Below are 56050 nucleotides of genomic sequence, written 5' to 3' on the forward strand. Positions count from 1 at the left end.
TCAGCAGTGAAACGACTCTTCGCCGATGGTAGTGTGGGGTTTCCCCATGTGAGAGTAGGTCATCGTCAAGCGCCTAAACCCAAAACCCCAATCCGCGCACGCGGGTTGGGGTTTTGTCTGTGTGCGCGGAAAATTTAAGTTCAATTATTAGTCTTTACGGCCGCTAACTTGATGAGTTCTTTTTCTAAGGTAGTTCTACGATGGGTGTGCAACAGGATAATGCTTTGATCAATGCGGTCATGGAGCAGGTGGTTTATTTGGTATCTCACCCGTCGCTGAACGCCGAAGAGATCGAGCAAACTGCCGTGGATCAGGTGTTTACCGAAGTCCGTCAGAGCATCTGGCACGACCTGTCCGACAAGCTGGAGTTAGCCGGACGCGAACTTGATGAGCACACCAGCAAGGCAATAGACGCCATCATTTATCTGGTCAGCGGCCTGGGGCAGGACATGCAGGGCGCTGCGGACGAAGAGGCCCGGCTGACCGTACTCAACGACATGCGCAGCAAGATTTGGTATGTCGTTGAAAACGAGATCTTGAAGGCCTGAGGGCTTAGCTGACGGCCAGAGGGCCCAGCAGTGCGTCGAGGTCCTCTGGCGACATCCTCACGTCAGGCTGATCGCCCGCCAGAATGCTTTCTGCGAGTTGAGCTTTCTGTTGCTGCAACTGCTGGATTTTTTCTTCAACGCTGCCACGGGCAATCAATTTGTAGACGAATACCGGCTTGGTCTGACCGATCCGGTAAGCGCGATCGCTCGCTTGGGCTTCTGCGGCAGGATTCCACCAAGGGTCGAAGTGAATCACCGTATCGGCTGCGGTAAGGTTTAGCCCAACCCCGCCAGCTTTGAGGCTGATCAGGAAGATCGGCAGCTTGCCAGCCTGAAACTCGCGCACCGGCGTGCCACGGTCGCGGGTGCTGCCAGTCAGCAGAGCATAGGGAATGCCTCGTCGCTGCAGTTCGGTTTCGATCAAGGCCAGCATGCCGGTGAACTGGGAAAACAGCAGAACCCGACGCCCTTCGGCAAACAGTTCTTCCAGCATGCTCATCAGGGCGACGAGCTTGCCCGAGTGTTCCGGTTTTCCGCTATTTGCTCCGTCCAGAAGACGCAAGTCACAGCAGACTTGGCGTAGGCGCAGAAGCGCTTCCAGAATCACCAGTTGACTGCGGGCCAAGCCCTGACGCTCGATCTCTTCCCGCACCTTGCGATCCATGGCCAGACGCAAGGTTTCATAGCGATCACGCTGACTCTGGGTCAGATCCACCCAGTGGATGATTTCGGTCTTCGGTGGTAGTTCTCGTGCTACCTGTTCCTTGGTACGCCGCAACATGAACGGTCGTATGCGCGCGCGCAGCAACGCCATGCGTTCGGCGTCGCCGTGCTTTTCGATGGGCACGCGATAGTGGCGATTAAAGGCCTGTTCGTTACCTAGCCAGCCTGGCATGAGCACGTTGAATAACGACCAGAGCTCGCCCAGGTGGTTTTCCATAGGCGTACCCGTAAGGCACAGGCGTTGTCGAGCGGTCAGCTTGCCCAGAGCCTGAGCGGCCTTGCTGCGCGGGTTCTTGATGTTCTGCGCTTCGTCGAGAATAAGCAACTCCAGCGGTTGTTGAGCCAGAGCCGCAAAGTCGCGCGGTATCAGCGCGTAAGTGCTGAGCAGTAGGTCGTATTGGCCCAGGTTGGCGAAGTGCTGTTTTCGCTTCGGCCCATGCAGGGCCAGAACGCGCAGTTGAGGTGTGAAGCGAGCGGCTTCATCCAGCCAATTGGCAATCAAGCTGGTGGGCATGATGATCAAGGCGGGTGCCTGGAGGCGGCACGCGACTTTTTTGGACAGGATCAGCGCTAGCGTCTGCAGTGTTTTGCCCAGCCCCATGTCATCGGCCAGTATGCCGCCCATGCCCAATTCATCCAGGGATTGCATCCAGGCCAGCCCTTGCAATTGATAAGGGCGCAATTGGGCCTGCAAGCCGAGCGGTGGTTGAATGCTGTGCTCGGTCTGTTCATGCAGTCGACGCGCCTGTTCACGAAGGCGTTCTCCACCTTGCCAGCGCAGCTCGACGCTATTTTCCAGGGTGTGCAAGCGAGCGACATCGGGGCTGGCCAGGCGCAAGCGTTGCAAGTCGGCAGGCTGATCGTTGAAGTACAGCTCACCGAGTGTGCTGAGCAGCGGCTTCAGCCGGGAAAACGGCAGGGCCACGCGGCGGCTACCCTCGCCTGGCAGTGCGGCGAGAAAAAAGGCGTCCGCGTCGCTGCGGTTCAGAGCTTGAGCATCGAGCAGCCAGGGCGTGGCGCGGATTGCCTGGAGCAGAATCGGCAGTAGGCTGATGCGCTGGCCTTCCACTTCAATGCCCATTTCCAGGTCGAACCACTGGTGGTCAGTTGTTTCCTCGAGCTGCGCGTACCAGCCGTCTACGTTTGCCAGATTGAAATGAAAATCCGGAAGAATATGAATCTGCCAGTTCTCGCGCTGCAGCTGCGGTACGTCGGTGCGGACAAACTGCATCCAGCTGGCATCGTTGGGCAGTTGCAGCGGCTCGCCAACTTTCTCCGACAGTGCCTCGCTGACCCGCAAGGCGGTGCTGAATCCCAGTTCCGTCAGGCGTTGCCGGTACAGCGCTTCCGCTTCGCTGTGGCGGCGGATGCGCAGCTGTTTATCCGGGGCGATAAAACGCAGCAGGTCACCCGAAGCCTTGCCGTGAATGAGCTGACCGTCATAGTCGAAGGCCAGCGCTGCGCGGTGCTGGGTCTGCTCAGTCATGCGCCCCTTACGGGCATCGAAGTGCACGCGGGTATGGCTGTTGAGATACAGCAGGGGGCGAGGCTGAATATCGTCACGGATGACTTGTTGGGGGGCCGAGCGCCGAAGCGTGGGTGACTGACCCTGTCGGTACTGCTGTTCCAGCAGCAGCAATGCGGCAACCACATGTTTGCAGTTGTACCCAACAGGGCAACTGCACAGACCATGGACTTCCCAACGCGTGGGCCGTGGCTGCAAACGGATGGATTGCCGATACTGCCGGTCATTGGAGCCTTGGCAGCTGGCTTTAAGAACCTGCCCATCGATTTCCACGAGACGTGAGAAGCCAGCGGCGGCATAGGTTCGGCCACGTGATACGTAGGCTGACTCGAAGGCGTCGAGCCAGTCGCGTTGCTGAACCTTGCGGATGTCGACCATCAGCGCAGGCCGTCAATAGGGAGGGGGAAAGAAGCGCGCAACATGGTGATGGGGATGGCACGACTGATTGCGGAACGGCAAATTGTCTCACAGGGAGGCCGTTGGCGTGCAGGTGGGCGTGCTGATTGTGCCTTGGGATGGAACCTGGATGGCTGCACCAGTCTTGCTTGATTATCCGGGCAACCCCAAAGGGAGCGCCCGGATTGATTCAGTTCGCTTACAGCTGCCGATTCAAGCCAAAACGGCGGCGTAACACAAACTCCAGCAGCCCCTTGGGCAACAGCGTAGCCATCAGCGGCAAGGCGCGACTGCCATTGCCCAGGCGGAGCAGGCGGGGACGGCGAGGGGCTTTGATGGCCTTGACGACGCCGCGAGCAAAGTCGCTGGCTGGGGTCGGCTGATCCTGAGATGCTCCGGCACGTGCTCGAATCCCATCGCGCAATGGCCACCAGGGCGAGTGGCTGGCGATCAAGGCTTCGGCCCCTCGGCTGGCCGTAGCGCCAAAGCTTGAAGCGATGGCGCCAGGTTGGACTTCCAGCACGTCGATACCAAAGGGTGACAATTCCAGACGCAGGGCGTCAGACAGCGCATGCACCGCGGCCTTGGAAGCGCAGTAGGCACCGGCGAAAGGCGTGATCAGCACGCCTGAGACGCTACCAATATTCACCACGAGGCCACGACTCTGGCGCAGCAGTGGAAAGCACGCACGGGTCAGCCCGATCACCGCGAAGACATTGGTTTCGAACTGGGCACGCAAGGTGTCGACGCCGCCATCCAACAACGGCCCCATGGCACCGTAACCGGCATTGTTGACCAACACATCGAGGCGTCCTGCTTCCCGTTGGAGGCGGGCGACCAGATTTTCTGTGGCCTGTGCATCGTTGACATCCAAAGCTGCGGCGGTAAAACCGGCCATCTGCAGTTCGGCCAGGTCTTCGGCCTTGCGGGCGCAGGCCCAGACCTCGTAACCGGCGGCACGAAAGGTCTCGGCAAGGGCGCGGCCGATGCCGCCGGAACAACCTGTAATCAGGGCGACGGGAGTGCTCATGCACAGTTCCTTCTATAAGCCAGGCAAAACAGGGCAGATAAAAAAAGGGAGAGCCGTGGCTCCCCCTTTGGGTTTATCTCAGTCGAAGAGTCCGAAGGTCAAGCGACTCCACCATGAGCGCTTGGCCGGCTCGTCGACCTTGAGCTCCTCGGGCAGCGCTTCTTCGGCATCTTGAAACTGGCGCTGCACATCCTGGCTGGCACGGGTTTCACCCGGCGGCAGCGGTGCATCGGTTTCGATCAGGCCGAGGGTCGCCTTGGCCAGCCAGGAGCGTTCATCGTCGCCTTTCTCGCGCGGGACGAACTCGCCGTCCACCAGGCTTGGATGTTGCGGGTAGTTGAGCTTTAGCGCAGCCAGGCTGGTGTCGGCCAGGTCATTCAGGCGCAGGCGTTGATAGGCTTCGACCATCAAGGCCAGACCGTCGCCAACCGCAGGGGTTTCCTGGAAGTTCTCCACCACGTAGCGGCCCCGGTTGGCCGCCGAAACATAGGCGTTACGCTTGAGGTAATAGTTGCCCACATGCACTTCATAGGCGGCCAGCACATTGCGCAGGTAGATCATGCGCTGCTTGGCATCGGGTGCGTAGCGGCTGTTGGGGTAGCGATTGGTCAGGCGCGCGAATTCGTTGTAGGAGTCACGTGCGGCGCCCGGATCGCGCTTGCTCATCTCCAGCGGCAGGAAGCGCGCCATCAGGCCGCGATCCTGATCGAAAGCTGCCAGTCCTTTCAGGTAATACGCATAGTCGACGCTGGGGTGCTGCGGATGCAGGCGGATGAAACGTTCAGCAGCCGACTTGGCCGCTTCCGGCTCTCCATTCTTGTAGTAGGCGTAGATCAACTCCAGCTGCGCTTGCTCGGCGTAGCGGCCAAAGGGATAGCGCGACTCCAGTGCCTTGAGTTTGGTGACGGCGTTGGTATAGCTCTTGCCGTCCAGAGCGGATTGCGCTTGCCGATACAGATCGGCCTCGCTCAGATTCTCATCGCTTGGCTCGTTGGAAGCGCAAGCGGCAAGGGCCAGGGTGGCAATCAGCAACAGGTGTTTCACATGCATGGCAGCTAGCGTCCCTGTGACGGCCGGCTGTCGTGCTCCGAGCCGTCCTGATATAGTGAGCGCCCCGGTGTACCGGGACAAAGAGTCGTATTTAATCACAAGCGCGCCGCCGAAACCAAAGGCCGCGCCTCGCCGTTGCCGAGCATGTCCCCGACTACTAAACAAGCCATCCAACTGCGCGCCGAAGTTCCCAGTGAACTGGGCGGGCAACGTCTCGATCAGGTTGCTGCGCAGCTGTTCGCCGATCATTCACGTTCGCGTCTATCCGGTTGGATCAAGGATGGTCGTCTGACGGTCGACGGCGCCGTACTGCGCCCGCGCGACACCGTGCATGGCGGGTCGGTGCTGGATCTGGATGCCGAACAGGAAGTCCAGGGTGAATGGGTGGCGCAGGATATCGCCCTGAACATCGTCTATGAAGACGACCAGTTGCTGGTGATCGACAAGCCTTCTGGGCTGGTGGTTCACCCGGCGGCGGGGCATGCCGACGGAACCTTGCTTAACGCCCTGCTGCACCATGTGCCGGGTATCGATCAGGTACCGCGTTGCGGCATCGTCCATCGTCTGGACAAGGACACCACTGGTCTGATGGTGGTGGCCAAGACCCTGGAAGCCCACACCGATCTGGTCGATCAGCTGCAAAAGCGCAGCGTCACCCGTATCTACGAGGCCATCGTGATCGGGGTGATCACCTCTGGCGCCACGGTCAATGCACCCATCGGCCGCAGCTCCAGCCAGCGCCAGCGCATGGCGGTGATCGAGGGTGGCAAGCCGGCGGTCAGTCATTACCGGGTGCTGGAGCGGTTCCGCTCGCACACCCACACGCGGGTCAAGCTGGAAACCGGGCGCACGCACCAGATCCGTGTGCATATGTCCCATGTCGGTTTTCCGCTGGTGGGCGATCCGGTGTACAGCGGTCGCTTCCGTATTCCTCCGGCGGCCAGCCCGACGCTGGTCGAGACCCTCAAGCATTTTCCGCGTCAAGCGCTGCATGCGCGTTTTCTGGAGCTGGAGCACCCGGTGACCAAGAAGCGCATGAAATGGGAATCGCCGCTGCCGGACGATCTTGTCTGGTTGCTGACCCTGCTGCGCCAGGACCACGAATCCTTCGTCTGATGAACCGCGACTGGCTGCTGCCCGACTGGCCGGCGCCGGACACCGTCCGCGCCTGTGTCACCACCCGCAGTGGTGGCGTTAGCCAGCCGCCCTACGACAGCTTCAATCTCGGCGATCATGTGGCGGATGATGCGGCTGCGGTCGCCGAGAACCGTCGCCGTTTGTGCTCTGCGCTGCAGTGTCAGCCAGCCTGGCTCAACCAGGTGCATGGCATTGACGTGGTCGAGGCCGAACCGGAACGAGTGCATAAAGCGGATGCCAGTTGGAGCGCGACGCCCAATGTGGCGTGCACGATTCTCACCGCCGATTGCCTGCCGGTGCTGTTCTGTGACCGCGCCGGCACCCGCGTGGCGGCGGCCCATGCCGGTTGGCGCGGGTTGGCCGGCGGCATGCTGGAAGCTACCTTGGAAGCCCTGAACGTGCCGGCCGAGGATGTGCTCGTGTGGCTGGGGCCGGCGATTGGTCCCGACGCCTTCGAGGTCGGGCCGGAGGTGCGCGAGGCGTTTCTGATTGATCACCCGCTGGCCACTGAGGCGTTCCAGCCCAGTGCCAACGCCGGTAAATATCTGGCCGACCTTTATCAACTGGCGCGCCTGCGTCTGGCGGCGCAAGGCGTCACCGCCGTTTATGGTGGCGGACTGTGCACCTACAATGACCCGCGCTTTTATTCCTACCGGCGCTCCGCACAGACCGGGCGTTTCGCGTCGCTGATCTGGCTCGCGCAATAGTCGGTTGCGCCGCCGGCCACGTTAATCCTCTACCTCGCCGTTGACTTGCATCAAGGCTCGCCGCCTTGAATCTTCAACAATCAGCCTCATCTAAGAAGCATCTTGCAGGCCATGCCTACAGGCGCGATTCAGCGCGCCTGCCTGCCTTCATCATGAGGATGACTTTCCATGCGTATCGATCGTTTAACCAGCAAGTTGCAGCTCGCCCTGTCCGACGCGCAATCCATCGCAGTCGGTTTTGATCATCCCTCCATTGAGCCGCTGCACCTGATGCAGGCGCTGCTGGAGCAACAAGGCGGCTCGATCAAACCGTTGCTGATGCAGGTTGGTTTCGATGTCAACAGCCTGCGTCAAGCGTTGACCCAGGCACTGGACCAATTGCCCAAGCTGCAAAACCCGACCGGCGACATGAACATGTCCCAGGACCTGGCGCGCCTGCTCAACCAGGCCGACCGCCTGGCGCAGCAGAAGGGCGACCAGTACATCTCCAGCGAACTGGTGCTGCTTGCTGCACTGGATGAAAACACCAAGCTGGGCAAACTGCTGCTCGGCCAGGGCGTCACCAAGAAGGCGCTGGAAAACGCCATCGCCAACCTGCGTGGCGGCGCGGCGGTCAATGACCCGAATGCCGAAGAAGCTCGCCAGGCCTTGGACAAGTACACCGTGGACATGACCAAGCTGGCCGAAGAGGGCAAGCTGGATCCGGTCATCGGCCGTGACGACGAGATCCGTCGCACCATCCAGGTTTTGCAACGCCGCACCAAAAACAACCCGGTGCTGATTGGCGAACCCGGCGTGGGCAAGACCGCCATTGTCGAGGGACTGGCCCAACGCATCATCAACGGTGAGGTGCCCGATGGTCTCAAGGACAAACGCCTGCTGTCCCTGGACATGGGCGCGCTGATCGCCGGCGCCAAGTTCCGCGGCGAATTCGAGGAACGCCTGAAGGCCGTGCTCAACGAACTGGGCAAGCAGGAAGGGCGGGTGATCCTGTTTATCGACGAGCTGCACACCATGGTCGGTGCCGGCAAGGCCGAAGGCTCCATGGATGCCGGCAATATGCTCAAGCCGGCCCTGGCTCGGGGCGAACTGCATTGCGTAGGCGCCACCACGCTGGATGAATACCGTCAGTACGTCGAGAAGGATGCCGCTCTGGAACGGCGCTTCCAGAAGGTGCTGGTTGACGAGCCGAGCGAGGAAGACACCATTGCCATCCTGCGCGGCCTGAAAGAGCGCTACGAAGTGCACCACGGCGTGACCATCACCGACGGCGCGATCATCGCCGCCGCCAAACTTTCGCACCGCTACATCACCGACCGCCAGTTGCCGGACAAGGCCATCGACCTGATCGACGAGGCGGGCAGCCGCATTCGCATGGAGATCGACTCTAAGCCAGAAGAACTCGACCGCCTGGACCGCCGTCTGATCCAGCTGAAGATCGAGCGCGAGGCGCTGAAGAAAGAAGACGACGAGGCCACCAAGAAGCGCCTGGAAAAACTCGAGGAAGAGATCCAGCTCTTGCAGCGCGAATACGCCGATCTGGAAGAGATCTGGAAATCCGAAAAAGCCGAGGTGCAGGGTACCGCGCAGATCCAGCAGAAGATCGAGCAGGCGCGTCAGGAAATGGAAGCCGCGCGGCGCAAGGGTGATCTGGAAACCATGGCGCGTATCCAGTACCAGGCCATCCCTGACCTGGAGCGCAGCCTGCAGATGGCCGAGCAGCATGGCAAGACGGAGAAGCAACTGCTGCGCAACAAGGTCACCGACGAAGAGATTGCCGAAGTGGTTTCCAAGTGGACGGGTATCCCGGTGTCCAAGATGCTCGAAGGCGAACGCGAGAAGCTGCTGAAGATGGAAGACCTGCTGCACCAGCGGGTGATTGGTCAGCATGAGGCCGTAGTGTCGGTGTCCAACGCGGTGCGCCGCTCGCGGGCCGGGCTGGCCGATCCGAACCGGCCGAGCGGCTCCTTCCTGTTCCTCGGCCCGACCGGTGTAGGCAAGACCGAACTGTGCAAGGCGCTGGCCGAGTTCCTCTTCGACACCGAGGAGGCGATGATTCGTATCGACATGTCCGAGTTTATGGAGAAGCACTCTGTGGCGCGGCTGATCGGTGCGCCGCCCGGCTATGTCGGCTTCGAGGAAGGCGGCTATCTGACCGAGGCCGTGCGGCGCAAACCCTACTCAGTGGTGCTGCTCGACGAGGTCGAAAAAGCTCACCCGGATGTGTTCAACGTGCTGCTGCAGGTTCTCGAAGACGGTCGCCTGACCGACAGTCACGGCCGCACGGTGGACTTCAAGAACACGGTCATTGTGATGACGTCCAACCTGGGCTCCACGCAGATTCAGGAACTGGTCGGCGACCCGGATGCCCAGCGTGCGGCGGTGCTGGATGCGGTCAGTCACCATTTCCGGCCCGAGTTCATCAACCGTATCGACGAGGTGGTGGTCTTTGACCCGCTGGCCCGTGAGCAGATCGCCGGCATTGCCCAGATCCAACTGGGCCGCCTGCGCCAGCGTCTAGCCGAACGCGAGCTGAGCCTGGAGATCAGCGACGAGGCGTTGGACAAGCTGGTGGCAGTGGGTTACGACCCGGTCTATGGCGCGCGGCCGCTCAAGCGCGCCATTCAGCGCTGGATCGAAAACCCCCTGGCCCAGCAGATTCTCTCCGGTCAGTTCGCGCCCGGCGCGGTGGTGCATGCCAAGGTGGAGGGCGACGATATCGTCTTCGCCTGAATGGGTACAGCGGGTCGGGGGCGCTGGCTGTTCCCGGCACTGTGTTCACCGAAACGCCATGTCCGTCGCTGCGGTACATGGCGTTTTTCTTTGCTACAGAGCTTTTCTGAAGGCCCGGCTAATCGACCATCAGTTTTTGCAGCACGGCGCTATGTGCTTCCGATATGTCGAGGATCTGATAACCGGCCCAGCTGCTCTGGCCTTCCGCGCCCGGCCTGCTCCACAGGCAATCGGCAGCCAAATGGATTTCGTCGATTCCATCCAGTGGTTGCGGCAGCAGCAGACGGCATTCAACGACCGTATCGGCGGGCTGAGACTGCTCACAGAACAGCATGAAACCCTCTAGCGATAAGTCGGCCAGGCTGCCCAGGCGGATCCCGGAATGCCGCTCGAACACTTCCAGATGCGGTGTGGCGCTGTAGCGATCATGACGACGACGTTCGTTCATGGAGTGTCGGTTCCTTGAGCGGAATCCGGCAGGCGGCCGGAGAAACGATGCAGTACACGGACGATAGCGGCCAGCGCTCGGTCGACCAGCGGAGCGGTGACCCTGGGGGGTAGGATGCGCGCCTGGCCCTGGTCGATTTCCTCGGCTAGCACGTCGATCGGCTTGACCGCCACTCGCAGTCCGCTGTGGTCGACGAACATGTAGTTGTGACTGGTCGGGCTGAACCAGGAGAGCTTGAGCCGGCGGCGCTCCTCGCCCTGGATGAACTCGAATCGGGTGCCGAACTCCAGGTGTTTCAGCTGCTCGACCAGGGCTTGGATGCGCGGCGACAGCACCTTGGGCGGGGGCGTGCGTAACAGTTCGGCCTCCTCGCCAAGCTCGATGTCCAAGCGATTGATGCCCAGGGTGGGGACGCTGCCTGTTGCCGTTGGGGCCGATACGCTGGGCTGGCCGTGTTGTGCCGCCAGCTGACAGGCGACGATGTCGCGTAGTCGCTGGCGAATGCTGTCGTCATGCAGGCCGCCGAGCCAGAGCATTCCCTGGCGAACGTCCTCCAGCAACGCAAGGCGCAGGCCGCGCAGCTTTTCCTGCTCGGCATCGGTGAGCGCGGTGCAGCTCCAGGCCAGTTGCTCGGTGGTGGTGCAGACACGCTGCCATTGCTCACTGGAGGCTTCGTGACGAAGCAGCACGAACACCAAGACATCGAGCCAAGTCTGTTCGAAGAAACCGCGAATCATGGCGGGCAGTTCACGGTTCTGCTGCGCCCGGGCAATGACGTCCAGTGCCAGGTTACGGGCGGTGGTCAAGCGGTCGCGGCCTTTGGCTGCCTCTACGGCCCGCCGCTCGTGCAGTTCGATCCTGTGCCGAAGGGCGGTGACAAAGGTCGTGAACTCGTCGAGCAGATCTTTCAGCAGTCGCTGCTCTCCGCGGTAGTTGCGCAGCACCTGCTCCACAACCCAATGGATCTTGCTCAGCAGACCGCTGTCATCCTCCTCGTCTCCGTAGAGCACACCCGCCTGGGCGAGGCTGTTAAGCAGTATGCGCGCGGGATGTTGGGGCAGGGTGAAGAGTGCTTTGTCCTGCAAGGCGATTCTCAGATAAGGCGTATGCAGGTGCGATAACGCGATCTTGCAGCTATCTGGCAGGTTTTGATCCTTGAGGATGAAGTCGAACAGCATGCCCACCAGATCGACGACATCGGCTTCCTCGCTCGCGAGTTTTTGCTGGCCGGGTAGCTGGCTGCGAATCTCCAACTGGTTATACAGGTCGACCTTGAACGACTCAACCGGCTGCGGTTGGCCCAGCCGTTGCGCCAGGTTTGCGGCGGACTGCTCTTGCAGGCGATCCAGCGCCGCCTGCAACTCGCCGGCTGAATAGGTACTGGTTGCGGTGCGTAGCGCGAAGCTGACGATGCTTCGGCCGCCTAACAGCGGCGCCTCGGGTGCTTGTTGGCGGTGGGTATCGAGCAGTTCGCTCAGGCCGAGAAACCAGGCCGCTGGATCTTCGGCAGGCGCTGCGGTCGGCTCCGTGGACGAATCCCGGCGGGATTTTCCGGTATGCGGGGTGCTGCCTCCACCGTTGCCGGCGGCTGAATGCGTCGAGGCCTGTTTGGCTGGGTTAAGCGGTTCGTCCGGGTTCTGGACGCTGAATTTCAGATTAGGCAGTACGCCAGCTGCGATCAGGCAAGAGTTGAGGTCATCGTAGAGCGCATCCAGGTCGTCCATGACCTGTTGCTCGAACAGGGTGTACAAAATGGTTTTGATACGCAGGCTGAATGCGCTGGGCGCCAGGGCGTGACGAAAGGCCTGGGCAATGACCTGCGGGGCGAACGGGTTGTCCAGATCAGGTAGTCGCTGCCCTCGATTGAGTAGCGCCAGGCGCTGAGTGAGCGCGAACAGGGCCTGAGGGCAACGTGCCTTGACTCGGCTGGCCATGTTGGTCACCAGCAGGGTTTCCTCGTAATCCTCGTGCTCGATCAAGCTCAGTGATTCAGCCCTGGTAACCGTGGAGGCAAGTGGCGTCGGTCCTTCGAGGAATTGAGTAAAACGGTTGGCAATCTGCTGATGGTAAACGCGTTCAATCGAGGCCCGCTGATGGCGGATGTCGCGCATGCTGTCGAAAAATAGGGACTGGAGTTTGTTGTTCCCAGCCTTCTCCGCGTGCGTTACCAGGGTGCGGTCGACCAGCGTGAAGACTGTGCCCAGTCGCTCGGCCAACCTATTCATGATCCGTTGTCGACAATCCTGCGCCAGTTCGCCGAAGCGGGGCTGGATTCCGCGTTCGGCTAGGGCGGTGTTTGGCTTTTTAGCACCGGGGGGGAGAATGGTACTGCTCATGGTAGGTGGTCCTTCCTGAACCTGTCTGCAAGACGCCCTTCTGTCGTTGGGATACGGTAAAGCAGTCGAATGCCGCTCTGGAAGGCTTTGTGCCATCAGGAGGTCCAAGGCTTGACTTGTGTCTCAGTTGGCTTGTCAATCGGGCTTTCCTGGGGCTTGTTCTTCGTGCCAGCCTTTGGTCTTCTTCGATCGCTGTGCCGAGTCTGGCTTGGTTCTCTTCGACGTTCGGTTCTGGGAGTTTTTTTCATGTTGATGCGCGCTGCCACGTCCACCCTGTTGGTCATCGATATCCAGGAACGCCTGTGCCCGGCCTTGCACGACGCCGAAGCGCTGGTGGAGAACAGTGCCTGGCTGGCGCAAGTGGCCAAACGTCTTGAGGTGCCTGTTCTGGTGACCGAGCAATACCCGAAAGGGTTGGGGTCAACAGTGGCTGCGCTGCGGGCGCATCTTGACGGCGCGGTCACCGTCGAAAAAATGAGATTTTCCGCCACGGATGACGCGCTGCTTGCCCAGCCGGGCGGTGAGCGCCAGCAATTCGTGGTCTGCGGTGCCGAGGCGCATGTGTGTGTGTTGCAAACCGTGCTGGAGCTACTCGCTCGAGGACGTCAGGTGTTCATAGTCTCGGAGGCCGTGGCGTCGCGCCTGCCCGCCAACAAGGCGCTGGCTCTGGAGCGTATGCGCCAGGCCGGTGCAGTGATCGTTTCTCGGGAAATGGTTGCCTTTGAATGGCTAGAGCGTGCCGGAACCGAGCAATTTCGCGACGTCAGCAAAACGTTCATCCGCTAAGCAGGTTTTTAAATGCAGGATCAGCAACGGCCAGTGATGATGTTATGCCATCAGTGGCAGATTTCTTGCTATCCACCGGCTTGATGTCAAAAAACAATCAGGAGCGAGACATGAAGCCGGTCCCGTTGCACAGCCCCTGGCGTGCGCGTCGCCACAGGTTGTACGCAATCATCATGCTGAGCGTTGTGACCTTGCTGGTAACGCAGCCGCAAACCTCCACAGGGGTGATCATTGCCCTGTCGACTATGCCGTTGGCCTGGTTGCTCATGGTGTTCAACCGCTGGTGGACGGGGCGTTTTGCGCGCAGCGTTCTGATGCATGCTGCTTATCTATGCCTGCTGGTTCTGTTCATGGGCGCTGCGTACCACACTGTCTTGTTGCTGCAGCCCTATGTCGGCATGCACTTTTCCTGATTCCCACGGCAAGGCCGTTACCTAGCCCCGCTGCCTGTCATGCACCCGCGTTTTGCCAGCGTTCGCGACGCCAGGCCAGGCGCTGTTCCTCCCCAAGAAAGGTCCAGGCTACGAAACGGCTCTGTTTCTGGCCCTGGGCCATGGCGATGGTATTTACCTCGCACGCGCCGAGTTGTTTGAGTTGGCGCTGTAGCGTTGGCAGGTTGGCAGCTTTGGACACCAGGCTGCTGAACCAGCAGACCTGGCCAGCACACAGGGCGCTTTCACTCGCCAGGCGTGCAATAAATGCCGCTTCGCCACCGTGGCAATACAGTTCGGCCGCCTGGCCTCCGAAATTCAGCACCGGCAGTTTGCGCTTGGGATCAAGCTTGCCCAGGTTGCGCCACTTGCGTTGACTGCCCCGGCTGGCTTCTTCTTCCGAGGCGTGGAAGGGCGGGTTGCACAGCGTCAGGTCGAAGCGCTCGTCAGCTTGTATCAGGCCCTGAAAGATATGCCGGGGATCTGCTTGCTGGCGCAGGGCGATGGCCTGGTCGAGGCGGTTCGCCTTGATGATGGTGGCCGCCGAGCGCAGCGCGGTGGCATCAATGTCGGTACCGGTGAAGTGCCAGCCGTAATCGTGCTGGCCCAGCAGCGGATAGATGCAGTTGGCGCCTGTGCCGATATCCAGCACGCGAATACGGCGGCCACGGGGAATTTGCCCCTCGTTGTCGGCGGCCAGCACGTCGGCCAGGCCGTGCACATAATCGGCGCGCCCCGGAACCGGTGGGCACAGATAACCCGGCGGAATGTCCCAGTGGCGAATGCCGTAGAGGTGGCCCAGCAGGGCGCGGTTGAAGACCCGCACGGCCTCGGGGTTGGCGAAGTCGATGCTCTGCTTGCCGTACGGATTGAGGATGACGAATTGTGCCAGTTCCGGACAATTTTTGATCAGTGCCGGAAAGTCATAACGGCCCTGATGGCGGTTGCGCGGGTGCAGCGCGGCCTTGGGCGGGGTCAAGCGGGAAGTACTGGACATGATGGTCATCGGGGCAAAAACGCGGGAGCGGAATTGTCCCACAAGTCGCCGCCCAAGATGCGCGCTGGGGGGCCACTGGCGACGCGTTATCAGCTGCGCTGGGGTGCTGGCATTTTTTCATCACGCTCCCCGGTTTATGGCTTTTCAAACCTGAATAGCCAGGTATGGTAGGGCGGCATTTTTCCTGGCCGATATCCCTTCTTCTCGTTGTGATCCTATGAATACCGATTTGCTGCTGGTTCTTCTCCTGCTGGGCATCTGCGTCGTGCTGTTCGTGCGCAACAGGCCGCGCATGGACGTGGTCGCCCTGTTGGCCATGGTGGCCTTGCCGCTGACCGGCATCCTCACGGTTCCCGAAGCCTTGGCTGGATTCAGCGACCCCAGTGTGGTGCTGATTGCCGCGCTGTTTGTGATTGGCGATGGCCTGGTGCGCACCGGCATTGCCTACCGCCTGGGCGACTGGCTGGTGAAGACGGCCGGCAGCAGCGAAACACGACTGCTGATTCTGCTGATGCTGGCAGTGGCCACCCTCGGCTCGGTGATGAGCTCCACCGGTGTGGTGGCGATCTTCATTCCGGTGGTGCTGGGCATTGCCGTGCGCCTGCGTGTGCCAGCCAGCCGGCTGATGATGCCGCTGGCCTTCGCCGGCTTGATCAGCGGCATGCTGACCCTGGTGGCTACGCCGCCTAATCTGGTGGTGCACAGCGAATTGCGCCGCGCCGGTCTGGAGGGGTTTGGCTTTTTCGCCTTCACCCCCATCGGCCTGGCGATTCTGCTGCTGGGCATCGGCTACATGCTGGTGGCGCGTCGCTGGCTTAACCCCAGGGACACGCAGCAGACTTCGGGGCGTTCGCGGCATACCCTGGCCGACCTGGCCGGCGACTATCGCCTGTTCGAGCGCGAGCGCCGCTTGCGCGTGCTGCCCCATTCCCCGCTGGCCGACCGTACGCTGGATGAACTGGAATTGCGCACGCAGTACGGCATCAACGTGATTGCGGTGGAGCGCCACGGCAAGTTTCGCAATCTGCTGTTGATGGCCACCGGCAACACCAGTCTGCAAAGCGGCGACATTCTGCTGGTCGATCTGGCCAGCCCGGCCATCGGTCTACTGGGCGCCTATGACGAGCTGGGCCTGACGCCGCTGCAGCTGAAAACATCCTATTACGCCGACCATGCCCACGAACTGGGCCTGGCCGAAGTGGCCCTGCCGCCGGAGTCGCAACTGCCCGGCAAGACCATTCAGGAGTTGGGCTTTCGCAGCCAGCACAAGCTCAACGTGGTGGGCCTGCGGCGCAACCGCGAGGCGCTGGCGGGTCTGCTGGTGGATGAGAAGCTCAAGCCCGGCGACACCCTGCTGGTAGCCGGCGACTGGAAGAACATCGAACGTTTGCAGGGCCTGAGCCATGACTTTCTGGTCCTCAGCCTGCCGGTGGAAGTCGACGAAGTCGCCCCGGCGGCGCGCAAGGCGCCCTATGCACTGCTTAGTGTCGCCGTGATGATCGCGCTGATGGTCAGCGGCCTGGTGCCCAACGCGATTGCCGCCTTGCTGGCCTGCCTGCTGATGGGCGCGTTCCGCTGCATCGACATTGACAGTGCCTACAAGGCCATCCACTGGCCGAGCCTGATGCTGATTGTCGGCATGCTGCCTTTTGCCTTGGCCTTGCAGAAGACCGGCGGGATTGCCCTGGCGGTCGAGGCGCTGGTGGGTGTGCTCGGCGATGCCGGCCCTCGCGCGCTGTTAGCCAGTCTGTTCCTGCTCACGGCGGTGATCGGCCTGTTCATCTCCAATACCGCCACGGCGGTGCTGATGGCGCCAGTGGCGCTGTCGGTGGCCCAGCAACTCGGCGTTTCGCCCTATCCCTTCGCGATGATTGTGGCATTAGCTGCTTCGGCGGCGTTCATGACGCCGATTTCCTCGCCAGTGAACACCCTGGTGCTCGGCCCGGGCCGTTACCGCTTCAGTGACTTCGTGCGCGTGGGTGTGCCCTTTACCGGGCTGGTTATGCTGGTGTCGGTGGTCATGGTGCCCTGGGTGTTTCCGCTGTAAGCGGGGCAGTGGCTGAAAACCTGCATGCTTGAGGGGCAGCCTTGCAATGACGTCAACGTTCTGGCCTTGTGAGGTTATGGCCTTTCGCCATGCGCAGCGCTGTTACGCTGGCGGAAGCAACCTCGGCGTTTAATTTCAAAGAGAGACGCGATGACAATCGAATGGTGGTACTGGGCGGTCGGCGGCATCTTGCTGATCTTGCTGGAGTTGGCGATTCCCGCGTTCTTCGTAATCTGGTTCGGCCTCGGCGCGTTGCTGGTGGCCGGGGTCATGCTGGTGGTCGGCGATGCGTCGCTGACGACACAGCTGGCGCTGTGGGGCGTGGCGTCGCTGGCCATGGTTGCCTTGTGGTTCCAGGTGTTCAATCCGAAGCGGCACAAGACGCTGGTCGGCACCGCCGCAGGCGAAGTGATCGGCGAGGTCGGCCTGCTGGTCGGCAAGGTGGAGCCCTTCCAGCGCGGCAAGGTGCGTTTTCAGCGGCCGATCCTGGGCGCCGAAGAGTGGGCCTGTGTGGCCGAAGAAACCATCGCCGCCGGTGAGCGCGTGCGGCTGGTTTCCGTCGAAGGCAGTTACGTGAAAGTCGCCAAGGCCTAACAAAGGCGCTGGCATTGCCCCAGGCGCGTGGCCCGGGCAGCTCATTTTCCTTTCAAGGGGTAGCTACATGAATGCGGGCTTGATCATTGCGATAGTGGTTCTGGTGTTTATCGTCGTTACCGTCGCCAAGGGCGTGCGCCTGGTGGCACAAGGCGAAGAGTGGGTCGTCGAACGACTGGGCAAATATCACAGCACCTTGCGTCCTGGGTTGAACATCCTGATTCCGTACCTGGACCGGGTGGCTTACAAACTGGTGACCAAGGACATCATCCTCGATGTGCAGGAGCAGGAAGTCATCACCCGCGACAACGCGGTGATCCTGACCAACGCGATTGCCTTCATCAAGGTCACCGACCCGGTCAAGGCGGTGTACGGCATCACCGATTTCTCCGAGGCGATCCGCAACCTGATCATGACCACGCTGCGCTCCATCGTCGGCGAGATGGAGCTGGACGAGGCGCTGTCGTCCCGTGACCGCATCAAGGCGCGTCTGCGCGAAAGCATTGCCGACGAAGCAGTGGACTGGGGGCTGACGGTCAAGTCGGTGGAAATCCAGGACATCAAGCCGTCGGAATCCATGCAGCGCGCCATGGAACTGCAGGCGGCTGCCGAGCGTGAGCGCAAGGCCACCGTGACCCGTGCTGAAGGCGCCAAGCAGGCGGCGATTCTGGAAGCTGAAGCGCGACTGGAATCGGCCAGGCGCGATGCCGATGCGCAGGTGATGCTGGCCGAAGCCTCGGCTGAGGCGATCCGCCGCGTGAGCAGTGCGATTGGCAATGAAAGCGGGCCGATGATGTACCTGCTCGGCGAAAAGTACATCGCCTCGCTGGAGAAACTCAGCCAGAGCAGCAACGCCAAAACCGTGCTATTGCCCGCCGATATTCAGGAAACCCTGCGTGGCGTAGTCGGCAAGTTGGGCGCGCGGGCCTGAGGTCTACCCGCTTAGCAGGCCGTTGAAAAACTTCCTGCGTTGGCAATACTGCGTTAAAAACAGGCTCGGCAAGCCGCTTGCGGCTAACGCGCTTTAGCGCGGCCCGAAGGGCGAACGAAGTGAGTCATGCTCATTTAGAACGCCTAAACTCGAACGCGAGCCCGGTCCGCTTCCTCGCCTGTTTTTGCCTTGTCTTGCCTGCCTCGCCTACGTTTTTCAACGGCCTGTTAGCCGCAACGCGGTGCCGCCGTTGATTCATGGCCGGCGTCCAGGGGTTCCTCGCAGCCTGTGCCGCCATCGCGGCGCGGGCTGACGAACACCATGCCGAGGTAGCGTAGCGCCAAGGCAAAGGCAACGATCCAGGCCAGGCCGCTGGCGCCCAGCAGCGCCTGGTAGGGCCAGCCCGGCAGGCTGGCGCCCAGGCGCAGCAGCGCGCCGAGCACCAGCAGCACGGCGCTGATCGGCACCCAGGGGCGTGGGTCAAGCGCCTCGCCGCTGTGGGTGCGCCCGGCGATGGCGATCACGGCGAAAATCGACAGTCCAAGACCGCCAATGGTCAGCAGATGCCGCCCGGCACTCAGCGGGAACGTCTGCCACAGCAGTGACACACCGAGCGCCGCGTAGCCCAGCGCCATCAGCCAATAGACCAGATACAGTGATAACACCCAGCGATTGAACAGCGCGCGGCCGACGTGCCAGTCGTTGAGCACGTTGAACAGCGCGGCGGTGCAGGCCAGCGCCAGCCAGCCGCCGACCTGTGCGCCCGGCAGAAAAAACTCGGCCAGGGTGTACAGCGCGATGCAGAAAATCGCCAGGTTACGGCGCGGCGGCAGGGCGCGATAGACGATGGCCTCGACGTGCGGTCGTCGCAGTTGCCAGTCCTCCAGGCTGTCGTTGACCATGCGCATGGAGATGCGGCTCAGGGCAATCAGCACCAGGGCCACCAGGGCGCCGATACCGGCATGCAGCCAGCGCATCGGGTCGAGGCCGCGCAGCAGGTCGGCGTAAAAGCCCAGGCAAACAAGGGCCAGGCTCAACAGCCCGGCGGCGAAGGCCCATTGGCGACGGCTCGGATCGCTGAACAGTCGGGACGCCAAGAGGCTCGGCAAGGCCACGGCCAGGCCGATATTGCACAGCGCCGCCGGCCAGGGGCCGATCATGCCGCTTAGCCAGAAGCTGGCGCGGGCCAGCAACCACAGCACCAGTATCCAGAAGTACAGCGGCCGCGCGACTACCGGCGTGCGGGTGAATTCCGGCACGGCAGTGAACACAAAGCCGGCCACGGCGGCGAGGCCGAAGCCGAACAGCAGTTCATGGGCATGCCAGACCAACGGACCGCCTGCCACGGCCGGCAGCGGCCAGAGGCTTTTGAGATAGCCCAGCCAGAGCGTCAGTAATAAGACGGCGCTGACCAGAGTGGCGAGAAAAAACGGGCGAAAGGCGCAGAGCAGCCAGGGGGCGCCTTGCCAGCCGGCGGGGATGGTGAGTTTCAGCATCGGCTCGGGCTCCGTTTAGGCGCATCCGTGTTGTCCTCGGTCAGGGCTGAAAGGCGCGTGCCGGGGCGGGTTTCGGCGTGCGCGCGCGGCGTCGGCAGGCCGAAGCTTTCGCGCACCACCGGTTGTTGCAGCAGCTGGGCAGTGGTCTGGTAGACCCAGGCGTCGTCGCGGTGCGCGCGTGCCTGGTGCAGGGCGAAGCGGCCGACGATGCGACCCGGTTCGGCGGCCATCAGCAGGATGCGGTCGGACAGGAGCACGGCTTCCATCAGGTCGTGGGTGATCATCAGCACGGCGATGCCGCGTTCGGCCTGCAACGCCTGGAGCAGGGCATAGAGTTCGGTTTTCAGGCCGATGTCCAGCGCCGAGAAGGGCTCGTCGAGCAACAGCAGATCAGGCTGCGGCAGCAACGCACGGGCCAGGGCCACGCGGCTCTGCATGCCGCCGGAGAGCTGGCGCGGGAATTTGTCCAGATCTTCGCGCGTCAGGCCCAGGCGCACGGCCAGTTCGACGGCCTGTGCGTGGCGCTGCGCATGGGGCATGCCCCGCGCTTTGAGACTCAGGGCGATGTTGTCCAGGGCAGTTTTCCAGGGCAGCAGGCGCGGCTGCTGAAACAGGGTGGCAGGGTTGGTGAAGTCGCTGGCGAGGTCGCCGTCCTGCAGGTTGAGCAGGCCGTTGCACAGGTGCAGCAGGGTGGACTTGCCGCAGCCGGATGGGCCGACCAGGGCGCAGACCTCGCCGGCCTCGAGGCTGAAGGAAATGTCCGCCAGCACCTGGGTGCGCACGAAACTGTGCTCCAAATGGCTGACCGTAAGCCGGGGTGTGTTCATCGGGGATTCTCCCGCCAGCGCTCGACTTCGCGCTTGAGCGGCTCCAGCAGCAAGTATTCGAGGGCCAGCAACAGACCGACCACGGCGCTGATCCAGGCCAGGGTGCCGGCGCTGTCCAGGTGCGAGCGGGTAATCGCCAGGGCGGCGCCGACGCCGTCCTGGCTGGCCAGCAGTTCGGCCATGATGACGATCTTCCAGGACATGCCCAGCGCCGAGATCCAGGCCGGGAACAGGTAGGAAAATACGTGGGGCAGGTACAGATCGAGCAGCATCATGCGCGGCGGCAGGTGCAGGGTGCGGGCCATTTCGCGCAGCTGGCCATCCAGGGTGCGGGCGCCTTGCAGGGCGCCGATGAACACCACCGGGAAGGCGGCGACAAACACGGTAAAAACCGGCGTGCCGTCGCTGGGGCCGAACCAGAGCATGGCCAGCACCAGCCAGGCGATCGGCGGCATGCCGAGTAGCACAGTGACCAGCGGGCGTGACATCATCGAGGCAGTCATCGAAACGCCTGCTGCCAGCCCCAGGGCGCTGCCGACCAAGAGCGCCAGCAGCAGACCACTCAGGGCGCGGCGGCCGGTGATCGCCAGCTCTTGCACGGCGCTGCCGTCTTGCCAGAAACGACGAAGAGCGGCGAACGCTTCCAGCGGCTGGGCGAGCACCAGCGAGCCGTAATGCTCGGCGGCCAGTTGCCAGGCCGCGAACAGCAGCAACAGGCTGGCGACCGCGCCCCAGCCGCTCCACAGGTAGGCCGGCCAGTCGCGCAGCACAATACGCAGCAGTTTCATGGCAGGGCGTCCGTATCCAGATAGAAACCGTCATCCGGCAGCTTGCCGCCGAGCAGCGCGGGATTTTTCGCCAGCAACTGCTCGAAGAGAAACTCCACCTCCGCACGCGCCTCGGTCGCTGGAACCGCCTGCATCTGGCTGACCGCCATGGCGTCGGCCACCGCCTCAGGCAGCAATGCCGGCAGGTGCTTGACCACCATCCGACCGCAGTTTTCAGCGTGGGCCTGGCACCAGGCCAGCGAATGGGCATAGGCGCTGGCGATGCGGCGGGCCAGTTCGGAATCGTTGCGTGACGCGCCCACCAGCGCGATGCCCGCCTGGGCAATGCGGGGTGCGCGCTGGAAGCTGAGGCCCCAGGCCTGCTGGATATCCAGGCTGCGGTGCAGGTCGGGAGCGACCACGCTGAGCGGGAAGGAGCCGCTCTTGCGCAGGGCCATGGACACGGCCGGTTCGGCCAGCAGGGCGTGGTCGACGCGGCGCATCAGCAACAGTTGCATGGCGTCCATCGGACTGGCGACGTAGCGCAGCTTCAGGTCCTGGCGAACGTTCAACCCGGCGCGTTCGGCGAGCAGGCCGAACAGCACATCGGGCATGTCGCCCCGAAACGGCATTGCGATTTCCTTGCCACGAAAATCCTCGATCCGGAGCAGTTCCGGCTCGCGGGACACCATCCACAGCAGGCCCCAAGTAGAGACATTCAGGAGGCCTACCGGAGCGCCTCGGTTGTACAGGTTGGCGGCGACGTTGACCGGCATGGCCAACACGTCGGCCTGGCCATTGAGTGCCATCAGGCGTAGCTGATCCGGGTCGCGCCAGCTGACGAACTCGACGGTCTCGGCCAGGTCGTTGAGCGCGCCGGATTCGACCATGTGGATCAGCGGGTTGGACACTGCCGACAGCGGTCCGGCCAGCAGCAGCCGGGCCGGTTTGTCTGCCAGCGCTGGGCCGCCGATCAGCAGCAGGGCGGCGCACAGCAGGCTCAGGGTGCGTTTCATCAAAAGCTCCCGCTCAGGGCCAGTACGGCGCCGCGCCCTGGCATCGCCAGTTCCTGGCCGCTGATCCCGTCAGCAAGGTGTTCGTGGTAGCGCTTGTTCAGCAGGTTGTTCAGACGCAGGTCGAGACGGGCCGTGTCGAGCACGCCGAGACTGCCAACGCCGTAGCCCAACCGGGCATCGACCACGACATAACCGGACGTGGTGTCTTCGCTGCCTCCGGAGAACTGACGGGCGATACGGTCCTGCTCGGTCACCGCGCGCAGGCCGGTGTGCCAGGACAGGCCGCGTTCGGCCGGTTGTCCGATGCCCAGACGCAGTTCATGGGCTGGCATCTGGTACAGGGGTTCGTCGTACTGCTTGTTCTCGCCGCGCAGCCAGGTGAAGCCGGCATCCAGCATGAAGGCGCCCAACGGCAGGTCGAGGTTGCCTTCCAGGCCGTAAATCGCCACTTCGTCGACGTTCTCGGTGCGCTTGACCGGCAGGCCCTGTTGCATCTGGCCGGTGACCACCCGGCCGGCGATGTAGTCGTCGATACGGGTATGGAACGCCGCCAATTGGTAGCCGAGGCGGCCGTCGCGGCCCTTGAGGCCAATTTCCAGGCTGGTGGATCGCTCCGGATCCAGTTGCGGGTTGCCGATGTGGTAGTAGCCGTCGCCTCGAGCGGCGTCTTCGAAGCGCTCGCGCATGTCCGGTGAGCGATAGGCCTGGCCGAAGTTGGCGTAGGCGTTGAGGGCGGCGGTCAGCGGCTGTACCACGCCCAGCGACCAGGACAGGTTATTGTCGCTGCTCTTGAGGTCGGTGGTTTGCGCGGCGGGACCGCTGCCTTTCTGCGCGGCGTCGCCTTCGACCCGGTCGTAGCGCAGACCGGCGGTGAACTGGGTTAGGCCGAGGCTGAATTCATCCTGCACAAACAGGCCGGCTGAGGTCATCTCGCCGTCCTCGAACGGGTTGTTGAGCATGCGCACCCCGGTGGGCGACATATAGCGCTCGGGGTCGGCGGTCATTTCCCACCCCTCGACGCCCAGCGTCAGCTGGTGGTTGTCGCCCAGCGGCGCAAGCCAGGTACTGCGCAGGCCGTGGGTGACGAAGCTGACATCGTTCTCCACATAGTTGCGCTGCTGGCGCGAGGAGTAGGCGCGAATCTGACGGAACACCTCCTGGCGGTAGATCTCGCTGGACAAGGTGCCGGCGCCGAGCGGCGCGTCCAGGCTGAGGCTATAAAGCTCGCGGCTCTGTTCCGGCGAGTGCATGGTGATCTCGCCCAACAACGGGGCTTGGGCCGGCGGCGCGGACTTGCGCGAGGCGGGATACCAGACGTCGCGGTCGTCATGGCGTTGGGCATTGAAGCGCAGTACGTAATCGTCTGCGATCTTCTGCTGGTACTTGAATAGCAGGCTGTTGGAGCGGTAGCCGGTGTTGTTCTCGTCGCCGTCGGGGCTTTCGTAGTCGCCGACGTCGCTGCCGGCGGCACCCACCAGCAGGCCATGGCTCGGCCCGGAATCGTTGAGCAGCAGTGCGCCGCTCAAGGCGTTGTCCACCGTGCCGGCACTGAGACCGAACCTGCCGCCCTGCTGGCGCTGTGCGCTGAAACGTGCCTCGGGCGTCAGGACGTTGACCACACCGCCCATGGCGCCGCTGCCGTAAAGCACCGAACTCGGTCCCTTGAGCACTTCGACCCGCTCCACCAGGCCCAGGTCGGTGAACGAGGCCAGGGCACCTTGAGGCTGGGCGGAATTGACCCGCACGCCGTCGACCAGCAGTACCACGCTTTCCTTTTTCAGGCCGCGCAGGACTGGATTCTGTCCCCAGGCGCCATCGCTCTGCACTGCCAAGCCGGGCTCGCCGCGCAGCAGGCTGCCGAGCGGCTCGCTGCTGGCCGGCGGCGGTTGCAGTACTTCAACCGCTTGCGGGGTGTCGAGGCTGTCGCTGGCATAACCGCGAGCGGTGACCACGGTGGTGTCGAGAGTGAGCGACTCGGCGATGGCTGGCAGGCTGATCAGGCCCAGACAGGCCAGCGCCAGGCGCGAAGATTGGAACGTCATGAAAGGCGGCTCCCAGGCAGAGGTCGTTGGCAGACCTGTTTGGAGCCGATGTTAGTTAATCGCTAATCATTCTCGTTTGATTAGAGTCAAGTTCACAGAATTGACTGCATGCCTTTCGTGGCGACGTGGGTATCAGGGGTAGCCGAGGACCGTCTTGAATTGTTGAAGATGGGCGGCGATCCAGCGCGGGTCGATGGGCCCCCAGTCGCGGATGACATAGTGCCCGGCATTGTTGCGCTCGCCCTCCTGTTGGACGAATACGCAGTCGATGTCCAGTTCGGTCAGGGCTTCCAGGGTGTCCTGGGCGGTGCGTCGGGGCATGCCGGTGGCTGTCATCAGCGCTGGCACGTTGCTGGCCGTGCCGCTGTCGATCAGCCAGGCCACGTACAGGCGGCGGTAGAAACTGGTTTTGGTTTTGCTGACTTCCATGGAGTTTCCGTGTCCGGTGATAGGGCGGGTGAGGAGTGGCGTGGCGGGTGGACAAAGATAGCGTTTTTGTCCACCGAGGCCGCATAAACGTGCTGGTCAGCCCAGCAACAAGGCGTCATCGCTGAGTTTTTCGCCGCGCACTTTCTCGAACATCGCCAGCAGGTCGGGCACGTCCATGCCACGACGCTCGTCCCCGGATACATCGAGCACCACCTGGCCCTGGTGCAGCATCACCGTGCGGTCGCCCACATCCAGCGCCTGGCGCATGCTGTGGGTGACCATCATGGTGGTCAGCTGGTTTTCCGCCACGATACGCGCGGTGAGCTGCAGGACGAAGTCCGCGGTGCGCGGGTCGAGGGCGGCGGTGTGTTCGTCGAGCAGCAGGATACGCGACGGCTGCAGGGCGGCCATCAACAGGCTGACTGCCTGGCGCTGGCCGCCGGACAGCAAGCCGATGCGGTCGGACAGGCGATTTTCCAGGCCCAGGCCGAGGGTCGCCAGACGCTCGCGAAAACCGTCGCGCATCGACGCCTTGACCGCCCGGCCAAGCCCGCGACGCTGGCCGCGCAGTTGCGCCAGGGCGAGGTTTTCCTCGATGGTCAGGTCCTCGCAGGTACCCGCCATGGGGTCTTGAAATACCCGCGCGACGCGGTTGGCGCGCTCCCACACCGGCATGCGCGTGACATCCAGTTCATCGATACAGATCTGCCCGCCGTCCACCGGCTGATCACCGGAGATGGCATTGAGGAACGTGGATTTACCGGCGCCGTTGGAGCCGATCACGGTGACGAACTGGCCGGTCGGAATCTCCAGCGACAGGCCGCGCAGGGCGCGGGTCTCGATCGGGGTGCCGGGATTGAAGGTAAGGGTCAGGTTTTTGGCGCTGAGCATTTTCAGGCTCCCTTGCGGCGGGTCAGGCGTTTTTTCAGCAGCGGGATCACCAGGGCGACGGTGACCAGCACGGCGGTGACCAGGTTCAGGTCCTGGGCCTGCAGGCCGATGAAGTCGCTGTTCAAGGCCAGCGCGATGAAGAAGCGGTAGACGATGGCGCCGAGTATCACCGCCAGGGTGGTGAGGATCAGCCGTCGCGACGGCAGGATGCTTTCGCCGACGATCACCGCAGCCAGGCCGATGACGATGGTGCCGATGCCCATGGAAATGTCCGCGCCGCCCTGGGTCTGGGCGAACAGCGAACCGGCCAGCGCCACCAGCGCGTTGGAGATGGCCATGCCGAGAATCACCATGGCGCCGGTGTTGACGCCCTGGGCGCGGGCCATGCGCGGGTTGGAGCCGGTGGCGCGGATCGCCAGGCCCTGGCGGGTGGCGAAATAGCCGTCCAGCGCCAACTTGGCGGCGATCACGATCAACACCAGCAGCGCCGGGCGGGCGATGTAGTCGACCAGCCATTCGGGCTGGAGCAGGGTGAACAGGGTCGGCTCGGTGATCAGCGGGATATTCGGCCGGCCCATGATGCGCAGGTTGATCGAGTAGAGGGCAATCATCATCAGGATGCTGGCCAGCAGGTCCATGATCTTCAGGTGCACGTTGAGCACGGCGGTCATCACCCCGGCCAGGGCGCCGGCGGCGGTGGCGATCAGCGTGGCGCTGAAGGGGTCCATGCCGTTGGCGATGAGCACGGCGCAGACGGCGCCACCCAGCGGAAAGCTGCCGTCGACGGTCAGGTCGGGAAAGCGCAACAGGCGAAAGGAAATGAACACCCCAAGGGCCACGAGGCTGAAGATCAGACCGATCTCCAGGGCGCCGAACAAGGAAAACAGGGACATGGGTGAACCAATCGAATAAGGGAACGCTGCGGACGCCACGGGGCGTCCGCCGGCGGACGGGTTACTGGATGACTTCGGCGGCGGCGTCGAGCAGCGCCTGGGACAGGGTCACGCCTTGCTTCTGCGCAGCGGCCTGATTGACGAACAGCTGCAGGTTCTGGCTGGTCTCGGGGGTGATGTCGCCAGGCTTTTCGCCTTCGAGGATACGCACCACGATGCGGCCGGTTTGCACGCCGAGGTCGCGGTAATTGACGCCGATGGCGGCAATGGCGCCGCGCTTGACGCTGTCGGTGTCCGAGGCGATCAGCGGGATGCGCGCATCATTGCCGACCTTGACCAGCGACTCGTAGGCCGAGACCACGTTGTTGTCGGTGCTGGTGTAGATGGCATCGACCTTGCCCACCAGGCTGCGGGCGGCGGAGCCGACATCCACCGAGCGCGGTGCGGCGGCTTCGACCAGGGTCATGCCGAGGCTGGGCAGCAGTTCCTTTAGTTGCTTAACCACCACGACCGAGTTGGCCTCGCCGGGGTTGTAAACCATGCCGATGCGGGTGGCGTCGGGGACGATCTGCTTGACCAGCTCCATCTGCTTGTCCAGGGCCAGCAGGTCGGAGACGCCGGTCACGTTGGTGCCGGAGGCTTCCCAGCTTTTCACCAGTTGCGCCTCGACCGGGTCGGTGACGGCGGAGAACGCCAAGGGTATCCGCTTGCTGCCGGCCACCACGGCCTGGGCGGAGGGCGTGCCGATGGCGACGATGACGTCCGGTTGATCGCCAATGAACTTGCGAGCGATCTGCGCGGCGGTGCCGGTGTTGCCCTGGGCACTCTGGTACTGCCACTTCAGGTTTTTACCGCTTTCGTAACCGGCCTGGGCCAGGGCATCGCGCACCCCGTCACGCACCGCGTCGAGTGCGGGGTGTTCGACGATGGCGGTAACCGCCACGGATTTCTGCTCGGCGGCGACGCTGGCCAAGGGGGCGGCCATGGTCAGGGTCAGGGCAGCGAGAGGCAGCCATTTCTTCCTGGCGAACTGCAGCATCGATAATCTCCTAAAGGCGACGGGTGTTGTTCTTGTTGTGCCTGCCTGGCATCAAAAGGCCAAGCATCGCATCGTTTGTGTGACAGGTCAGCAGTTTATGTGGCTGGTCTGGGCCCGGCTAGGCGCGCTCACGCCGACGGGCACACAAACTGGCGATGTGCTGACGCGGCTCAGCACATCGGGTTATTTCTGCGGATTGCCAAGGCGATCCTGAGCGGTCAACCAGCGCAGCATGCCCTGCGCCGCCGCGCGGCCGGTGGCGAAGCAGGCGGTGAGCAGGTAGCCGCCGGTGGGAGCTTCCCAGTCGAGCATCTCACCGGCACAAAACACGCCGGGCAGCTGGCGCAGCATCAGGTTGTCATCCAGTGCGGCGAAGGGCACGCCGCCGGCACTGCTGATGGCTTCGTCCAGAGGGCGTGTGCGCACCAGCCGGATCGGCAGCGCCTTGATGGCAGTCGCCAGCGCAGTGGGATCGGCGAATGCATCTGGGTTGGCCAGTTCACGCAGCAACCCCGCCTTGACGCCGTCCAGGCGCAGCTGGCGGTGCAGGTGCTTGGCCATGGACTGGCTGCCGCGCGGCTTGGCCAGTGCGCTGGCAATTTTTTCGGCCGACTGCGCGGGAAGCAGGTCAAGTGTCACGACGGCTTCACCTTGCTGCTCGATCTGGCGGCGGATGTCGGCGGACAGGGCATACACCAGGCTGCCTTCAATACCGGTGGCGGTGAGGACGAATTCCCCCAGGCGGGGTGCTTGGCCGGGCTGTGTCAGGGTCACGTTCTTCAGCGGCGCGCCGGCGAACTTGTCGCGCAGCAGCGCGCTCCAGGCATCCACTTCAAAACCGCAGTTGCTGGGTGTGAGCGGGGCGATGGCAACACCCTGTTGCTGCAACAAAGGCACCCAGGCACCGTCCGAGCCGAGGCGCGCCCAACTGCCGCCGCCCAGGGCCAGCAGCAAGGCACGTGGTTCGATAGGTTGTTCGCCACTTGGCGTGTCGATGCGCAGGCGTCCCGCCTCATCCCAGCCGCGCCAGCGGCTGCGGGTGTGCAGGATCACGCCTGCCGCGCGCAGGCGCTTGAGCCAGGCGCGCAGCAGCGGGGCGGCCTTCATGTCGGTGGGGAACACGCGGCCCGAACTGCCAACAAAGGTGTCGATACCCAGGCCGTGAATCCAGGCGCACAGGGCGTCGGCGTCGAAGGCTTCGAGAGCGGGCTGCAACGCTGGCTGCGCTTCACGATAGCGGGACAGGAATGCCGGTTGCGGCTCCGAGTGGGTGATATTCATGCCGCCGACGCCGGCCAGCAGAAACTTGCGGCCCAGCGAGGGCATGGCGTCGAACAGTTCGACCGGCAGGCCGGCCTGGCTGAGGACTTCGGCGGCCATCAGACCAGCGGGACCGCCGCCAATGACCACAACGGGAGAGAGCACGTGCGACATGTAAGAGCGAGCCGGTGAAAAACCGGCATTTTAGCCATAGGGAGAGCTGTTGTGTGTGTTCACCGGCTCGCGGATGGCCACCCATGGGTTGACCATTCAGCGAGACAGCCCGCCTCACGTCAGCAGCCCCCCGTGGCTCGGGCGCAGCGCACGGGCATAGCAGAACAGGAAGAGGGTACGGATCAGCTCCTTGAGCACGGCGGGTTCGCTGGAATTGAGCACGGTAGGGTCGAGTTCGCCTTGTTCGCGCAATTCCTCTAAGTCGCTGGCATCGAAGCGGGCACAGACAGCCCCGGTGCGGCAATCAACAATGTGCAGATAGGGTTGGGGACGGTCCAGCCAGGCGTCGATCAGATAAGTCATGTCGGGATCCTCCTATGAATGTCACATGAGAATAATTCCTATTAGCGTCTTTGCAAGTATTAATTGGCAAGTTTGCGTTGCATCTGGTTTTGGGCTGTTTGTCACCTTGCCGTCATCAGTACTGGTTAGCGTCGGCGCATCACCTCAAGGAGCTCCGCTATGCATGCCGAACACCCCACTGATCTGGAACATCTGGCCGGGCTGACTCGCCGCCGCTTTATCGGCGCGGGTGCGCTGGCCGGCGCCGCGTTGTTTCTGGGCGGCGTTCCGTTCGTGCGCACGGCGCTGGCCGAAGGGCTGAAACCTGGCAGCACGCTGCTTGGTTTTGGCTCTATCGCCGCGTCCACTGCGGACGACATCAGCCTGCCGCCGGGTTACGTCGCCAAGATATTGATCAGTTGGGGTCAGCCGCTCAGCGACCAAGGTCCGGCGTTCCGCCATGACGGCGGCAACACGGCGGAAGAGCAGGCGTTGCAGTTCGGCGATAACAATGACGGCATGAGCTTTTTTTCATTCGCCGACGATGCAGACCGTGGGCTGATGGCGATTAACAACGAGTACGTCAATTACCGCTACCTGCTGGCCCACGGCGGTGACTTGCCGTTGTCGACTGAGGAGGTGCGCAAGGCGCAGGCGGCCGAAGGCGTGACGGTGATCGAAGTGCGGCATCGTGAAGGCCAGTGGCGGTTTGTGCCGGATTCGCCCTATAACCGGCGCATCCATGCCAACACGCCGATGGCTGTCAGCGGTCCGGCGGCCGGCCATGCTGAGCTGCGCACCGCCGCAGACCCAACCGGTCGCCGGGTGCTCGGTACATTCCAGAATTGCGCCAATGGCCAGACGCCCTGGGGCACTTACCTGACGTGCGAGGAAAACTTCACCGATGTGTTCGGCAGTAGTGATCCGGCGCTGGTGCTGAGCTCCGCACAGAAGCGCTACAGCGTCAGTCATGCCGGTGCCGATAACGACTGGCACAAATTCGATGCCCGCTTCGACCTGGCCACGAACCCCAACGAACTGAACCGGCATGGCTGGATCGTCGAAATCGATCCCTTCGACCCGCAATCAACGCCAATCAAGCGCACCGCGCTGGGGCGCTTCAAGCACGAGAATGCGGCGTTGACCACCAGCCGCGATGGCCGTGTGGTGTTGTACATGGGCGACGACGAGCGTGGCGAGTTCATCTACAAGTTCATCAGCCGCGACCGTCTGGATCGCGACAACCTCAAGGCCAACCGTGCCCTGCTTGATCACGGCACGCTCTATGTGGCGCGCTTCGATGACGGCGATGGCAATCCGGATACCCCCCGAGGGCGCGGCCAATGGCTGGCGCTGGTGCACGGCGAAAACGGCCTGACCGCCGCGAATGGCTTTGCCGATCAGGCCGCGGTGCTGATCCAAGCTCGCGCGGCGGCCAGCCAGTTGGGCGCCACACGGATGGATCGGCCGGAATGGATTACTGTCAGCCCGCAGGATGGTCAGGTGTATTGCACCCTGACCAACAACAGCAGGCGTGGTGACAACGGCCAGCCAGAGGGCGGTCCGAATCCGCGTGCCAATAACCTGTATGGACAGATTCTGCGCTGGCGCGAAGCCGGTGACGATGCCGCCGCCGACACGTTCGGCTGGGATCTTTTCATCATTGCCGGCAACCCCGTGGTGCATGCGGGTACGGCCAATGCCGGCTCGCCCAGCATCAATGCCGAGAATATGTTCAACAGCCCGGATGGGGTGTGTTTCGACGCCGGCGGCCGGCTCTGGGTGCAGACCGATGGCAAGTACAGCAACAGCGGCGACTATGCCGGCATGGGCAACAACCAAATGCTCTGCGCCGATCCGGTTACTGGCGAGATTCGTCGTTTCATGGTCGGCCCGGTGGGTTGCGAGGTCACCGGTGTGGCCTTCGCGCCGGATCAGCGAGCGATGTTCGTCGGTATTCAGCATCCGGGCGAGGCGGGCGGCTCGACCTTTCCTGATCGTCAGGCGGGTGGCCGGCCGCGTTCATCGGTGGTGGTTATCAGCCGTGAGGATGGTGGTGTAATCGGCGCTTGAGTCACCCGACAGTGCAGGTAAGGGCGCTCCCGGATTTTGATCGATCAATGCATCCAGAAGTTGGGGTGCTGCTCGATGGCTTCGTTGTGAGGGGTATTGATGCTGGCTTTTTTGAACAGAGTAAGGAGCTTTTTCACGGGCTGATTCCCTTGGTTGTTGTGGAAAGCACACAGCATCCAGGAAACCCAGCGGGACGGACATTTGATAAGGGCTATCGAAGCGATTGAGCCGCATGCCTTGGCTGGCACGGCGTTGGCGAGGTACTGGGTGCAGGCTGCTAATCGGTCAGCCTGCGGTTAGCCAGTGCTGTGCTTAGAACGTGCGCGCAACCGAGGCGCGACTCAGTTCGATCAGCGCGTCGCGGTATTCGGACTCAGGCAGTGCATCCAGGCAGGCGATGGCGCGTTCAGCATAATCGCGTGCCAGTTGCGCGGTGTACTCCAGTGCTCCAGACGCTTCCACGGCGTCCCGGATGCGCTCAAGATCTTCGATGCCACCTTTCTGAATAGCCTGGCGCACCAAGGCGGCCTGCTCGGCGGTGCCTTCGCGCATGGTGTAGATCAGCGGCAGGGTTGGTTTGCCTTCGGCCAGGTCGTCGCCGACGTTCTTGCCCAGCGTGTCCGCGTCGCCCTTGTAATCCAGCAGGTCATCGACCAGCTGGAAGGCGATACCCAGCGCATCGCCGAACTGGCGTAGCGCTTCACAGTGCTCGGCTGGCGCTTCGGCCAGGGCCGCCGCGCTGTGAGTAGAGGCTTCGAAGAGCATCGCGGTCTTGCCGCGGATCACTTCCATATAGGTTTCTTCGGTGGTGCTGGCGTCGCGAATTTTCGAGAGCTGCAGCACTTCGCCTTCGGCAATCACCCGGGTGGCCTGGGAAATGATGTTCATCACCGGCATCGAGGCCAGTTCGACCATCATTTCGAAGGAGCGGGCATAGAGGAAATCGCCCACCAGTACGCTCGGTGCGTTACCCCAGCGTGCGTTGGCCGTGGAACGGCCGCGGCGCATGTCGGACTTGTCGACGACATCGTCATGCAGCAGGGTCGAGGTGTGCAGGAATTCAATAATGGCGGCCAGCAGGCGCAGCTTGTCGTCGGAATAGCCGACGGCTTTGCCGCCGAGCAGAACCAGCAAGGGACGCAGGCGCTTGCCACCGGCGGAGATGATGTAGTCGCCGATCTTTTCTACCAGGGGGACGTGCGAAGTGAGTCGCTTGCGAATGATCTCGTCAACGGCGGTAAAATCATCCGCCACCACACGGTAAAAAGCTTGGGATTGCACGGTGTCTATCACTCCTCGGGAATGCGCGGCATGCTAGGGGGCGGGTTTGGCACTGTCAAGGCGAGACACCGTGGCGCTTGCGCGGCCTGGGCGGCTTGCGTACAATCGCGCACCCTGAACTTTACTGGGCATTTCCCTGCCTTACGCAATTGCTTGGGCGACCCTTCGACCCCAAGCAGCCATGCCAGCCACTTCTTCCTTTTATAAAGCGCTGGGTGAGCAGGATTAACGGAGATATTTCCATGTACGCTGTAATTGTTACCGGTGGCAAGCAATACAAGGTCGCCCAAGGTGAATTCCTCAAGGTCGAGAAGCTGGAAGTCGCCGCTGGCGAATCCATCACGTTCGATCGCGTTCTGCTGGTTGGCAATGGCGACGACGTAAAAATCGGCGCACCGGTTGTTGACGGCGCCAAGGTCGTTGCCGAGGTGGTTTCCCAAGGTCGTCACGACAAAGTGACCATCATCAAGTTCCGCCGCCGCAAGCACCACATGAAGCGTCAGGGCCACCGTCAGTGGTTCACTGAAATCAAGATCACTGGCATCCAGGCTTAATCCCTTTAGGAGGATTTGACTCATGGCACACAAAAAAGCTGGCGGTTCTACCCGCAACGGTCGCGACTCAGAAAGTAAACGCCTTGGCGTGAAGCTGTACGGCGGCCAGGTCATCAAGGCAGGCAACATCATCGTGCGTCAGCGCGGCACCCAGTTCCACGCCGGTTACGGCGTTGGCATCGGCAAGGATCACACCCTGTTCGCGAAAGTGGACGGCGTGGTCAAGTTCGAAGTCAAGGGCGCCTTCGGTCGTCGCTACGTGAGCGTTGTCGCCGCCTAAGCGCGACACTGCTGAAAAAGCCCTGTCCATGCGACGGGGCTTTTTTGTTTCTGTATCCTAGGCGTATCCAGCCCAGGCTGATTCTCTTGTTTCAACTGCCCGCCCCAGGGCGGGAGGCGTTCATGAAATTCGTCGATGAAGTATCGATTTCTGTAAAAGCCGGTGACGGTGGTAATGGCATGATGAGCTTTCGTCGCGAAAAGTTCATCGAGAAGGGCGGTCCCAACGGCGGTGACGGTGGCGATGGCGGTTCCGTATACATCGAGGCTGTGGATAACTTCAACACCCTGGTGGACTACCGCTACACCCGTCGTTTCAATGCCCAGAATGGCGCCAAGGGTGGCAGCGCCGACTGCACCGGGGCCAAGGGCGAAGACCTGATCCTGCCGGTGCCGATTGGTACCACCGTGATCGACGCTGGGACCCAGGAGGTCATCGGTGATCTGGTCAAGGCTGGGCAGCGCCTACTGGTCGCTCAAGGCGGCTGGCATGGTCTGGGCAACACCCGCTTCAAATCCAGTACCAACCGCGCGCCGCGACAGACAACGCCGGGCAAGCCGGGTGAAGCGCGCGACCTCAAGCTGGAATTGAAGGTGCTGGCCGATGTCGGTCTGCTGGGCTTGCCCAATGCCGGCAAGAGCACATTCATCCGCTCGGTGTCCGCGGCCAAGCCGAAGGTGGCCGATTATCCTTTTACTACCTTGATCCCAAACCTGGGTGTGGTCAGCATCGCTCGCTACAAGAGCTTTGTGGTTGCCGACATCCCCGGGCTCATCGAGGGCGCGGCCGAAGGCGCCGGGCTGGGTATACGCTTCCTCAAGCACCTGGCGCGGACCCGTCTGCTGCTGCATCTGGTGGACATGGCGCCGCTGGATGAAAGCGATCCGGCGGATGCGGCGGAAGTCATCCTCAACGAGTTGGGCAAGTTCAGCCCGGCCCTGCTGGAGCGCGACCGTTGGCTGATCCTGAACAAGGCCGACCAGATGCTTGAGGAGGAGCGCGAGGAGTGCAAGCGCCGCGTGATCGAGCGCCTGGACTGGAAAGGGCCGGTGTATGTCATCTCGGCGATGGAGCGTGAAGGCACCGAGGAGCTCAGCCAGGACATCATGCGTTACCTGGATGAGCGTGCCCTGCGCATTGCCGAAGAGCCGACCTATGGCGAGGCGCTCGTGGAGTTGGATCAGCGCATCGAGGACGAGGCGCGGGCGCGCTTGCAGGAACTGGATGACCAGCGTGCCTTGCGTCGCGCCGGCCTTAGAAGTGTCGATGATGTCAGTGATGACGATTTTGATGATTACGAGGACGATGAAGACGGTCCGGAAATCATTTACGTCAGGGAGTGACGTTTGCCACGGCGCCGCTTTTCAGCGGCGTCGTGCTGAGTGATGGCAACGAATTACAACAAGACGTGCGCCTGCAGGGCGCTTCTCGGCTCAGGGCTGGATGACTATGCGGAACAAGGTGACAGGCGCGCGGCGCTGGGTAGTGAAAATCGGTAGCGCCTTGCTGACCGCGGATGGCAAGGGATTGGACCGCGCTGCCATGGATATCTGGGTGGCGCAAATGGTCGCGCTGCGCGAGGCGGGTGTGGAGCTGGTGCTGGTGTCCTCCGGCGCGGTGGCGGCGGGTATGGATCGCCTTGGCTGGCAGGAGCGTCCCAAAGCCATGCATGAACTGCAGGCGGCTGCCGCCATTGGTCAGATGCGTCTGGTGCGGGCGTGGGAAAGCAGCTTCGCCGAGCATGGCCTGCAAACTGCGCAAGTGCTGGTGACCCACGATGACCTGTCCGACCGCAAGCGTTACCTGAATGCCCGGAGCACCTTGCGCACCCTGGTGAGCCTGAACGTAATCCCGGTGATCAATGAAAACGACACCGTTGTGACCGATGAGATTCGTTTCGGTGACAACGACACCCTGGCGGCGTTGGTAGCCAACCTGGTGGAAGCCGATCTGCTGGTGATTCTCACTGATCGTGACGGCATGTTTGACGCTGATCCGCGTAACAACCCCAATGCCCAGTTGATCTACGAAGCACGTGCCGACGATCCGGCGCTGGACGCCGTGGCGGGTGGCAGTGCGGGTGCGTTGGGGCGCGGCGGTATGCAGACCAAGCTGCGTGCGGCGCGTCTGGCCGCGCGTTCCGGTGCCTATACGGTGATCATTGGTGGGCGCATCGAGCGCGTGCTAGATCGACTCAAGGTGGGCGAGCGCCTGGGCACATTGCTGTCCCCAGAGCAAAGTCGCCGCGCCGCTCGCAAGCAATGGTTGGCTGGGCATCTGCAGATGCGCGGCACGCTGGTGCTGGATGCCGGGGCGGTGAAGGCTCTGCGCGAAGGCCATAGAAGTTTGTTGCCGGTGGGCGTAAAGGCGGTAGCTGGCAGCTTTCGTCGCGGCGAGATGGTGGTGTGCGTCTCTCCTGAAGGTGAAGAGGTCGCGCGCGGGCTGGCCAACTACAGTGCGGTGGAGACGCAAAAGATTTGCGGCCATCCTACCGACGATATTGAGAAACTGCTGGGCTATGTCGACGGCCCGGAATTGATCCATCGTGACAACATGATTGTGCTTTGAGGGCCTGCCGATGCGCGCGCGTGCACTGTTCCTGCTCCTGCTGGCTGCGCCCTTGGCGCTGGCCGAAGAGATTGGCGAGGTCTCCACGGTCTTCAAGTGGTTCGGCCCGAATGACCGGATTGTGGTCGAGGCGTTCGACGACCCCAAGGTGGAGGGCGTGACCTGCTATCTGTCGCGTGCCAAGACCGGTGGCGTCAGTGGTGGGTTGGGGTTGGCGGAGGATCGCGCCGAGGCCTCCATCGCCTGCCGGCAAGTGGGCGAGATCCGCTTGAAGGGTGAGCTCAAGGATGGCGAAGAAGTGTTCAAGGAGCGCACGTCCTTGGTGTTCAAGACCATGCAGGTGGTGCGGTTTTTAGATAAGAAGCGCAACACGCTGGTGTACTTGGTTTACAGCGATCGGATTATCGAGGGCAGTCCCCAGAATGCGGTGACGGCGATCCCGATCAGGGCGTGGTAAGGCAGATGGTGGGGTGATCGATGCGTTCTGATTCGCCCTGGCGCTACTTTATCGCAGACAACAAAAAAACCGGCCATTGGCCGGTTTTTTGTGGAACGTATCACTTAGGCGGCGGGCTGAGCCAGTGCCTTGATGTGACCGTTCAGGCGGCTCTTGTGACGAGCGGCCTTGTTCTTGTGGATGATGCCCTTGTCGGCCATGCGGTCGATGACCGGTACGGCAGCAGTGTAGGCTGCTTGGGCTTTTTCCAGGTCCTTGGCCTCGAGAGCCTTGACCACGTTCTTGATGTAGGTGCGCACCATCGAACGCAGGCTGGCATTGTGGCTGCGACGCTTCTCAGCCTGTTTGGCGCGTTTTTTGGCGGAAGGGCTGTTGGCCACCGTCGAACTCCTCGAAAACTGGGGGATGCAAATAAATAAGGCCGCGAATGATGCCGTCGGGTTGTCTGCTTGTCAAGCACACCCACGGCAGCGGCCGATGGGAGGACGGGTGTCAAAAGCGATGCAGGGAAGTTATCCCAAGGCCCGGGTTTGCCGCTAAACTCGGCGGCTTTCCAACCCTAAGGGCCAAGGCCGGCACGATAACAGGCCGCTGGCCGCTTGTGCAGTCCGGATCGCAATTTTTCATGAATCTACTCAAATCCCTGGCAGCGGTCAGCTCGATCACCATGATCTCCCGCGTGTTGGGTTTTGTGCGCGACACCATCATTGCGCGCATCTTTGGTGCCGGGGTGGCTTCCGATGCCTTTTTTGTGGCCTTCAAGCTGCCCAACCTGCTGCGCCGTATTTTCGCTGAAGGGGCCTTTTCCCAAGCTTTCGTGCCGATTCTCGCCGAGTACAAGCAACAGCAGGGTGAAGAAGCCGCACGTACCTTCGTGGCCTATGTCTCGGGGATGCTCACCCTGGTGCTGGCGGTGGTCAGCTTGCTGGGTGTGCTGGCCGCGCCTTGGATCGTCTGGGTCACCGCGCCGGGTTTTGCCGATGAGGCCGACCGCTTCGAGCTGACCAGCGACCTGTTACGGATCACCTTTCCCTACATCCTGCTGATTTCCCTGTCGTCTCTGGCCGGGGCGATCCTCAATACCTGGAACCGTTTTGCCGTGCCGGCCTTCGTGCCGACCCTGCTCAATTTGTGCATGATCGGTTTCGCCTTGTTCCTGACCCCGTACTTCGATCCGCCGATCATGGTACTGGGCTGGGCGGTATTGGCCGGCGGCCTGGCGCAGCTGCTCTATCAACTGCCGCATTTGAAAAAAATCGGCATGCTGGTGTTGCCGCGGCTGAACCTGCGCGACAGCGGCGTGTGGCGGGTGATGAAGCTGATGGGCCCGGCCATCCTCGGCGTCTCGGTGGCGCAGATATCGCTGATCATCAACACCGTGTTCGCCTCCTTCCTGGTGGCCGGCTCGGTGTCCTGGATGTATTACGCCGACCGCTTGATGGAGCTGCCCTCGGGCGTGCTGGGCGTGGCGTTGGGCACGATCCTGCTGCCCTCTCTGTCGAAAAGCGTCGCCAGCCAGAATTCTGAGGAATATTCGCGCCTGCTGGATTGGGGGCTGCGCCTGTGCTTCCTACTGGTGCTGCCCTGCGCCCTGGCGCTAGCGTTGCTTGCTGAGCCGCTCACCGTGTCGTTGTTCCAGTACGGCCAGTTCAGTGGCCACGATGCGCAGATGACCCAGCGGGCCTTGATGGCGTATTCGGTCGGCTTGTTGGGGCTGATCCTGATCAAGGTGCTGGCTCCCGGTTTCTATGCCCGGCAGAACATCAGAACGCCGGTGCGCATCGCCATGTTTACCCTGGCCATGACCCAGGTGATGAACGTGCTGTTCGTGTTCGTCATCCCGCTGGCCCATGCCGGCCTGGCCCTGGCCATTGGACTGGCGGCCTGCCTGAATGCCGGCTTGTTGTACTGGCGGCTGCGCGCTCACGACTTGTTCCAGCCACAGCCCGGCTGGGGTCGTTTTCTGGCCAAGCTCGTGCTGGCGGTGCTGGCCATGGTTGCGGTGTTGCTTGGTGTGATGCAAGTCATGCCGGCCTGGGACCAGGGCGGCATGCTGTTGCGCTTCGCCCGTTTGGGGGTATTGGTGGGCGCTGGGGTGATGGCCTATTTCGGCATGCTGGCGGTGCTGGGCTTTCGTGTGCGGGACTTCGCGCGCCGGGCGATTTGACGGCGCTGTCTGCATTTACAGGGGCAGGCTGGCCGCCTCGCTGCCAAGTGTCGTTTAACGTGTGTGCCTTGCCGCTATCCCGTGGCCTACCCGCCATCCGCCGCTGTGCGTATAATCGGCCACTTTTCAATCAAGACGTCCGCTATGCAGCTGGTTCGAGGCCTACACAATCTGCGGCCCCAGCATCGGGGCTGTGTCGCCACTATTGGCAATTTCGACGGCGTGCACCGTGGCCATCAGGCAATCCTGAAGCGGCTGCGCGAGCGCGCGGCTGAGCTGTGCCTGCCCACCTGCGTGGTGATCTTCGAGCCCCAGCCGCGCGAGTTCTTCACCCCGGACAAGGCGCCGGCGCGCTTGGCACGCTTGCGCGACAAGCTCGAGCTGCTGGCCGCCGAAGGTGTGGACCGGGTGCTGTGCCTGGCCTTCAACCGGCGCCTGCGTGAGCTCAGTGCCAGCGATTTCGTCCAGCAGGTGCTGGTCGACGGGCTTGGCGTCAAACACCTGGAAGTGGGCGACGATTTTCGCTTCGGCTGCGACCGCGCCGGCGACTTCGCCTTCCTGCAGCGGGCGGGGCAGCGCGATGGCTTCAGCGTCGAATCCGCCGAGACCATCGAGCTGGATGGCGAACGCATCAGCAGTACCCGCGTGCGCGAAGCGCTGGCCAGCGGCGATTTCGCCTTGGCCGAACGGTTGCTGGGTCGGCCGTACAGCATTGCCGGGCGGGTGATGCATGGCCAGAAACTCGGTCGCCAGCTGGGTGCACCAACCGCCAATGTGCAGCTCAAGCGCAGTCGCATACCGCTGCAGGGCGTTTATCTGGTCAGTGCGCTGATCCAGGAACAGCGCGTGCCCGGGGTGGCCAACATTGGCATGCGCCCCACCGTGCAGGGCGACGGCCGCGCCCATCTGGAAGTCCATCTGCTCGATTACGCAGGTGACCTGTATGGTCAGCGCATCAGCGTGGCCTTTCACCATAAGTTGCGCGAGGAGCTGCGCTTTTCCTCGCTGGAAGATTTGAAAACGGCGATCGACGCCGATATCGCCGCCGCCCGAGCCTATTGGCTGGGTCAACCGCATCCCTAACGAGCCTGAATGACGATGACCGACTACAAAGCGACCCTGAACCTGCCGGAAACGGCGTTTCCGATGAAGGCCGGCCTGCCGCAGCGCGAGCCGGAAACCCTGGCGCGCTGGCAGAGCATTGACCTCTACCAGAAGCTGCGCGAGCAGGGTAAAGGGCGTCCGCAGTTCATTCTTCACGATGGCCCGCCGTATGCCAACGGCAGCATTCACATCGGCCATGCGGTGAACAAGGTCATCAAGGACATGATCGTGCGCTCGCGCACCCTGGCCGGCTTCGATGCGCCCTACGTGCCGGGTTGGGACTGCCATGGTCTGCCGATCGAGCACAAGGTCGAGACCACCTTCGGCAAGAATCAGCCGGCCGACCAGACCCGCGAGCGTTGCCGCGTTTACGCAGCCCAGCAGATCGAAGGGCAGAAGGCCGACTTCGTACGCCTCGGCGTGCTGGGCGACTGGGACAACCCGTACAAGACCATGGAATATTCCAACGAGGCCGGCGAAATCCGCGCCTTGGCGAAAATGGTCGAAGGCGGTTTCGTGTTCAAGGGCCTCAAGCCGGTGAACTGGTGTTTTGATTGCGGTTCGGCGCTGGCCGAGGCGGAAGTCGAATACCAGGACAAGAAGTCCGATGCCATCGACGTCGCCTTCGCCGTTGAAGATGCCGACCAGTTGGCCGCTGCTTTTGGTCAGGCGCACCTGGCCAAGCCGGCCAGCATTGTCATCTGGACCACCACGCCCTGGACCATTCCGGCCAACCAGGCGCTCAACGTCCATCCCGACTTCATCTATGCCCTGGTCGACACCGGCGACACGCTGCTGGTGCTGGCCGAAGAGCTGGTCGAGTCCAGCCTGCAACGCTATGGCCTGCAGGGCGAAATCATTGCCCGTTGCGAAGGCCGCGCGCTGGAAAATATCCGTTTCCGCCACCCGTTCTACGAGCGTTTCTCGCCGGTCTACCTGGCCGAGTACGTGGAGACCGGAGCCGGTACCGGCATCGTTCACTCGTCCCCAGCCTATGGCGAGGACGACTTCCGCACCTGCAAGCACTACGGCATGGAGAGCGACGACATCCTCAGCCCGGTGCAGAGCAATGGCGTCTACGTTGCGGACCTGCCGTTCTTCGGCGGCCAGTTCATCTGGAAGGCCAACCCGGCCATCGTCGAGAAGCTGCGTGAAGTCGGTGCGCTGCTCAAACATGAGAGCATCAACCACAGCTACATGCACTGCTGGCGCCACAAGACGCCGCTGATCTATCGCGCTACCGCGCAGTGGTTCGTCGGCATGGATAAGGTTGTGGCCGACGGCAGCAGCTTGCGCGCCCGCGCTCTGGACGCCATCGAAAACACCCAGTTCGTCCCGGCCTGGGGCCAGGCGCGCCTGCACGGCATGATCGCCGGTCGCCCGGACTGGTGCATCTCGCGCCAACGCAACTGGGGCGTGCCGATCCCGTTCTTCCTGCACAAGGAAAGCGGCGAGCTGCACCCGCGCACCGTCGAGCTGATGGAGCAGGTCGCCCAGCGCGTCGAGCAGGAAGGTATCGAAGCCTGGTTCAAGTTGGACGCCGCCGAGCTGCTCGGTGACGAAGCCGCACAGTACGAGAAGATCAACGATACCCTCGACGTCTGGTTCGACTCCGGCACCACCCACTGGCACGTGATGCGCGGCTCGCACCCCATGGGCCACGGAGAAGGCCCGCGCGCCGACCTGTACCTGGAAGGCTCCGACCAGCACCGTGGCTGGTTCCATTCCTCATTGCTGACCGCTTGTGCCATCGACGGCCACGCGCCGTACCGTGGTCTGCTTACCCATGGTTTCGTGGTCGACGAAAACGGCCGCAAGATGTCCAAGTCGATGGGCAACGTGGTGGCCCCGCAGGAAGTCAACGACAGCCTGGGCGCCGACATCCTGCGCCTGTGGGTCTCGTCGACCGACTATTCGGGCGAGATGGCCGTTTCCAAGGTCATCCTGCAGCGCACCGCCGACGCCTACCGGCGCATCCGCAACACCACGCGCTTCCTGCTTTCCAACCTGAACGGTTTCGACCCGGCCAAGGACCTGCTGCCGGCCGAGCAGATGCTCGATCTGGATCGCTGGGCGTTGGATGCAGCAGCGCGGCTGCAGACTGAAATCACCGAAGCCTACGACGAGTACCGCTTCTGGAACGTCTACCACAAGGTGCACAACTTCTGCGTGCAGGAGCTGGGCGGTTTCTACCTGGACATCATCAAGGACCGCCAGTACACCACTCAGGCCGACAGCATCGCCCGTCGCTCCTGCCAGACCGCGCTGTTCCACATCGCCGAGGCGCTGGTGCGCTGGATCGCGCCGATCCTGGCCTTCACCGCCGATGAGATCTGGCAGTTCCTGCCGGGCGAGCGCAACGAGTCGGTGATGCTCAACACGTGGTACGACCAACTGCCATTGCTGCCGGAAGGCGTTGCCCTGGACCGTGCCTACTGGGAGCAGATCCAGGCGGTCAAAGGCGCAGTCAACAAGGAACTGGAAGGCATGCGCGCGGCCAAGGCCATCGGCGGTAGCCTGCAGGCCGAAGTGACCCTGTATGGCGAGGAGTCTCTGCAAGCGGCGCTGGGCAAGCTGGGCAACGAACTGCGTTTCGCCCTGATTACCTCTACCGCCTCGCTGGCGCCGCTGACGGACGCCCCGGCCGATGCCGTGGCGACCGAGGTGCCGGGCCTGAAGCTGAAGATCGTTAAGTCGGCCCACGCCAAGTGCGCACGCTGCTGGCACCACCGCGAGGACGTCGGCAACCATGCCGAGCATCCGGAGCTGTGCGACCGCTGCGTGGAAAATATCGAAGGCGCTGGCGAGACCCGACACTATGCATAATCCGTCGATCCTGCCCCTGCGAGGCTTCGGCCTGCCGGCTGTTGGTGTGCTGGTAGAGGGCGACCGATGACCGCGCGCTTCGGCAAGCTGACCTGGTTGTGGCTCAGTGCACTGGTGTTCGTCCTCGATCAGGCGACCAAGTACTACTTCGAAGGCAGCCTGAACCTGTACCAACAAATCGTGATCATTCCCGATTACTTCAGCTGGACGCTGGCCTACAACACCGGTGCAGCCTTCAGCTTCCTGGCCGGTGAATCCGGCTGGCAGCGCTGGCTGTTCGCGCTGATCGCCATTGTGGTCAGCATCGTGCTGGTGATCTGGCTCAAACGCCTGAAACCCAACGAAACCTGGCTGGCGGTCGCGCTGGCCCTGGTGCTGGGCGGTGCGTTGGGCAACCTGCTGGACCGTATCCTGTTCGGCCACGTGATCGACTTCATCCTCGTTCACTGGCAGAACCGCTGGTATTTCCCAGCCTTCAACCTGGCCGACAGTGCCATTACCGTTGGCGCCATCATGCTGGCGCTGGACATGTTCAATTCCAAGCAGTCCGGAGACTCCCATGACTGACGTACGTATCGGCCCGGACAAGGAAGTCACCCTGCACTTCGCCATCAAGCTGGAAAGCGGCGATGTAGTGGACAGCAACTTCGACAAAAAGCCGGCCACCTTTAAATTCGGCGACGGTAACCTGCTGCCCGGCTTCGAATTGGCCCTGCAGGGCCTCAAGGCCGGTGACAAGCGCAGCTTGCGCATCGAGCCGGAGCACGGCTTTGGCCCGTCCAACCCGCAGAACCTGCAGGTGATGCCGCGCAGCCAGTTTGAGGGCATGGAGCTCGCTGAAGGCCTGATGGTGATCTTCCAGGATGCTGCCAAAGCCGAACTGCCCGGCGTGGTCAGCACCTTCGACGACCATCAGGTGACCATTGATTTCAACCACCCGCTGGCCGGCAAGACGCTGACCTTCGACGTGGAAATCATCGACGTGAAGGCGGCCTGACACAGGTCGCAACCGCCGGATGGGTTGAGCGCAGCGATACCCATCACGCAGGATAGACAGTCCCGCAGTAGACTTCACTTCTGGTTAAACCGCGTGCCGAGAGAGCCCATGCAAATCAAACTCGCCAACCCCCGAGGCTTCTGCGCCGGCGTCGATCGCGCCATCGAGATCGTCAACCGCGCTCTGGAAGTATTCGGTCCGCCCATTTATGTGCGCCATGAAGTCGTGCACAACAAGTTCGTGGTCGAGGACTTGCGCGCCCGCGGTGCGGTGTTTGTCGAAGAGCTGGATCAGGTGCCGGATGACTTCATCGTCATCTTCAGCGCCCACGGCGTGTCCAAGGCGGTCTGCCAGGAAGCCGAGCGGCGCGGTCTGAAGGTGTTTGACGCCACCTGCCCGCTGGTCACCAAGGTGCACATGGAAGTGGTGCGCTACAGCCGTGAAGGCCGTGAGTGCGTGCTGATCGGCCATGCCGGCCACCCGGAAGTCGAAGGCACCATGGGCCAGTACGACGACAGCAAGGGCGGCAGCATTTATCTGGTGGAAAACGAGGACGACGTGGCCAGGTTGCAGGTGCGTAATCCTGACTCATTGGCCTTCGTGACCCAGACCACGTTGTCGATGGACGACACCAGCAAGGTTATCGACGCCCTGCGCCAACGCTTCCCCAACGTCGGCGGGCCGCGTAAGGACGATATCTGCTACGCCACCCAGAACCGCCAAGACGCCGTCAAGCAACTGGCCGTGGAAAGCGACCTGGTGCTGGTGGTCGGCAGCCCGAACAGCTCCAACTCCAACCGCCTGCGCGAACTGGCCGAACGCATCGGTACCCCGGCTTACCTGATCGACGGCGCCGAAGACCTCCAGCGAGAGTGGTTCGACAACGTCACCAAGGTCGGCATCACTGCTGGCGCCTCCGCCCCGGAGGTCTTGGTGCGCGGGGTGATCGAGCAACTGCATGCCTGGGGCGCCACTGGCGCAGAAGAGCTGGCCGGCAGACCGGAGAACATTACGTTTTCGATGCCCAAGGAGTTGCGGGTGAAGAATTTGTAATTAGCGTTTTGTTGTTATGAAAAAAAGAAGCCCGGGTTAACCCGGGCTTCTTTTTTTAAGGGTGGTTCAACGCCAACAATCCTGAATGGCTTTGCCGCTCCCCGAGCGGCCTTTGGTGCCCAAGGCTGTCAGGGTCAGGTTGCCGCAGGCGGTATCTGAGAACTGCTGAGTGGCGGTCAGCGTATAACCGCCGTCGCCGTTGACTGCCCCGACATTGAGTGTGTATTTGCCTGTGCTCGAAGTGACGGTCGTACCGCTCGTTCTCGGCAATTGCAGCTTTCCAATATCCGCTGCCGTGGTGATGTAGCGGTTGTTTTGGGCGAAAAATCGCTCTTGGCGTGCAGCGGCTTCGCTAAGCAAGGCCTGCCCCTCGGTGCGGTTGCCGCGCTTTATATGCTCGTCGTAACTGGGGTAGGCGATGGCAGCCAAGATGCCGATGATGGCTACGACGATCATGACTTCGATCAGGGTAAAGCCGTTGTTCTTATTTTTCATCTCAGTTTCCTACTACACGCCAGGTTTGGCGTCCCAGGCTGGAAGGATCGGGAAAAATGGTTTCGCAATGCAGTCCGGTGCAGGCTTCATAGCGGTTATCCGGGGTCTGGGTGAGGGTGATGCCCCCTTCGCCGTCCTGTTTGATGGCAGTGACAATATTCCCCACGTTGTCGACGATATGCTTGAGATCAAAGGCGTGGAAGAGCGTTTTGCCGCCGGTATAGGGATTGATCGCATAGGTCCAATTGCTGGTGCCATCTGAGCAGGGGTCGTCGTTGGGTACCAAGGTCTGGAAAAAGACTGTCTGGCCGAGGGTTGTCATTTTTTCAACCAGCATCTCACCCTCAAGCTTATTACCAGCCTTAAGGTCAAGGTACCAGCCATAAGTGTTGATGGAGGTGACGCCATCGGTAGTAGTGGTCCAGACGATATTGTTATTACTGACAATCCGAGCAGGGTTGGTGCCGCCATCACTGTAAGTCCCCGTGACTTCCTGCGTGATGGTTTGCTGTGCGAGTTGGCTTCGCGTGATGATATTGGCGGCGGTGGCTTCAGCCTTTGTTTTAGTGTCCCAAATGCCATAGATGCTTTGCGCGTGGCCTTTTTCACCTTCTTTATCGGTGTCCTCGAAGAATTTACCGGTGCCGATCAGCACCAGATAGCCTCTCATGCTGGGATGGCGAATTAACGTCGGCGCGGCTGTGATGGGCTGAATGACCGGGGCGGCCGCCGTGCCCAGTCTGGCTCGGAACATAGGTGAACCACCATAGGAGACGGCGAAGTTTTCAGTGGAGCCATTTTTGGCTCCGTACAAATTGCCTTCGCTGACCGAGCCGAGCAGATCAAAGCGCCACAGGTTTCCTTGTAGGTCCCCGGCATAGGCATAATCGGCCACGCCGTCGGCGTCATAATCCGCCAAGGTTGGGCTGGACAGGCCGTTGGCGCTGCCCTGGGTACCGGAGACTTCTAGACTTTTAGTTAACGTGCCATTAATGGCATCGATCACATAGAGCGCTGCCTTGCCATCGGTTGCGCCATTGTCGTACCCGTTGCCCGTCACCACGGCCCAGCGGCCATTATGCAGGCGAGCAATTGTTGGGCGCGAAAAGCTATAACCAGGCTTTACCGCCTCACCTTCAATGTTGGTAACATCGAACTCCCACAACAATTGTTCACTACCAGGAGTGGTGATATCCAAAGCGAACAAGGCCTTGCCGCCAGCGCGCAATGTGCCGACCAGAATTGTCCGCCAGTCGTTGCCATCATAGACATCTGCCACCACAGGCGAACCGTCGACATAAAACTCATGGTTATAGTTCTTTCCGGTCAATTTATTAAGTTTGGAAAAGACCGCAGTCGGGATAAAGGCAAACTTCTCAACGCCGGTTTGGCTGTCGAACCCATGTAACATGCCGTCATTTCCACCCACATAAACGCGGCCAGGACGTTTGACTGTGTTTTCTGCGGTGCCGTTCAACCTGGCCAAAAAGGCACTATAGGAATTATTCTCCGTGCCGACGTGGCCTTCCAGGCGGTTGGCAAAGCTTGCGAGATAGCGGGCACCGGAAACGCTGACCGGGCTGGATGCATACAAATCGCCTAATACGCTAGTGCGCGGCCGGAACTGAGTTATGCCAGCGCCTTCGTTGCTGCGGTCCCCCCGCAGATAGGCCAGCCGATGAGCACCGCTGTCATCGCCATCGTACCCTGCAGTTTCGGGATTATCACTTAGCCAGTAAGCAAGACTATTCGCTGTGCTTTTATCTCCAGCATTATCCCAGATGAAGTCCACCAGGCCCGTGCTGCTGGCTATCTTGATGGTGCGATCAGCCGGAGCAGGAAGTCGGCTCTTTGCGCTCCAGTCCTCAGTGTTTTGTAATACGGTACGGGTCGTGCCATCTGGGCTGGTGACTTCCACCAACTTCTTCGAGAAGCGCTTGAGATCACCACTCCAATTCTCATCGCTGGCATAAGAGGTCTGGTAAGACACACTGGTAATCGAATCATCAACGACCAGGCCAGAGCTAATGGCGGGCCGTGCAGCGGTGGATTTACGCTCGGCTATGCGTGACAGAATATCCTCAAAGGCCTGCACCATGGCATCAGGGCTGTCAACGCTGAAAAACTCGCCTCGGGAGTTAATTGCGGCGTGCCAGAGGTCATAGACGTTATTACTGGAACCCGATGAGGCTTTTGGCCACGCAGTACCATTATTGAGCGCATCAAAGCCTTTGCCTGAAAAGGTGCTCCCTTCCCAAGGTAACTTAGAGTCATTCATTGAGCTGGTCAGGCCAAGCCCCATGATGAAATTACTCATATGTTGCCATGTGGCTGGATCATTTCGAGGGTTCCAATAGTTTTCCGTGTCGCTCCCGGCAGTAGAGGGCATAAAAGGGGTAAGTTTATTTTCAAGATTGGTGTTCAGATCTGTTGCCCAGTAATGCATCGCTAAGTCTGCCAATGTACTGGGTGTCTCATCTTTATAAGGCTGGGGTTTCGTATAACGTGTATTGTCAGGCAGAGTGAAGTCGGCATTGTCATGCCGGAAGTTGCTCGGGTTATTGGAGGTGGCGTTCCACATGCCATCCGTCATCATAATCTGATAACTGGGGCGACAGGCGTAGGTGTTATCAGCTGAGTTTTCTTTTGCACGGTCCCTGGTGTTCGGATATTTATGCCAGGCCACTCCTTGCTTAAGGAACTCACCAGCTCTGATCATTGCGGCGGGCAAGGGTGTTCCACTGTTGAAGTAGACATCCTTGAGCCAGCTGTAAAATTGCCCTTTGTGCAAGGAGTCGTATTGGCGAAACTTGTTATCTTTGCAATTTGTTTGGTCGCTGCCATCAAGTTTTGTGCATTGCGCTAGGTTTTGCCATCCGAGTCTGACTTCCGGAGAAAGATCGGCAAAGGCTAAGCTGGTGGCTGAAAGTGTTGCCAAGGCTCGGGTTCTATAAAATGAATACCATACTGCAAAATTTTCTTTTTCGTGATCTTCAACGAATCGTAGTGTATAACAGTTTTCATTGCCTTTTTGGCAGTTAGGCAGAGTTTCATCAAACAAGTAGTAGTAGGCGGGTGTTGAGGCAGTATAGGTATCCGAATTTCCATTTTTAGAACATGAGAACCCTTGGGTATCAAGAACAGGGCCACTCTTCAAGATCTCGCAGCTGTATCTACTCCCTGAAGTTCGAGTTACGCGGAACTCTATGTTTGCAGCGCTTTTCGCTGTTATTGTTTCATTTCTTGAAAATTTAACTTCTACCCTGAAATCCTTGAGCGGGCTATTTGCCTGTTGGTGAGACCCTTTGGGCATTCGATATTCTTTTCCCGTGGGCTTATAGTTTTTAGATAAGTCGAGCTTGCCATCATTGGGACGGAAACCATTGATAGGTGCGCTGGTGAAATCTGTTGTTAGAGTGATTTTCTCGCCATATCCGTCAAACGTGGGTGGGGCGATATATTTTATTTTTGGATTGTAGTAGAGAGAGTTGAACTCTGGGGCAGCGTATAGTCGTGTTATGGTGTGCGTTGAAGAGCCGCTTATGACCTGGCTTTCAATTGAGTCTGGCACAAAGCCCCACGACATACTCCCAGAATCATCAAGTGTAAATATGATGTTGGGCGGCACGCCCACCGTTAAGCTTAGAGGGCTTTGTGAGACGGCAGCATGGGTTGTAGCTGCATGCAGCAAAGCAATCCCGAAAGTCATGCCGGCTAGAATCCGTACCGGATGATTAAAGAGTGTCAGACTCATAAAATCAGTTCTCAATTATTCAGCCCGAGGTAGATGTTGGCTGTGGTGGATTGCACCGCCAGTCGATCGGCCGCCTGGCCATTGACTAGGTAGAAATAGGTGCCTCGTCCTTCCATGACGGCACCGTATTCAGCATTCAGCGCTGAATCATCTTTGTTCTCGGCGATTAGGAGGCTGTTCCAGTAGGCAGGGAAATCGCTGCTGGTGTCATTTACGCTATCCTTGCCTCGGTAAGGCATCCAGGCGACGAATTCGGTTTCTCCTGCCTTGTCAGTATCGGCCCCGGACGTATTGGAAGTGGGCTCGGTCCCTTCTTCGTCAGGAATGCTGGCTAGGTTAAGAAACTCAAGGGGGGCGAGCATGAAGGCGCGTTGGTCTTCAGTGGCAATATCCAGGAGGCACGGCTTATTGGCGCCGTTATCTTGAAGCCTATTGTTTTTCTGACAGTTGATGCTGTTGGGTTCCAGCTTATCCCGTAGATGGGCTGGGCCATAAAAACGAAATTCGGGTTCACGCAGGGCGGCTTCGGCAGAGGTTTGCAATCGCAGGTGTTCTGCTCGGTTGCCGGTGATATGAGATTCAAGCACAACTCCTCGCATGCTACCGACCGCCAGTACAGTCAGGATCAAAAGCATGACCAAGGCGACGAGCAGGGCAGCCCCCTGTTGGCGGGCGTAAGGAAAAGGTTTCATGGCATAAGATTCCTTAGGGGCTGAGTGCTATGGGCAACTTGATAAAGACGATTCTGGTCGCCCGCATTCAGCCGAGCCTTGGCGGTATCGCTTGCACTGGCCAGCCAGTTGTCGAGGATGGTTGAATCTCCCTCACGCTGCCTTTGCTGACTGGATAGCAGTAGCGAATAACGCACGGCCCGAATTGGGCCATGGGTGCTTTCTGCCCAGCTGGATACGTTGACAAAACGGTTACTTCCGTTGTTGAGTCCTTTTTCCAGCAAGTCTGGGGTACCAACCCCGAACTCGAGACGAAAATCGGCAATGCCCGACAATAATTCTGCAGAGGTGATCACTGTTCCGTTAAGACTTGTACAGCGCAAGGAACCCTGATGAAGCTGATCTGCGCTACCAGGGATGTATTTCAATGCAAGCACAATCAAACGGTCGGCTGAGGTGAAAGGTGTGCTGTCATCAAACGGTTTGCTGGAGTTGCCTAGGCAGTCTGCTTCGCCGCTAACCAAGGGCTGATAGCGCAGACAGAGTCCATCACTGTCGTGGGTAGCAGTCAGCGCACTACCTTTGGCGAATGCCTTGCAATGATCATCCTGTGCTGTTTCGGGAAATGCTTCTTCATGCAGTTGATGGGCCGCCCGGCGATAGCCCGCTTTACCGAGATACTCATCCAGCAGTAGTGCTGCAAAGCGGCTGTTCTCAATATTGCCGGCCTGGCTTTGCCGGAAAATATGATTGCGCTTGTTATCCAGATAAATCTGGGTAATCCCAAGGAGCAGAAAGCTACTGATGGCGAGAGCGACGAGCAGCTCCACCATGGATAGCCCATTTTGACGGTCAGATTTCTGTTTCATAGTTCTACCCGAAGGCGATAAACGCAGGTGGTAGCGTCAAGTTCACGATCGTCATGGTCATCCAGGCAGGCGTTATCCTGGACTGACCATGCCAGCTGGATTTCCACCATGGTGCCCTTATCGTCACATTCGCCAGGCAAAGAGCTACGGCAGATGTAGCTGTCGCTGTTGAATAAATTAGCCTCGCCCGGCAGGGTCGCTATGGCATCGGCAACCCAGCAGTCACGCATTTCCTGCGCGGTTTTAGGGATGCTTTCACTTGAACGCACGCAGTCAGCAACGGCAGTGGCAAAGGCGCTGCCGGCTTTTTTGTAAAACAGCGAATCGCTCTTGAGGCCGCTGTAGAAAGGCTCAATAGGTGGGATCTTGGTATATAGCTCCCCGGCATTAGCGCGCATGATGCCAACCAGCTCGTCTGCGAGCATGATGGCGGCGTTGCGCTGTACAGAGTCCTGTGTGTACTGAATGCTGCGCCCCTGCATGGCTACCATGCCGAGAATGCCGATGGTGGTCAGTAATAAGGTGACAAGCACCTCGATCAGACTAAATCCCAGATACTGTTTCATGCTTGTCCTCAAGGTGTACAACTGGCCAGGCTATTACCGTCATCCATGCCGCGTGGGTGAAGCCTGACAAGGCCGCTGGCTTGGAGTTCGACTAAAAAGCCAGTTGCAGGATCATCGTCCTGGCAGACGGTAATGCGTGTTGGGGTAGCGGTACCGTTGGAGCGAAAAGCGATGAGGGCTGTATTCGCGAGCATCTGAGCCTGGGTAGGCTGATGGCTGAGCTGTCGAGCGGGTTGTCCGTCTATGTTGACGATCCAGGCGGCAGCATTATCAACTTCAACTTCCACTGCAGTGCGCTGGACAACGGCTTGGCCACGGGCGTATTGCAAAGTGCTGAATAACTCTCCTGCTTGGGCCTGCAAATGGTTGTTGCGAATCAGTGCAGAAAAGCTTGGTACGGCCAAACCGGTAAGAATTGCCAGTAGAGCGAGGATGATCATTAGCTCGATAAGCGTGAATCCGTGCATGTCTTTACGGCGTGACATGTTTGAGCTCCAGGATGTTTATGCAGTGATCATGCGAAATGCAGGGCGAGTATGTCCTGTGCGTTGGGATAGTCGGAGTCAAACGGAGGATGTACGGTCGATGGAATTTAAAAGTTGTGAACGGCTTCCGCTCTGCTGCTCAAAGATAAGCGGCGGGGGTGACGCAACGTCAATGCTAATCAGCGTAAGGCGCACATAGACCATAATTCTGCACTGCAGCTTTGCTGAGCTCTCAACTGCAGTAATGGCTTCTGGTCTGCTGGTCGCTGGTATTGCCGATGCGTGCGCGGCCTTGTCGGCTTATCAAGATTAACCACGTCATTTGTTGTGCGTGGCATTGATAGAAACTGCCGTTATTGCTGGTGCCATTGCCGTGGAATGTGATGCTGCGTGCTATACCGCCCTCCCAGGCCAGAAAATTTCCCTGGCCTGGTTGGCCCTGCCGGAGCAGACGGCCGTCGGCTTCAAGGCGAATAATCCACCCCGTGCTCCAATCGTTTTGGCAGGTAGTTCCATTTGACGAGGCGCAGAAATTAACTCGTGTGTTATTCCGTGCAGCATAGGCGCGCGCGAAATTCAAGGCGTTGAGTACTTCGTGCTGCAACGCCAACTGCCGATTGCGCGCAATAAGCTCTGCGAAAGCCGGAACGGCAACGCTGGCGAGAATGGCTAGCAGGGCCAGCGTGATCATCAACTCCACGAGCGTAAACGCCCGCTGTGGATGCAAGTTCATGTTCAAGTCCTTTTACCAGTCCGCGTATCATCGCGATCCTCCTGATCGCCCATCCTTCTTAGTCCAGACCCTTTGGGTGTCAAGCAATCGCGTGGTAATCCATCCCGTAGAGGAGCGAACTGTGGCACAGCGAACACTAATCATCGGTGGCGGCATCATCGGCTTGTTTTCCGCCTACCAGCTGGCGCTGGCGGGAGGGAATGTGAGATTGCTGGAACGTCAGGCCCTTGGCCGGGAGGCGTCTTGGGCCGGTGGGGGGATCGTTTCGCCGTTATATCCCTGGCGCTACGGTGAAGCGGTGTCAGCTTTGGCGCATTGGTCGCAGGACTTCTATCCCCAACTGGGCGAGCAGTTGCTGGCCAAAACCGGGCTGGATCCTGAAGTGCAGGTCACCGGGCTGTATTGGTTGGACCTGGACGATGAGGCCGAGGCGTTGGTGTGGGCCGAGCATCACAGACGCCCGTTGGTGCGGGTGCCGGTGAAAGACGTGCAAGCGGCAGTGCCGGCGTTGGCGGATGGTTACCAGCGTGCGCTGTACATGGCTGAGGTGGCCAATGTGCGTAACCCGCGCCTGATGAAGTCGCTGCGCGCCGCTCTGCAGCAGATGCCCAACGTAGAAATTCAAGAACATTATCCCGTGCAGGGCTTTGTTCTCGATAACCAGCGCGTTGTTGGCGTACAGACCGCCCAAGGTGAACTGCATGCCGAGCGGGTAATTGTAGCTGCCGGCGCCTGGAGCGGCGAGCTGTTGAGAACGCTCGGCCTGGAACTGCCGGTTGAGCCGGTGCGCGGGCAGATGATTCTCTTCAAATGTGCCGCGGATTTTTTGCCGAGCATGGTGCTGGCCAAGGGGCGCTATGCGATCCCGCGCCGCGACGGACATGTATTGGTGGGCAGCACGCTGGAATACACGGGCTTCGATAAGTCCACCACCGAGGAAGCGCTGGCCAGCCTTAGAGCTTCAGCTGCCGAATTACTGCCGGCGCTGGCTAAGGCCGAAGTGGTAGGCCATTGGGCAGGGCTTAGGCCGGGGTCGCCGGATGGCATTCCCTATATCGGTGAGCTGGAGAGCCATCCAGGGTTGTGGCTGAACTGCGGACATTTTCGCAACGGCCTGGTGCTGGCGCCGGCGTCCTGTCGCTTGCTGGCCGATTTGATGCTGGGCCGTGAGCCGATCGTCGATCCGCGGCCTTATGCGCCAATGGCGCGCGGTATTGGTCTTGGTCGGCCTTAGTCGGCGAACTGGCCGCGTAAGCGTTGCGCCTGAAAATCCAGACTTTCGGGGCGATAACCCGGGCGCAGCGGTGGCACGGGCAGGCAGTCTTCCCAGCTGGCGCCAGGCTGCAAGTGGTCGGCGGCGTGATAGCGCGGTGTTTCGCCACGGTTTTGTGCAAGGTTCAAATCACTGTCCGGACGATAGGCTGCAATTTGCCAGCGCAGGGATTGCAGCGGCCTGTCGCTGCCATTGGTGAGCACCAGATGCAACGGTCGATGGCTTGGGCAATGGCCGGGAGCGTATTCGAGGCGCAGCTCAAGGTGCGCTAGACGTTGTTCCCCGCGGTGTTCCTGCCACAGCACCCAGGCCGCCACCAGGCCGAGACCCAGCAAGGCAACTGCAGAGACCGGCAATGCCCGGGCCGGATAGCGAACCAGCAGGACCAGCCAGGTGATGGCGAGCAGCACGCCAATCACCATGGCTGCGACCTCGCAATGAACATGAATGGGGACATGGCCGGCCGCGCCTGAACGAATCGGACAGCCATCTTAGCGCAGGCGAAGAGGGTGTGCCGTAGCGGGTGGACTCAGGGCCAAGCCCAACTCGGGCGTTCAGTGCACCGCCGAAACGCTCTTTATCTGGCGCAGGCGCATATTCAACCGCAAGTGTTCGCCTGGGTCATCGCACAGCAACAGAGCACGTTGCAGGTCGTAGCGCGCACCCTCGGGACAATCGAGCAGTTGATAGATGTCGGCGCGCGCCAAGTGATCGGCGAGGCTGGGTGGGCCGAGCAGCAGCACGCGCTCGGCATCCTTGAGCGCGGCCAGCGGGGCATTGTTCAGCAAATGCAATTCGCGCAGGTTGCGCGACAAACGTTGCAGCAGCGTGTGGGCATCGCAGGGGCGCAGATGGTCGGCGTGCAAGGAGATGACCTTGCCAAACTGGCGGCGCAACAGCTCTCGGCAATCGCCGGCATACAGGCGTCGACCCGTACAGGGGTCGAGCAGGTGATCGGCGCCGGGTACGCGCAGTAGAACGCGTCCCGGAAAGTTGACGCCGTGCAGTGGAATGTCCAGGCGGCGGGCGATTTCCAGGGCGAGCAAGGCCAGGCTCAGTGGCTGGCCGCGTCGGCGGCGCAGGACCTGATGGATAAGCGCCGCGTGGGGCGAGAGCGGAATGTCTTCATCTTCCTGGAAGTCCAGCGCACACAGCTGGCGCAGCAACGGCTGGGCCAGCTCACGAGGCGGAAGGCTGGGTAGATTGACGGCCACGCGATGACGCAGGTGCTCCAGTTCGGCCAGAACCTGGCGGGGACGCAAGAGCGGATCATGTTCGGCGGCAATCCAAAGCGCGGCCTCGAACATGGCTGTGGGGCCTCGCCGCAGGCAGGCGAGGCAGGCTTCGCGAAGATCCATTCGTCGTGCCTCCTGGTGACCTTTTTCTTGTAGTCGGCAGGCGGAGTTTCGTCCAGTCGCGAGCCTATACTGCGAGAAATGTAGAGACGGAGATCATGTCATGTTCGCCGCAATGGAAGCCGCCCGGCTCGAAGCTTTACACCTGGCCCAGGACCCGCCCACCGGGCTGCAAGCAATCATCGCCATTCACAACACCACACTCGGTGCGGCATTGGGCGGTTGCCGTTTTTTACCGTATGCGGACCCTGAAAGTGCCATTCTCGATGCGATTCGCCTGGCTCAGGGCATGAGCTACAAGGCCGCCCTGGCCGGCTTGCCCCAGGGCGGTGGCAAGGCGGTGATCATCCGGCCGGGACATATCGCCAACCGCGCGGCGCTGTTCGAGGCTTTCGGGCGCATGATCGAGTCGTTGGCTGGCCGTTACATCACCGCGGTGGACAGCGGTACGTCGAGCGCCGACATGGACTGCGTCGCCCAGCACACCCAACATGTGACCAGCACCAGCGCGGGCGGTGATCCCTCGCCACACACCGCGATGGGCGTATTCAATGGTATTCGCGCCACTGCGCTGGCCCGTCTGGGCAGCGACGATCTGGAAAGCCTGCGCGTGGCGGTGCAGGGGCTCGGTCATGTCGGGTACGCATTGGCAGAGCAATTGGCGGCCGCGGGCGCCGAAGTACTGGTCAGCGATCTGGACAGTGGTCGCGTGCAGCTGGCGGTGGAGCAATTCGGTGCCCATCCGGTGGCCAGTGATGCGTTGCTCAGCACTCCCTGCGACATCCTCGCGCCCTGCGGGTTGGGCGGGGTGTTGGACAGCCAGAGCGTCGCGCGCCTGCGCTGCGCTGCAGTGGCCGGCGCGGCTAACAACCAGCTGGCACAAGCGCATGTCGC

At 61.2% G+C, this 56050-nt stretch carries 51 protein-coding genes (1 of these 51 cut by a window edge); 23 read left to right on the forward strand and 28 right to left on the reverse strand.

What is annotated here, in order from left to right:
- The first annotated feature begins 200 nt into the window (after window positions 1-200).
- A complete protein-coding gene (locus tag H9642_RS10705) occupies window positions 201-548 on the forward strand; it encodes a hypothetical protein (RefSeq protein ID WP_251836436.1) in 348 nt (115 codons plus the stop codon).
- Between the two features lie 4 nt (window positions 549-552).
- Here the strand turns inward: H9642_RS10705 and H9642_RS10710 are convergent, their stop codons facing one another.
- From H9642_RS10710 to H9642_RS10720, 3 genes are all read right to left on the reverse strand, one after another.
- Window positions 553-3174 (reverse strand): SNF2-related protein, encoded by a 2622-nt coding sequence (locus H9642_RS10710; RefSeq protein WP_433962695.1) that lies wholly within the window; start codon window positions 3172-3174, stop codon window positions 553-555.
- Between the two features lie 217 nt (window positions 3175-3391).
- Window positions 3392-4222, reverse strand: coding sequence for an SDR family oxidoreductase (locus tag H9642_RS10715; protein ID WP_251836437.1), 831 nt, complete (start codon window positions 4220-4222; stop codon window positions 3392-3394).
- 78 nt (window positions 4223-4300) lie between these two features.
- On the reverse strand, window positions 4301-5272 hold the full coding sequence (locus tag H9642_RS10720; protein WP_251836438.1) for an outer membrane protein assembly factor BamD: 972 nt from the start codon (window positions 5270-5272) through the stop codon (window positions 4301-4303).
- Window positions 5273-5416: 144 nt separating this feature from the next.
- On the opposite strand from H9642_RS10720, the gene rluD reads away from it, so the two are divergent.
- The 3 genes from rluD (at window position 5417) to clpB (ending at window position 9849) form a co-directional block, all read left to right on the forward strand.
- Complete coding sequence (gene rluD, locus H9642_RS10725; RefSeq protein ID WP_251836439.1) at window positions 5417-6388, forward strand: 23S rRNA pseudouridine(1911/1915/1917) synthase RluD; 972 nt, start codon at window positions 5417-5419, stop codon at window positions 6386-6388.
- Window positions 6388-7116 (forward strand): peptidoglycan editing factor PgeF, encoded by a 729-nt coding sequence (gene pgeF, locus H9642_RS10730; RefSeq protein WP_251836440.1) that lies wholly within the window; start codon window positions 6388-6390, stop codon window positions 7114-7116. Before rluD ends, pgeF begins: the two co-directional genes overlap by 1 nt.
- 168 nt (window positions 7117-7284) lie before the next feature.
- The gene (gene clpB, locus H9642_RS10735) at window positions 7285-9849 is read left to right on the forward strand and encodes an ATP-dependent chaperone ClpB (RefSeq protein ID WP_251836441.1); all 2565 of its coding nucleotides are present in this window, start codon (window positions 7285-7287) and stop codon (window positions 9847-9849) included.
- Between the two features lie 118 nt (window positions 9850-9967).
- On the opposite strand, the gene H9642_RS10740 is transcribed toward clpB, so the two are convergent.
- On the reverse strand, window positions 9968-10297 hold the full coding sequence (locus tag H9642_RS10740; protein ID WP_251836442.1) for a PilZ domain-containing protein: 330 nt from the start codon (window positions 10295-10297) through the stop codon (window positions 9968-9970).
- The gene (locus tag H9642_RS10745; RefSeq protein ID WP_251836443.1) at window positions 10294-12633 is read right to left on the reverse strand and encodes a DUF1631 domain-containing protein; all 2340 of its coding nucleotides are present in this window, start codon (window positions 12631-12633) and stop codon (window positions 10294-10296) included. The genes H9642_RS10740 and H9642_RS10745 overlap by 4 nt, the downstream gene beginning before the upstream one ends.
- A gap of 246 nt (window positions 12634-12879) precedes the next feature.
- Here H9642_RS10745 and H9642_RS10750 point away from each other — a divergent pair, with 246 nt between their 5' ends.
- Both H9642_RS10750 and H9642_RS10755 read left to right on the forward strand, forming a co-directional pair.
- Entirely contained in the window at window positions 12880-13419 is a 540-nt protein-coding gene (locus H9642_RS10750; protein WP_251836444.1) for a hydrolase, read from the forward strand.
- Between the two features lie 110 nt (window positions 13420-13529).
- Entirely contained in the window at window positions 13530-13832 is a 303-nt protein-coding gene (locus tag H9642_RS10755; RefSeq protein ID WP_251836445.1) for a hypothetical protein, read from the forward strand.
- A gap of 37 nt (window positions 13833-13869) precedes the next feature.
- Here the strand turns inward: H9642_RS10755 and rlmF are convergent, their stop codons facing one another.
- Window positions 13870-14847, reverse strand: a complete 978-nt coding sequence (rlmF, locus tag H9642_RS10760) for a 23S rRNA (adenine(1618)-N(6))-methyltransferase RlmF (RefSeq protein WP_433962696.1) — start codon at window positions 14845-14847, stop codon at window positions 13870-13872.
- A 217-nt stretch (window positions 14848-15064) separates the two neighbouring features.
- On the opposite strand from rlmF, the gene H9642_RS10765 reads away from it, so the two are divergent.
- The 3 genes from H9642_RS10765 (at window position 15065) to H9642_RS10775 (ending at window position 18419) form a co-directional block, all read left to right on the forward strand.
- A complete protein-coding gene (locus H9642_RS10765) occupies window positions 15065-16894 on the forward strand; it encodes an SLC13 family permease (protein ID WP_251836447.1) in 1830 nt (609 codons plus the stop codon).
- A 150-nt stretch (window positions 16895-17044) separates the two neighbouring features.
- Complete coding sequence (locus tag H9642_RS10770; protein WP_251836448.1) at window positions 17045-17488, forward strand: NfeD family protein; 444 nt, start codon at window positions 17045-17047, stop codon at window positions 17486-17488.
- 67 nt (window positions 17489-17555) lie between these two features.
- Entirely contained in the window at window positions 17556-18419 is an 864-nt protein-coding gene (locus tag H9642_RS10775; RefSeq protein WP_251836449.1) for an SPFH domain-containing protein, read from the forward strand.
- A 227-nt stretch (window positions 18420-18646) separates the two neighbouring features.
- Here the strand turns inward: H9642_RS10775 and H9642_RS10780 are convergent, their stop codons facing one another.
- The 11 genes from H9642_RS10780 to H9642_RS10830 all read right to left on the reverse strand — a co-directional run bounded on the left by H9642_RS10780 (window position 18647) and on the right by H9642_RS10830 (window position 29616).
- The gene (locus H9642_RS10780) at window positions 18647-19915 is read right to left on the reverse strand and encodes an NnrS family protein (RefSeq protein WP_251836450.1); all 1269 of its coding nucleotides are present in this window, start codon (window positions 19913-19915) and stop codon (window positions 18647-18649) included.
- A complete protein-coding gene (locus tag H9642_RS10785) occupies window positions 19909-20742 on the reverse strand; it encodes an ABC transporter ATP-binding protein (protein WP_251836451.1) in 834 nt (277 codons plus the stop codon). The genes H9642_RS10780 and H9642_RS10785 overlap by 7 nt, the downstream gene beginning before the upstream one ends.
- Window positions 20739-21530 (reverse strand): ABC transporter permease, encoded by a 792-nt coding sequence (locus tag H9642_RS10790; RefSeq protein ID WP_251836452.1) that lies wholly within the window; start codon window positions 21528-21530, stop codon window positions 20739-20741. Before H9642_RS10790 ends, H9642_RS10785 begins: the two co-directional genes overlap by 4 nt.
- Window positions 21527-22525, reverse strand: coding sequence for an ABC transporter substrate-binding protein (locus H9642_RS10795; protein ID WP_251836453.1), 999 nt, complete (start codon window positions 22523-22525; stop codon window positions 21527-21529). Before H9642_RS10795 ends, H9642_RS10790 begins: the two co-directional genes overlap by 4 nt.
- Window positions 22525-24567 (reverse strand): TonB-dependent receptor plug domain-containing protein, encoded by a 2043-nt coding sequence (locus H9642_RS10800; protein ID WP_251836454.1) that lies wholly within the window; start codon window positions 24565-24567, stop codon window positions 22525-22527. The genes H9642_RS10795 and H9642_RS10800 overlap by 1 nt, the downstream gene beginning before the upstream one ends.
- A gap of 132 nt (window positions 24568-24699) precedes the next feature.
- On the reverse strand, window positions 24700-24996 hold the full coding sequence (locus H9642_RS10805; protein ID WP_251836455.1) for a winged helix-turn-helix domain-containing protein: 297 nt from the start codon (window positions 24994-24996) through the stop codon (window positions 24700-24702).
- Window positions 24997-25092: 96 nt separating this feature from the next.
- Window positions 25093-25887, reverse strand: coding sequence for an ABC transporter ATP-binding protein (locus H9642_RS10810; protein ID WP_251836456.1), 795 nt, complete (start codon window positions 25885-25887; stop codon window positions 25093-25095).
- Window positions 25888-25889: 2 nt separating this feature from the next.
- Window positions 25890-26780, reverse strand: coding sequence for an ABC transporter permease (locus H9642_RS10815; RefSeq protein WP_251836457.1), 891 nt, complete (start codon window positions 26778-26780; stop codon window positions 25890-25892).
- Window positions 26781-26841: 61 nt separating this feature from the next.
- Window positions 26842-27819, reverse strand: a complete 978-nt coding sequence (locus H9642_RS10820; RefSeq protein WP_251836458.1) for an ABC transporter substrate-binding protein — start codon at window positions 27817-27819, stop codon at window positions 26842-26844.
- Window positions 27820-28002: 183 nt separating this feature from the next.
- On the reverse strand, window positions 28003-29253 hold the full coding sequence (locus tag H9642_RS10825; RefSeq protein WP_251836459.1) for a TIGR03862 family flavoprotein: 1251 nt from the start codon (window positions 29251-29253) through the stop codon (window positions 28003-28005).
- Window positions 29254-29367: 114 nt separating this feature from the next.
- Window positions 29368-29616 (reverse strand): hypothetical protein, encoded by a 249-nt coding sequence (locus tag H9642_RS10830; RefSeq protein WP_251836460.1) that lies wholly within the window; start codon window positions 29614-29616, stop codon window positions 29368-29370.
- Window positions 29617-29775: 159 nt separating this feature from the next.
- Between H9642_RS10830 and H9642_RS10835 the strand changes: the two genes are divergently transcribed.
- Window positions 29776-31668: a PhoX family protein gene (locus H9642_RS10835; RefSeq protein WP_251836461.1), complete on the forward strand. Its 1893-nt coding sequence runs from the start codon at window positions 29776-29778 to the stop codon at window positions 31666-31668.
- A 312-nt stretch (window positions 31669-31980) separates the two neighbouring features.
- Here the strand turns inward: H9642_RS10835 and H9642_RS10840 are convergent, their stop codons facing one another.
- Window positions 31981-32949, reverse strand: a complete 969-nt coding sequence (locus tag H9642_RS10840) for a polyprenyl synthetase family protein (RefSeq protein WP_251836462.1) — start codon at window positions 32947-32949, stop codon at window positions 31981-31983.
- A 242-nt stretch (window positions 32950-33191) separates the two neighbouring features.
- Between H9642_RS10840 and rplU the strand changes: the two genes are divergently transcribed.
- From rplU to H9642_RS10865, 5 genes are all read left to right on the forward strand, one after another.
- The gene (gene rplU, locus H9642_RS10845) at window positions 33192-33503 is read left to right on the forward strand and encodes a 50S ribosomal protein L21 (protein ID WP_251836463.1); all 312 of its coding nucleotides are present in this window, start codon (window positions 33192-33194) and stop codon (window positions 33501-33503) included.
- Window positions 33504-33525: 22 nt separating this feature from the next.
- A complete protein-coding gene (gene rpmA, locus H9642_RS10850) occupies window positions 33526-33783 on the forward strand; it encodes a 50S ribosomal protein L27 (protein WP_251836464.1) in 258 nt (85 codons plus the stop codon).
- Window positions 33784-33905: 122 nt separating this feature from the next.
- Window positions 33906-35126, forward strand: coding sequence for an Obg family GTPase CgtA (gene cgtA / locus H9642_RS10855; protein WP_251836465.1), 1221 nt, complete (start codon window positions 33906-33908; stop codon window positions 35124-35126).
- Between the two features lie 106 nt (window positions 35127-35232).
- Window positions 35233-36351 carry a glutamate 5-kinase gene (gene proB, locus H9642_RS10860; protein WP_251836466.1) on the forward strand — a complete coding sequence of 373 codons (1119 nt, stop codon included), beginning with the start codon at window positions 35233-35235 and terminating at the stop codon, window positions 36349-36351.
- Between the two features lie 10 nt (window positions 36352-36361).
- Complete coding sequence (locus H9642_RS10865) at window positions 36362-36808, forward strand: CreA family protein (RefSeq protein WP_251836467.1); 447 nt, start codon at window positions 36362-36364, stop codon at window positions 36806-36808.
- 104 nt (window positions 36809-36912) lie between these two features.
- Here H9642_RS10865 and rpsT read toward each other — a convergent pair whose 3' ends face one another.
- Complete coding sequence (gene rpsT / locus H9642_RS10870; RefSeq protein ID WP_251836468.1) at window positions 36913-37188, reverse strand: 30S ribosomal protein S20; 276 nt, start codon at window positions 37186-37188, stop codon at window positions 36913-36915.
- A 245-nt stretch (window positions 37189-37433) separates the two neighbouring features.
- On the opposite strand from rpsT, the gene murJ reads away from it, so the two are divergent.
- From murJ to ispH, 6 genes are all read left to right on the forward strand, one after another.
- On the forward strand, window positions 37434-38975 hold the full coding sequence (gene murJ, locus H9642_RS10875) for a murein biosynthesis integral membrane protein MurJ (RefSeq protein WP_251836469.1): 1542 nt from the start codon (window positions 37434-37436) through the stop codon (window positions 38973-38975).
- 144 nt (window positions 38976-39119) lie between these two features.
- Complete coding sequence (gene ribF / locus H9642_RS10880; protein WP_251836470.1) at window positions 39120-40058, forward strand: bifunctional riboflavin kinase/FAD synthetase; 939 nt, start codon at window positions 39120-39122, stop codon at window positions 40056-40058.
- A gap of 15 nt (window positions 40059-40073) precedes the next feature.
- Window positions 40074-42905: an isoleucine--tRNA ligase gene (gene ileS, locus H9642_RS10885; protein WP_251836471.1), complete on the forward strand. Its 2832-nt coding sequence runs from the start codon at window positions 40074-40076 to the stop codon at window positions 42903-42905.
- Between the two features lie 66 nt (window positions 42906-42971).
- On the forward strand, window positions 42972-43472 hold the full coding sequence (lspA, locus tag H9642_RS10890; protein WP_251836472.1) for a signal peptidase II: 501 nt from the start codon (window positions 42972-42974) through the stop codon (window positions 43470-43472).
- The gene (locus H9642_RS10895; RefSeq protein ID WP_251836473.1) at window positions 43465-43902 is read left to right on the forward strand and encodes an FKBP-type peptidyl-prolyl cis-trans isomerase; all 438 of its coding nucleotides are present in this window, start codon (window positions 43465-43467) and stop codon (window positions 43900-43902) included. Before lspA ends, H9642_RS10895 begins: the two co-directional genes overlap by 8 nt.
- 108 nt (window positions 43903-44010) lie before the next feature.
- Window positions 44011-44955 carry a 4-hydroxy-3-methylbut-2-enyl diphosphate reductase gene (ispH, locus tag H9642_RS10900; RefSeq protein WP_251836474.1) on the forward strand — a complete coding sequence of 315 codons (945 nt, stop codon included), beginning with the start codon at window positions 44011-44013 and terminating at the stop codon, window positions 44953-44955.
- Window positions 44956-45021: 66 nt separating this feature from the next.
- Here the strand turns inward: ispH and H9642_RS10905 are convergent, their stop codons facing one another.
- From H9642_RS10905 to H9642_RS10935, 7 genes are all read right to left on the reverse strand, one after another.
- Complete coding sequence (locus H9642_RS10905) at window positions 45022-45450, reverse strand: type IV pilin protein (RefSeq protein WP_251836475.1); 429 nt, start codon at window positions 45448-45450, stop codon at window positions 45022-45024.
- Window position 45451: 1 nt separating this feature from the next.
- Complete coding sequence (locus H9642_RS10910; protein WP_251836476.1) at window positions 45452-49204, reverse strand: pilus assembly protein; 3753 nt, start codon at window positions 49202-49204, stop codon at window positions 45452-45454.
- A gap of 11 nt (window positions 49205-49215) precedes the next feature.
- Window positions 49216-49896, reverse strand: a complete 681-nt coding sequence (locus tag H9642_RS10915; RefSeq protein ID WP_251836477.1) for a PilX N-terminal domain-containing pilus assembly protein — start codon at window positions 49894-49896, stop codon at window positions 49216-49218.
- Window positions 49893-50744 carry a PilW family protein gene (locus tag H9642_RS10920; RefSeq protein ID WP_251836478.1) on the reverse strand — a complete coding sequence of 284 codons (852 nt, stop codon included), beginning with the start codon at window positions 50742-50744 and terminating at the stop codon, window positions 49893-49895. The genes H9642_RS10915 and H9642_RS10920 overlap by 4 nt, the downstream gene beginning before the upstream one ends.
- Window positions 50741-51310 (reverse strand): type IV pilus modification protein PilV, encoded by a 570-nt coding sequence (pilV, locus tag H9642_RS10925; protein ID WP_251836479.1) that lies wholly within the window; start codon window positions 51308-51310, stop codon window positions 50741-50743. Before pilV ends, H9642_RS10920 begins: the two co-directional genes overlap by 4 nt.
- Window positions 51311-51318: 8 nt before the next feature.
- Entirely contained in the window at window positions 51319-51795 is a 477-nt protein-coding gene (locus H9642_RS10930; protein ID WP_251836480.1) for a GspH/FimT family pseudopilin, read from the reverse strand.
- Between the two features lie 232 nt (window positions 51796-52027).
- Entirely contained in the window at window positions 52028-52528 is a 501-nt protein-coding gene (locus tag H9642_RS10935) for a GspH/FimT family pseudopilin (protein ID WP_251836481.1), read from the reverse strand.
- A 121-nt stretch (window positions 52529-52649) separates the two neighbouring features.
- Between H9642_RS10935 and thiO the strand changes: the two genes are divergently transcribed.
- Window positions 52650-53762 (forward strand): glycine oxidase ThiO, encoded by a 1113-nt coding sequence (gene thiO / locus H9642_RS10940; protein ID WP_251836482.1) that lies wholly within the window; start codon window positions 52650-52652, stop codon window positions 53760-53762.
- Here the strand turns inward: thiO and H9642_RS10945 are convergent.
- Window positions 53759-54223: a multidrug transporter gene (locus tag H9642_RS10945; protein ID WP_251836483.1), complete on the reverse strand. Its 465-nt coding sequence runs from the start codon at window positions 54221-54223 to the stop codon at window positions 53759-53761. The two genes, thiO and H9642_RS10945, sit on opposite strands and share 4 nt — an antisense overlap.
- A gap of 132 nt (window positions 54224-54355) precedes the next feature.
- Window positions 54356-55159, reverse strand: a complete 804-nt coding sequence (locus tag H9642_RS10950) for a SirB1 family protein (RefSeq protein ID WP_251836484.1) — start codon at window positions 55157-55159, stop codon at window positions 54356-54358.
- Between the two features lie 100 nt (window positions 55160-55259).
- Here H9642_RS10950 and H9642_RS10955 point away from each other — a divergent pair, with 100 nt between their 5' ends.
- Window positions 55260-56050: the 5' portion of a Leu/Phe/Val dehydrogenase gene (locus H9642_RS10955; RefSeq protein WP_251836485.1), read on the forward strand. 229 nt of this gene lie beyond the right edge of the window; 791 of the gene's 1020 nt are visible here — the first part of the coding sequence; its start codon is at window positions 55260-55262; the stop codon falls past the right edge of the window.

This window comes from Serpens gallinarum, assembly GCF_014836765.1.
GTDB lineage: Bacteria > Pseudomonadota > Gammaproteobacteria > Pseudomonadales > Pseudomonadaceae > Serpens > Serpens gallinarum.

What these genes read in the sequence shown, in the direction of transcription:
- H9642_RS10805 (WP_251836455.1), bottom strand. Translation starts at nt 24,996, where the DNA reads ATGGAAGTCAGCAAAACCAAAACCAGTTTCTACCGCCGCCTGTACGTG.
- H9642_RS10865 (WP_251836467.1), top strand. Translation starts at nt 36,362, where the DNA reads ATGCGCGCGCGTGCACTGTTCCTGCTCCTGCTGGCTGCGCCCTTGGCG.
- H9642_RS10795 (WP_251836453.1), bottom strand. Translation starts at nt 22,525, where the DNA reads ATGAAACGCACCCTGAGCCTGCTGTGCGCCGCCCTGCTGCTGATCGGC.
- H9642_RS10825 (WP_251836459.1), bottom strand. Translation starts at nt 29,253, where the DNA reads ATGTCGCACGTGCTCTCTCCCGTTGTGGTCATTGGCGGCGGTCCCGCT.
- cgtA (WP_251836465.1), top strand. Translation starts at nt 33,906, where the DNA reads ATGAAATTCGTCGATGAAGTATCGATTTCTGTAAAAGCCGGTGACGGT.
- H9642_RS10790 (WP_251836452.1), bottom strand. Translation starts at nt 21,530, where the DNA reads ATGAAACTGCTGCGTATTGTGCTGCGCGACTGGCCGGCCTACCTGTGG.
- H9642_RS10815 (WP_251836457.1), bottom strand. Translation starts at nt 26,780, where the DNA reads ATGTCCCTGTTTTCCTTGTTCGGCGCCCTGGAGATCGGTCTGATCTTC.
- H9642_RS10765 (WP_251836447.1), top strand. Translation starts at nt 15,065, where the DNA reads ATGAATACCGATTTGCTGCTGGTTCTTCTCCTGCTGGGCATCTGCGTC.
- H9642_RS10745 (WP_251836443.1), bottom strand. Translation starts at nt 12,633, where the DNA reads ATGAGCAGTACCATTCTCCCCCCCGGTGCTAAAAAGCCAAACACCGCC.
- pilV (WP_251836479.1), bottom strand. Translation starts at nt 51,310, where the DNA reads ATGAAACAGTATCTGGGATTTAGTCTGATCGAGGTGCTTGTCACCTTA.
- lspA (WP_251836472.1), top strand. Translation starts at nt 42,972, where the DNA reads ATGACCGCGCGCTTCGGCAAGCTGACCTGGTTGTGGCTCAGTGCACTG.
- rpmA (WP_251836464.1), top strand. Translation starts at nt 33,526, where the DNA reads ATGGCACACAAAAAAGCTGGCGGTTCTACCCGCAACGGTCGCGACTCA.
- H9642_RS10720 (WP_251836438.1), bottom strand. Translation starts at nt 5,272, where the DNA reads ATGCATGTGAAACACCTGTTGCTGATTGCCACCCTGGCCCTTGCCGCT.
- rlmF (WP_433962696.1), bottom strand. Translation starts at nt 14,847, where the DNA reads ATGTCCAGTACTTCCCGCTTGACCCCGCCCAAGGCCGCGCTGCACCCG.
- H9642_RS10705 (WP_251836436.1), top strand. Translation starts at nt 201, where the DNA reads ATGGGTGTGCAACAGGATAATGCTTTGATCAATGCGGTCATGGAGCAG.
- clpB (WP_251836441.1), top strand. Translation starts at nt 7,285, where the DNA reads ATGCGTATCGATCGTTTAACCAGCAAGTTGCAGCTCGCCCTGTCCGAC.
- H9642_RS10820 (WP_251836458.1), bottom strand. Translation starts at nt 27,819, where the DNA reads ATGCTGCAGTTCGCCAGGAAGAAATGGCTGCCTCTCGCTGCCCTGACC.
- ribF (WP_251836470.1), top strand. Translation starts at nt 39,120, where the DNA reads ATGCAGCTGGTTCGAGGCCTACACAATCTGCGGCCCCAGCATCGGGGC.
- H9642_RS10835 (WP_251836461.1), top strand. Translation starts at nt 29,776, where the DNA reads ATGCATGCCGAACACCCCACTGATCTGGAACATCTGGCCGGGCTGACT.
- H9642_RS10905 (WP_251836475.1), bottom strand. Translation starts at nt 45,450, where the DNA reads ATGAAAAATAAGAACAACGGCTTTACCCTGATCGAAGTCATGATCGTC.
- H9642_RS10910 (WP_251836476.1), bottom strand. Translation starts at nt 49,204, where the DNA reads ATGAGTCTGACACTCTTTAATCATCCGGTACGGATTCTAGCCGGCATG.
- H9642_RS10800 (WP_251836454.1), bottom strand. Translation starts at nt 24,567, where the DNA reads ATGACGTTCCAATCTTCGCGCCTGGCGCTGGCCTGTCTGGGCCTGATC.
- ileS (WP_251836471.1), top strand. Translation starts at nt 40,074, where the DNA reads ATGACCGACTACAAAGCGACCCTGAACCTGCCGGAAACGGCGTTTCCG.
- H9642_RS10740 (WP_251836442.1), bottom strand. Translation starts at nt 10,297, where the DNA reads ATGAACGAACGTCGTCGTCATGATCGCTACAGCGCCACACCGCATCTG.
- H9642_RS10950 (WP_251836484.1), bottom strand. Translation starts at nt 55,159, where the DNA reads ATGGATCTTCGCGAAGCCTGCCTCGCCTGCCTGCGGCGAGGCCCCACA.
- H9642_RS10715 (WP_251836437.1), bottom strand. Translation starts at nt 4,222, where the DNA reads ATGAGCACTCCCGTCGCCCTGATTACAGGTTGTTCCGGCGGCATCGGC.
- H9642_RS10780 (WP_251836450.1), bottom strand. Translation starts at nt 19,915, where the DNA reads ATGCTGAAACTCACCATCCCCGCCGGCTGGCAAGGCGCCCCCTGGCTG.
- H9642_RS10810 (WP_251836456.1), bottom strand. Translation starts at nt 25,887, where the DNA reads ATGCTCAGCGCCAAAAACCTGACCCTTACCTTCAATCCCGGCACCCCG.
- rluD (WP_251836439.1), top strand. Translation starts at nt 5,417, where the DNA reads ATGTCCCCGACTACTAAACAAGCCATCCAACTGCGCGCCGAAGTTCCC.
- H9642_RS10775 (WP_251836449.1), top strand. Translation starts at nt 17,556, where the DNA reads ATGAATGCGGGCTTGATCATTGCGATAGTGGTTCTGGTGTTTATCGTC.
- pgeF (WP_251836440.1), top strand. Translation starts at nt 6,388, where the DNA reads ATGAACCGCGACTGGCTGCTGCCCGACTGGCCGGCGCCGGACACCGTC.
- H9642_RS10785 (WP_251836451.1), bottom strand. Translation starts at nt 20,742, where the DNA reads ATGAACACACCCCGGCTTACGGTCAGCCATTTGGAGCACAGTTTCGTG.
- H9642_RS10920 (WP_251836478.1), bottom strand. Translation starts at nt 50,744, where the DNA reads ATGAAACAGAAATCTGACCGTCAAAATGGGCTATCCATGGTGGAGCTG.
- H9642_RS10830 (WP_251836460.1), bottom strand. Translation starts at nt 29,616, where the DNA reads ATGACTTATCTGATCGACGCCTGGCTGGACCGTCCCCAACCCTATCTG.
- H9642_RS10750 (WP_251836444.1), top strand. Translation starts at nt 12,880, where the DNA reads ATGTTGATGCGCGCTGCCACGTCCACCCTGTTGGTCATCGATATCCAG.
- H9642_RS10945 (WP_251836483.1), bottom strand. Translation starts at nt 54,223, where the DNA reads ATGGTGATTGGCGTGCTGCTCGCCATCACCTGGCTGGTCCTGCTGGTT.
- proB (WP_251836466.1), top strand. Translation starts at nt 35,233, where the DNA reads ATGCGGAACAAGGTGACAGGCGCGCGGCGCTGGGTAGTGAAAATCGGT.
- H9642_RS10710 (WP_433962695.1), bottom strand. Translation starts at nt 3,174, where the DNA reads ATGGTCGACATCCGCAAGGTTCAGCAACGCGACTGGCTCGACGCCTTC.
- murJ (WP_251836469.1), top strand. Translation starts at nt 37,434, where the DNA reads ATGAATCTACTCAAATCCCTGGCAGCGGTCAGCTCGATCACCATGATC.
- H9642_RS10930 (WP_251836480.1), bottom strand. Translation starts at nt 51,795, where the DNA reads ATGTCACGCCGTAAAGACATGCACGGATTCACGCTTATCGAGCTAATG.
- H9642_RS10895 (WP_251836473.1), top strand. Translation starts at nt 43,465, where the DNA reads ATGACTGACGTACGTATCGGCCCGGACAAGGAAGTCACCCTGCACTTC.
- H9642_RS10935 (WP_251836481.1), bottom strand. Translation starts at nt 52,528, where the DNA reads ATGAACTTGCATCCACAGCGGGCGTTTACGCTCGTGGAGTTGATGATC.
- H9642_RS10755 (WP_251836445.1), top strand. Translation starts at nt 13,530, where the DNA reads ATGAAGCCGGTCCCGTTGCACAGCCCCTGGCGTGCGCGTCGCCACAGG.
- rplU (WP_251836463.1), top strand. Translation starts at nt 33,192, where the DNA reads ATGTACGCTGTAATTGTTACCGGTGGCAAGCAATACAAGGTCGCCCAA.
- ispH (WP_251836474.1), top strand. Translation starts at nt 44,011, where the DNA reads ATGCAAATCAAACTCGCCAACCCCCGAGGCTTCTGCGCCGGCGTCGAT.
- H9642_RS10915 (WP_251836477.1), bottom strand. Translation starts at nt 49,896, where the DNA reads ATGAAACCTTTTCCTTACGCCCGCCAACAGGGGGCTGCCCTGCTCGTC.
- H9642_RS10770 (WP_251836448.1), top strand. Translation starts at nt 17,045, where the DNA reads ATGACAATCGAATGGTGGTACTGGGCGGTCGGCGGCATCTTGCTGATC.